Annotated in this window: 57 protein-coding genes (1 of these 57 only partly in view); 42 read left to right on the top strand and 15 right to left on the bottom strand. The window is 64.6% G+C overall.

Annotated features, from left to right (window positions below; genetic code table 11):
* Nucleotides 1-862, top strand: the 3' portion of a protein-coding gene (locus tag ACFMPD_RS10120) for a LysR family transcriptional regulator (protein WP_380993768.1). 17 nt of this gene lie to the left of the window's left edge; 862 of the gene's 879 nt are visible here — the last part of the coding sequence; its start codon lies off the left edge, out of view; it ends in the stop codon at nt 860-862.
* Nucleotides 863-880: 18 nt separating this feature from the next.
* On the opposite strand, the gene ACFMPD_RS10115 is transcribed toward ACFMPD_RS10120, so the two are convergent.
* Nucleotides 881-1,843 carry an NADPH:quinone oxidoreductase family protein gene (locus ACFMPD_RS10115; RefSeq protein ID WP_380993766.1) on the bottom strand — a complete coding sequence of 321 codons (963 nt, stop codon included), beginning with the start codon at nt 1,841-1,843 and terminating at the stop codon, nt 881-883.
* Between the two features lie 336 nt (nt 1,844-2,179).
* Here ACFMPD_RS10115 and ACFMPD_RS10110 point away from each other — a divergent pair, with 336 nt between their 5' ends.
* The 12 genes from ACFMPD_RS10110 to ACFMPD_RS10055 all read left to right on the top strand — a co-directional run bounded on the left by ACFMPD_RS10110 (nt 2,180) and on the right by ACFMPD_RS10055 (nt 12,587).
* Entirely contained in the window at nt 2,180-2,551 is a 372-nt protein-coding gene (locus ACFMPD_RS10110) for a helix-turn-helix domain-containing protein (protein ID WP_380993765.1), read from the top strand.
* Nucleotides 2,552-2,604: 53 nt separating this feature from the next.
* Nucleotides 2,605-3,405: a histidinol-phosphatase gene (gene hisN, locus ACFMPD_RS10105; protein WP_380993763.1), complete on the top strand. Its 801-nt coding sequence runs from the start codon at nt 2,605-2,607 to the stop codon at nt 3,403-3,405.
* A gap of 117 nt (nt 3,406-3,522) precedes the next feature.
* Entirely contained in the window at nt 3,523-4,860 is a 1,338-nt protein-coding gene (locus ACFMPD_RS10100; protein WP_380993762.1) for an 8-oxoguanine deaminase, read from the top strand.
* A 128-nt stretch (nt 4,861-4,988) separates the two neighbouring features.
* Complete coding sequence (legP, locus tag ACFMPD_RS10095; protein ID WP_380993760.1) at nt 4,989-6,035, top strand: Dot/Icm T4SS effector Zinc-dependent metalloprotease LegP; 1,047 nt, start codon at nt 4,989-4,991, stop codon at nt 6,033-6,035.
* A gap of 39 nt (nt 6,036-6,074) precedes the next feature.
* A complete protein-coding gene (locus tag ACFMPD_RS10090; RefSeq protein WP_380993758.1) occupies nt 6,075-6,296 on the top strand; it encodes a hypothetical protein in 222 nt (73 codons plus the stop codon).
* 19 nt (nt 6,297-6,315) lie between these two features.
* Complete coding sequence (locus ACFMPD_RS10085; protein WP_380993757.1) at nt 6,316-6,618, top strand: hypothetical protein; 303 nt, start codon at nt 6,316-6,318, stop codon at nt 6,616-6,618.
* 87 nt (nt 6,619-6,705) lie between these two features.
* Complete coding sequence (locus ACFMPD_RS10080) at nt 6,706-7,035, top strand: hypothetical protein (protein ID WP_380993755.1); 330 nt, start codon at nt 6,706-6,708, stop codon at nt 7,033-7,035.
* Between the two features lie 210 nt (nt 7,036-7,245).
* On the top strand, nt 7,246-8,637 hold the full coding sequence (gene mgtE, locus ACFMPD_RS10075; protein WP_380993754.1) for a magnesium transporter: 1,392 nt from the start codon (nt 7,246-7,248) through the stop codon (nt 8,635-8,637).
* Nucleotides 8,634-9,197, top strand: coding sequence for a 5-formyltetrahydrofolate cyclo-ligase (locus ACFMPD_RS10070; RefSeq protein WP_380993753.1), 564 nt, complete (start codon nt 8,634-8,636; stop codon nt 9,195-9,197). Before mgtE ends, ACFMPD_RS10070 begins: the two co-directional genes overlap by 4 nt.
* 93 nt (nt 9,198-9,290) lie before the next feature.
* Nucleotides 9,291-9,713, top strand: a complete 423-nt coding sequence (locus ACFMPD_RS10065) for a globin domain-containing protein (RefSeq protein WP_380993752.1) — start codon at nt 9,291-9,293, stop codon at nt 9,711-9,713.
* Nucleotides 9,714-9,859: 146 nt separating this feature from the next.
* Nucleotides 9,860-10,672 carry a TIGR00282 family metallophosphoesterase gene (locus tag ACFMPD_RS10060; RefSeq protein WP_380993750.1) on the top strand — a complete coding sequence of 271 codons (813 nt, stop codon included), beginning with the start codon at nt 9,860-9,862 and terminating at the stop codon, nt 10,670-10,672.
* 136 nt (nt 10,673-10,808) lie between these two features.
* Nucleotides 10,809-12,587 (top strand): SLC13 family permease, encoded by a 1,779-nt coding sequence (locus ACFMPD_RS10055; RefSeq protein WP_380993749.1) that lies wholly within the window; start codon nt 10,809-10,811, stop codon nt 12,585-12,587.
* A gap of 114 nt (nt 12,588-12,701) precedes the next feature.
* Here the strand turns inward: ACFMPD_RS10055 and ACFMPD_RS10050 are convergent, their stop codons facing one another.
* Nucleotides 12,702-13,439, bottom strand: a complete 738-nt coding sequence (locus ACFMPD_RS10050) for a glutamine amidotransferase (protein WP_380993748.1) — start codon at nt 13,437-13,439, stop codon at nt 12,702-12,704.
* A 107-nt stretch (nt 13,440-13,546) separates the two neighbouring features.
* On the bottom strand, nt 13,547-15,319 hold the full coding sequence (locus ACFMPD_RS10045) for an SLC13 family permease (protein ID WP_380993746.1): 1,773 nt from the start codon (nt 15,317-15,319) through the stop codon (nt 13,547-13,549).
* A 132-nt stretch (nt 15,320-15,451) separates the two neighbouring features.
* On the opposite strand from ACFMPD_RS10045, the gene ACFMPD_RS10040 reads away from it, so the two are divergent.
* A complete protein-coding gene (locus ACFMPD_RS10040) occupies nt 15,452-16,192 on the top strand; it encodes a YebC/PmpR family DNA-binding transcriptional regulator (RefSeq protein ID WP_380993744.1) in 741 nt (246 codons plus the stop codon).
* Between the two features lie 42 nt (nt 16,193-16,234).
* Here the strand turns inward: ACFMPD_RS10040 and ACFMPD_RS10035 are convergent, their stop codons facing one another.
* Both ACFMPD_RS10035 and ACFMPD_RS10030 read right to left on the bottom strand, forming a co-directional pair.
* Nucleotides 16,235-16,927 (bottom strand): nitroreductase family protein, encoded by a 693-nt coding sequence (locus ACFMPD_RS10035; RefSeq protein WP_380993742.1) that lies wholly within the window; start codon nt 16,925-16,927, stop codon nt 16,235-16,237.
* 56 nt (nt 16,928-16,983) lie between these two features.
* Entirely contained in the window at nt 16,984-17,871 is an 888-nt protein-coding gene (locus ACFMPD_RS10030) for a LysR family transcriptional regulator ArgP (RefSeq protein WP_380993741.1), read from the bottom strand.
* Nucleotides 17,872-17,967: 96 nt separating this feature from the next.
* On the opposite strand from ACFMPD_RS10030, the gene ACFMPD_RS10025 reads away from it, so the two are divergent.
* The 7 genes from ACFMPD_RS10025 (at nt 17,968) to ACFMPD_RS09995 (ending at nt 24,522) form a co-directional block, all read left to right on the top strand.
* A complete protein-coding gene (locus tag ACFMPD_RS10025; protein WP_380993739.1) occupies nt 17,968-18,567 on the top strand; it encodes a LysE/ArgO family amino acid transporter in 600 nt (199 codons plus the stop codon).
* A gap of 39 nt (nt 18,568-18,606) precedes the next feature.
* Nucleotides 18,607-19,512, top strand: a complete 906-nt coding sequence (locus ACFMPD_RS10020) for a DMT family transporter (RefSeq protein ID WP_380993738.1) — start codon at nt 18,607-18,609, stop codon at nt 19,510-19,512.
* Nucleotides 19,513-19,622: 110 nt separating this feature from the next.
* Nucleotides 19,623-20,195, top strand: a complete 573-nt coding sequence (gene betI / locus ACFMPD_RS10015; RefSeq protein ID WP_380993737.1) for a choline-binding transcriptional repressor BetI — start codon at nt 19,623-19,625, stop codon at nt 20,193-20,195.
* Nucleotides 20,192-21,700, top strand: coding sequence for a choline-sulfatase (gene betC, locus ACFMPD_RS10010; protein ID WP_380993736.1), 1,509 nt, complete (start codon nt 20,192-20,194; stop codon nt 21,698-21,700). The genes betI and betC overlap by 4 nt, the downstream gene beginning before the upstream one ends.
* Before the next feature lie 82 nt (nt 21,701-21,782).
* A complete protein-coding gene (gene betA / locus ACFMPD_RS10005) occupies nt 21,783-23,441 on the top strand; it encodes a choline dehydrogenase (protein ID WP_380993735.1) in 1,659 nt (552 codons plus the stop codon).
* 66 nt (nt 23,442-23,507) lie between these two features.
* A complete protein-coding gene (locus tag ACFMPD_RS10000) occupies nt 23,508-24,170 on the top strand; it encodes a thermonuclease family protein (protein WP_380993734.1) in 663 nt (220 codons plus the stop codon).
* Nucleotides 24,171-24,285: 115 nt separating this feature from the next.
* Nucleotides 24,286-24,522 carry an HP1242/YdcH family protein gene (locus ACFMPD_RS09995; RefSeq protein ID WP_380993733.1) on the top strand — a complete coding sequence of 79 codons (237 nt, stop codon included), beginning with the start codon at nt 24,286-24,288 and terminating at the stop codon, nt 24,520-24,522.
* 52 nt (nt 24,523-24,574) lie between these two features.
* Here ACFMPD_RS09995 and ACFMPD_RS09990 read toward each other — a convergent pair whose 3' ends face one another.
* Together ACFMPD_RS09990 and ACFMPD_RS09985 are read right to left on the bottom strand one after the other, a co-directional pair.
* The gene (locus ACFMPD_RS09990; protein WP_380993732.1) at nt 24,575-25,978 is read right to left on the bottom strand and encodes a helix-turn-helix domain-containing protein; all 1,404 of its coding nucleotides are present in this window, start codon (nt 25,976-25,978) and stop codon (nt 24,575-24,577) included.
* 62 nt (nt 25,979-26,040) lie between these two features.
* Nucleotides 26,041-27,255, bottom strand: a complete 1,215-nt coding sequence (locus ACFMPD_RS09985; protein ID WP_380993731.1) for a multidrug effflux MFS transporter — start codon at nt 27,253-27,255, stop codon at nt 26,041-26,043.
* A gap of 178 nt (nt 27,256-27,433) precedes the next feature.
* Between ACFMPD_RS09985 and ACFMPD_RS09980 the strand changes: the two genes are divergently transcribed.
* The 8 genes from ACFMPD_RS09980 to ACFMPD_RS09945 all read left to right on the top strand — a co-directional run bounded on the left by ACFMPD_RS09980 (nt 27,434) and on the right by ACFMPD_RS09945 (nt 34,079).
* Nucleotides 27,434-28,966, top strand: coding sequence for an acyl-CoA carboxylase subunit beta (locus ACFMPD_RS09980; protein WP_380993729.1), 1,533 nt, complete (start codon nt 27,434-27,436; stop codon nt 28,964-28,966).
* Between the two features lie 107 nt (nt 28,967-29,073).
* On the top strand, nt 29,074-29,427 hold the full coding sequence (locus ACFMPD_RS09975; protein ID WP_380993728.1) for a hypothetical protein: 354 nt from the start codon (nt 29,074-29,076) through the stop codon (nt 29,425-29,427).
* Complete coding sequence (locus ACFMPD_RS09970; RefSeq protein WP_380993727.1) at nt 29,424-29,852, top strand: DUF6497 family protein; 429 nt, start codon at nt 29,424-29,426, stop codon at nt 29,850-29,852. Before ACFMPD_RS09975 ends, ACFMPD_RS09970 begins: the two co-directional genes overlap by 4 nt.
* A 205-nt stretch (nt 29,853-30,057) precedes the next feature.
* Nucleotides 30,058-30,198 (top strand): hypothetical protein, encoded by a 141-nt coding sequence (locus tag ACFMPD_RS09965; RefSeq protein ID WP_380993725.1) that lies wholly within the window; start codon nt 30,058-30,060, stop codon nt 30,196-30,198.
* Nucleotides 30,199-30,276: 78 nt separating this feature from the next.
* Nucleotides 30,277-30,633 carry a hypothetical protein gene (locus ACFMPD_RS09960; protein WP_380993724.1) on the top strand — a complete coding sequence of 119 codons (357 nt, stop codon included), beginning with the start codon at nt 30,277-30,279 and terminating at the stop codon, nt 30,631-30,633.
* 358 nt (nt 30,634-30,991) lie between these two features.
* Nucleotides 30,992-31,198 carry a hypothetical protein gene (locus ACFMPD_RS09955; protein WP_380993722.1) on the top strand — a complete coding sequence of 69 codons (207 nt, stop codon included), beginning with the start codon at nt 30,992-30,994 and terminating at the stop codon, nt 31,196-31,198.
* Nucleotides 31,199-31,504: 306 nt separating this feature from the next.
* Nucleotides 31,505-33,550 (top strand): acetyl-CoA carboxylase biotin carboxylase subunit, encoded by a 2,046-nt coding sequence (locus tag ACFMPD_RS09950; RefSeq protein WP_380993720.1) that lies wholly within the window; start codon nt 31,505-31,507, stop codon nt 33,548-33,550.
* Between the two features lie 58 nt (nt 33,551-33,608).
* On the top strand, nt 33,609-34,079 hold the full coding sequence (locus ACFMPD_RS09945; RefSeq protein ID WP_380993718.1) for a hypothetical protein: 471 nt from the start codon (nt 33,609-33,611) through the stop codon (nt 34,077-34,079).
* Between the two features lie 4 nt (nt 34,080-34,083).
* Here ACFMPD_RS09945 and ACFMPD_RS09940 read toward each other — a convergent pair whose 3' ends face one another.
* Nucleotides 34,084-34,620, bottom strand: a complete 537-nt coding sequence (locus ACFMPD_RS09940; protein WP_380993717.1) for a DUF4174 domain-containing protein — start codon at nt 34,618-34,620, stop codon at nt 34,084-34,086.
* Between the two features lie 313 nt (nt 34,621-34,933).
* On the opposite strand from ACFMPD_RS09940, the gene scpA reads away from it, so the two are divergent.
* The 5 genes from scpA (at nt 34,934) to ACFMPD_RS09915 (ending at nt 39,908) form a co-directional block, all read left to right on the top strand.
* Entirely contained in the window at nt 34,934-37,063 is a 2,130-nt protein-coding gene (gene scpA, locus ACFMPD_RS09935; protein WP_380993715.1) for a methylmalonyl-CoA mutase, read from the top strand.
* Entirely contained in the window at nt 37,063-37,548 is a 486-nt protein-coding gene (locus tag ACFMPD_RS09930; protein WP_380993713.1) for an MAPEG family protein, read from the top strand. The genes scpA and ACFMPD_RS09930 overlap by 1 nt, the downstream gene beginning before the upstream one ends.
* Before the next feature lie 229 nt (nt 37,549-37,777).
* Nucleotides 37,778-38,458, top strand: coding sequence for a TerB family tellurite resistance protein (locus tag ACFMPD_RS09925; protein WP_380993711.1), 681 nt, complete (start codon nt 37,778-37,780; stop codon nt 38,456-38,458).
* Entirely contained in the window at nt 38,458-39,471 is a 1,014-nt protein-coding gene (locus ACFMPD_RS09920) for an endonuclease/exonuclease/phosphatase family protein (RefSeq protein ID WP_380993709.1), read from the top strand. Before ACFMPD_RS09925 ends, ACFMPD_RS09920 begins: the two co-directional genes overlap by 1 nt.
* Before the next feature lie 38 nt (nt 39,472-39,509).
* Complete coding sequence (locus tag ACFMPD_RS09915) at nt 39,510-39,908, top strand: hypothetical protein (RefSeq protein WP_380993708.1); 399 nt, start codon at nt 39,510-39,512, stop codon at nt 39,906-39,908.
* Between the two features lie 16 nt (nt 39,909-39,924).
* Here ACFMPD_RS09915 and ACFMPD_RS09910 read toward each other — a convergent pair whose 3' ends face one another.
* The 4 genes from ACFMPD_RS09910 to ACFMPD_RS09895 are packed head-to-tail and all read right to left on the bottom strand — an operon-like array spanning nt 39,925 to nt 45,497.
* Nucleotides 39,925-41,463 (bottom strand): Ppx/GppA family phosphatase, encoded by a 1,539-nt coding sequence (locus tag ACFMPD_RS09910; RefSeq protein ID WP_380993706.1) that lies wholly within the window; start codon nt 41,461-41,463, stop codon nt 39,925-39,927.
* Between the two features lie 54 nt (nt 41,464-41,517).
* Nucleotides 41,518-43,704 (bottom strand): RNA degradosome polyphosphate kinase, encoded by a 2,187-nt coding sequence (locus ACFMPD_RS09905; protein ID WP_380993705.1) that lies wholly within the window; start codon nt 43,702-43,704, stop codon nt 41,518-41,520.
* 43 nt (nt 43,705-43,747) lie between these two features.
* Nucleotides 43,748-44,428, bottom strand: a complete 681-nt coding sequence (locus tag ACFMPD_RS09900) for a P-loop NTPase family protein (protein ID WP_380993703.1) — start codon at nt 44,426-44,428, stop codon at nt 43,748-43,750.
* A gap of 1 nt (nt 44,429) precedes the next feature.
* A complete protein-coding gene (locus ACFMPD_RS09895) occupies nt 44,430-45,497 on the bottom strand; it encodes an AI-2E family transporter (RefSeq protein ID WP_380993702.1) in 1,068 nt (355 codons plus the stop codon).
* A 202-nt stretch (nt 45,498-45,699) separates the two neighbouring features.
* Between ACFMPD_RS09895 and proS the strand changes: the two genes are divergently transcribed.
* The 8 genes from proS (at nt 45,700) to ACFMPD_RS09855 (ending at nt 52,856) form a co-directional block, all read left to right on the top strand.
* Complete coding sequence (proS, locus tag ACFMPD_RS09890) at nt 45,700-47,040, top strand: proline--tRNA ligase (RefSeq protein WP_380993700.1); 1,341 nt, start codon at nt 45,700-45,702, stop codon at nt 47,038-47,040.
* Nucleotides 47,041-47,044: 4 nt separating this feature from the next.
* Nucleotides 47,045-47,935 carry a glycosyltransferase family 2 protein gene (locus ACFMPD_RS09885; RefSeq protein WP_380993698.1) on the top strand — a complete coding sequence of 297 codons (891 nt, stop codon included), beginning with the start codon at nt 47,045-47,047 and terminating at the stop codon, nt 47,933-47,935.
* Nucleotides 47,932-48,780 carry a glycosyltransferase family 25 protein gene (locus tag ACFMPD_RS09880; protein WP_380993696.1) on the top strand — a complete coding sequence of 283 codons (849 nt, stop codon included), beginning with the start codon at nt 47,932-47,934 and terminating at the stop codon, nt 48,778-48,780. Before ACFMPD_RS09885 ends, ACFMPD_RS09880 begins: the two co-directional genes overlap by 4 nt.
* On the top strand, nt 48,777-49,748 hold the full coding sequence (locus ACFMPD_RS09875) for a DUF6492 family protein (protein ID WP_380993694.1): 972 nt from the start codon (nt 48,777-48,779) through the stop codon (nt 49,746-49,748). Before ACFMPD_RS09880 ends, ACFMPD_RS09875 begins: the two co-directional genes overlap by 4 nt.
* A gap of 60 nt (nt 49,749-49,808) precedes the next feature.
* Nucleotides 49,809-51,095 carry a lipoprotein-releasing ABC transporter permease subunit gene (locus ACFMPD_RS09870; protein WP_380993692.1) on the top strand — a complete coding sequence of 429 codons (1,287 nt, stop codon included), beginning with the start codon at nt 49,809-49,811 and terminating at the stop codon, nt 51,093-51,095.
* Nucleotides 51,088-51,777, top strand: a complete 690-nt coding sequence (locus ACFMPD_RS09865; protein ID WP_380993691.1) for an ABC transporter ATP-binding protein — start codon at nt 51,088-51,090, stop codon at nt 51,775-51,777. Before ACFMPD_RS09870 ends, ACFMPD_RS09865 begins: the two co-directional genes overlap by 8 nt.
* 257 nt (nt 51,778-52,034) lie before the next feature.
* Nucleotides 52,035-52,439 (top strand): c-type cytochrome, encoded by a 405-nt coding sequence (locus tag ACFMPD_RS09860; RefSeq protein WP_380993689.1) that lies wholly within the window; start codon nt 52,035-52,037, stop codon nt 52,437-52,439.
* A 15-nt stretch (nt 52,440-52,454) separates the two neighbouring features.
* Nucleotides 52,455-52,856: a c-type cytochrome gene (locus ACFMPD_RS09855; protein ID WP_380993688.1), complete on the top strand. Its 402-nt coding sequence runs from the start codon at nt 52,455-52,457 to the stop codon at nt 52,854-52,856.
* Here the strand turns inward: ACFMPD_RS09855 and ACFMPD_RS09850 are convergent.
* The 3 genes from ACFMPD_RS09850 to ACFMPD_RS09840 all read right to left on the bottom strand — a co-directional run bounded on the left by ACFMPD_RS09850 (nt 52,853) and on the right by ACFMPD_RS09840 (nt 54,927).
* Complete coding sequence (locus tag ACFMPD_RS09850) at nt 52,853-53,536, bottom strand: hypothetical protein (RefSeq protein ID WP_380993686.1); 684 nt, start codon at nt 53,534-53,536, stop codon at nt 52,853-52,855. The genes ACFMPD_RS09855 and ACFMPD_RS09850 overlap by 4 nt on opposite strands.
* A 73-nt stretch (nt 53,537-53,609) precedes the next feature.
* Entirely contained in the window at nt 53,610-54,272 is a 663-nt protein-coding gene (locus ACFMPD_RS09845; RefSeq protein WP_380993684.1) for a DNA-3-methyladenine glycosylase I, read from the bottom strand.
* 73 nt (nt 54,273-54,345) lie between these two features.
* On the bottom strand, nt 54,346-54,927 hold the full coding sequence (locus ACFMPD_RS09840) for a hypothetical protein (RefSeq protein ID WP_380993682.1): 582 nt from the start codon (nt 54,925-54,927) through the stop codon (nt 54,346-54,348).
* Between the last annotated feature and the right edge of the window lie 660 nt (nt 54,928-55,587).

Below are 55,587 nucleotides of genomic sequence, written 5' to 3'. Positions count from 1 at the left end.
CACCACCCTGCGGTCGTTCGTGGCGGTGGCCGACACGGGCGGGGTCACCCGCGCGGCGGGATTTGTGAACCTGACGCAATCGGCTGTGTCGATGCAGCTGAAACGGCTCGAAGAGCTGCTGGGCCTGGAACTGCTCGACCGGTCTGGCCGGGGCGTCGCGCTGACGGCTTCGGGCGAACAGCTGTTGACCTATGCAAGACGGATGGTGGCATTGAACGACGAGGTGATTGGGCGGCTGACCGATCAGGCCTTTGAGGGAGAGATCGTGCTGGGGGTGCCGCATGACATCGTCTATCCGGCGATCCCGCGCGTGCTGAAACAGTTCAACGGGGCCTTTCCCCGGATGAAGGTCCAGCTTGTCACCGCCAATACGCGCGACCTGAAAGCCCGGTTCGACCGGGGGGAATGCGACATGGTGCTGACAACCGAACCCGAGAAGGTCGCGGGCAGCGAGGTTCTCAGCGCGATTCCCCTGGTCTGGATCGGCGCGTCCTGCGGTTCGGCCTGGCGCAAGCGGCCGCTGGATTTGGCACAGGGAAGAAGCTGTATCTTCCGGCCGATCGTCCTGCGGGCGCTGGATGGGGCGGGGATTGAATGGAACATGGCCATCGACAGCGATTCCGACCGCAGCATCGAGGCTGGCGTTGCCGCCGACCTGGCGGTGATGGCGATGCTGGACGGAACCCAGCCGCCGCATCTGGAGGTCGTTGATCACGACGGCAGCCTGCCGCCCCTGCCGCTGCATTTCATCAACTTCTATGCGCGGCAAACCGCAGAAACCGAAGCCGTCCAGACGCTGGCGACCCTGCTCAAGGCCGCGTTTTCAGCGGTTTCATCGCCGCGCCTGAAGGCGGCCGGCTGATTGCCCGTCGGTACTGGGTCAGTCGTCGATCCGGATCACCACCTTGCCGGTGGATTTGCGCGCGCGCAGCAGGTCCAGACCTTCGGCGACCTGCGTCAGCGGCAGCGTGTGGCTGATATGCGGTCGCAGACGGCCGGCGCTGTACCAGCCGATCAGTTCGGCCAGGCTCTCATGCACGACCTCGGGGCGGAATTTCAGGTAGCCACCGAAATAGACCCCCAGCACTGACAGGTTCTTGACCAGCAGGTGATTGGCCGGGATCTGCGGGATGTCGCCGCTGGCAAAGCCGATGGGCAACAGCCGGGCCTCGGGCTTGCAGGCGCGAAAGGCCGCCTGAAAGGCCGCGCCCCCCACGGCGTCATAAACGACATCGGCGCCGCCCAGGTCGCGCAGCCGGGTGCGCAAATCCTCGGCGTCATCAATCAGATGGTCCGCCCCCGCGGCCTGCGCGACGGCCAGCTTGTCCGGGCCGCGGGCATGGGCGACGACGGTGGCCCCCATCAGCTTGCCGATCTCGATGGCCGTCAGCCCGACCCCGCCCGCCGCGCCGGTCACCAGCAGGGTTTCACCGGGTTGCAGGCGGGCCCGGTGTGCCAGCGCCACGTGGCTCGTGCCATAGGTGATCTGAAAGGCGGCGGCATGCTCGTGGCTCATGTTGTCGGGTATCCGGATGGCGCGGGCCGAATCAAATACCCCAAGTTGTGCCAATCCACCCTGACCTGAGAACACCGCCACGCGGTCGCCTACGTAAAGATTGTCCACGGAATCGTGCACTTTATCCACAATTCCGGACAATTCCATTCCCATCGTGAACGGTGGTTCCGGGATATCCTGGTATTTTCCGGCCTGGATCAACAGGTCGGCAAAGTTCAGTCCGCAGGCGCGAATTTTCACGCGAATCTGTCCCGGTCCCGGTTCGGGCGGCGCGATTTCGCTCAGTCGGGCGGCGGCGCCCGGGCTTTCGATCTGATAGGCTAGCACAACAAATCCTTGTGTTTTTAACAGTTTGAGGGCAAGATTTCCGGAAGTCAAACAGTCCGGCACAAAGGTAAAACGAAAAAACACCTTTGTCGCACCGCAACAGGGCTGGCTGAGAATTATTGTTTCGAATCAAGCACAAATCATGTGCCAGAACAGGGCGTTGTCCCGTTTTCGGCGAGTGGCTTGACTTGAATTCAACTAAAAAGCCCGTAGTATTCGCATGTGGAGTGGAACGGGTTCAAAACCGGTGATCGGTAAGGTGAAGCGGAGCAGTCTGAGGCTGCAAATCCCGGCCTTCGGACTCGAGCGTGACTAGTGTTGGTAAAGGAGAAACGTATGACTCATCCCGTAGACGTGCACGTCGGCAAGCGCGTGCGCCATCGCCGGTGGTTGATCGGCATGACGCAGCAGCAACTGGCAGAGCAGGTTGGAATCAAGTTCCAGCAAATCCAGAAGTACGAGACCGGTGCCAACCGCGTCAGCGCTTCGCGGCTCTGGGACATTGCCGATGCACTGGATGTACCGGTCAGTTTCTTTTTCGAAGGTCTGGGCGAAGAACAGAAACAGGATGACAGCAAGACGATGCTGCCGGCCGATCTGATGGGCGACAAAGAGGCGCTGGATCTGGTGCGGTCGTATTACGCCATTCCCGAGAATCAGCGGCGCAGGCTGTTCGAACTGGCGCGCGTGCTCAGCGAAGTGGCCTGAAGACGACGCGATGAGACTTGCAATCCGGGCAATCGGCTGGCAGTCGGACGGGCATGACTATTGCGGCCCTTTCCGATCTGACCCTGGCGAACCTGCTTGCGGATGCAGCACGTGCGGCCATCCTGCCGCATTTTCGACAACCGGGCCTGACCGCGCAGAACAAGCGCAGCGACGGATTTGACCCGGTGACAATCGCGGATCGTGCAGCCGAACAGGCGATGCGCGACCTGTTGACCGAACATCGCCCCGATGACGGCATCCTGGGCGAAGAGTTCGGCCAGACTCCCGGTGAATCCGGGCGGCAATGGGTACTCGACCCGATCGACGGCACCCGTGGATTTATTAGCGGCACACCGACCTGGGGTGTGTTGATTGCGCTGACGGACCAGAACGGTCCGGTCCTGGGGCTGATCGACCAGCCTTATACCAGCGAACGGTTCATCGGCGGCCCCGGCATTGCCGAGATGACCGGTCCGCATGGCACCATGACATTGGCAACCCGGCCCGACTCGCGGCTGCAACAGGCCATTCTTTTCACCACATTTCCCGAAGTCGGCTCGCCGGCCGAACGCGCCGGGTTCGAGGCCGTGGCCGCACAGGCGCGCCTGACCCGCTATGGCATGGATTGCTATGCCTACGCGCTGCTGGCGGCGGGGCAGATCGACCTGGTGATCGAGGCCGGGCTGAATGCCTATGACATTCAGGCGCCGATTGCGGTGATCCAGGCGGCAGGCGGCATCGTCACCGACTGGCAGGGCGGGCCGGCGCATCTCGGCGGGCGTGTTCTGGCTGCGGCCAACGCCGCGTTGCACGCCGAGGCGCTGAACATTCTGCGCCAAACACCCGGGAATTGATCGAACCGGCGGCCTCGGCTATCCTGCCCCGCGCGCGTCGAGTCCTTTGCCCGTTTTCTGTCGGCGCGATCTCACACTTCATACCGAACCGGGCCAAACCGAAGTGTGGAGACCGACATGACCGACATTCTGATCCGTGACGCCGATACGATCCTGACCATGGACGACGACCGGCGCGAATTGACCGGCGCCGATATCCTGATCCGGGATGGTGTCATTGCCGAAATAGGCGAAAACCTGCACAGCAGCGGCGCGGTGCATTCGGCCCGCGGCTGTGTGGTGACGCCGGGGCTGGTGAACACGCATCATCACCTCTTTCAGTCCCTCACCCGCGCGGTGCCGGGCGGGCAGGACGCGCTGCTGTTCGGCTGGCTGCGCACGCTCTATCCGATCTGGGCGCGTTTCGGCCCGCAAGAGATGCATGTGTCGGCGCAGATCGGTCTGGCCGAACTGGCCCTGTCGGGGTGCTCGCTCAGCTCGGATCATCTGTATCTCTTTCCCAATGGCGCGCGGCTGGACGACACCATCGCCGCGGCGGCAGAGATCGGGCTGCGCTTTCACCCGACCCGCGGCGCCATGAGCATCGGCGAAAGCGCCGGCGGCTTGCCGCCCGATGCGCTGGTCGAATCCGAGGCCGCGATCCTGGCCGATTGCATTCGTGTCATCGATGCCCATCACGATCCGGCCGAGGGGTCCATGTGCCGGGTCGGGATTGCCCCCTGTTCGCCGTTTTCCGTCAGCCGCGACCTGATGCGCGACGCGGCGCTGCTGGCGCGCGACAAGGGGGTGATGCTGCACACGCATCTGGCCGAGAATGACGAGGATATCGCCTATAGCCAGGCGCATTTCGGCTGTCGTCCCGGACAATATGCCGAGGACCTGGGCTGGACCGGCGCCGATGTCTGGCACGCCCATTGCGTCAAGCTGGACGGCGCCGAGATCGACCTGTTCGCCCGGTCGCGCACCGGCGTGGCGCATTGCCCCTGTTCCAACTGCCGGCTGGGCAGCGGCATCGCCCCGGTACGTGCCATGCGCGACGCCGGGCTGCGGGTTGGGCTGGGGGTGGACGGCTCGGCCAGCAACGACACCGGCAACCTGGTGGCCGAGGCGCGCCAGGCAATGCTGTTGCAGCGGGTGACGCGGGGGGCGGACGCCATGAGCGCCCGCGAGGCGCTGGAGATCGCCACCCGGGGCGGGGCGGATGTGCTGGGCCGCCCCGATTGCGGTCGGCTGCAACCGGGCAAGCGCGCCGATATCGCGATCTGGGACATCACCGGCATCGACAGCGCCGGCAGTTGGGACCCGGCGGCGCTGCTGCTGGCGGGGCCGACGCGGGTCCGGCATCTGTTCGTCGAGGGGCGGCAGATCGTGCGCGATGGTGAATTGACGACGCTGGATCTGGCGGCCACGATCGCGCGCCAGACGGCCATGGCCCGGGCGTTGGCTGGACTCTGAGTCCGGGCGCTGGCATCTGCCGGCGCGCGCAACCGCTGGTGGTGGTTTTTGGACCGTTTTCATGCTATGATCGTCCCGCCGCAGGGTATTACGCGGCAACAAGACCAATTTTCGGGGGGAAATTTGTCATGTCTGAAAACCAGGAATCCGAAACCGGCGAAAAAGATTGCAGTTGCTTTGGCCTGCTGGACAGCAACGATGTCCGCACGGCGATCATCTCGGGCGAAACCTTCAAGAACAAGGCGGTGCAATATGCCGCTGTCGACGGGCTGGCGGTGTTCGAGGGCTGCATCGTTCTGGGCACGGTCGAAGAGGTCGAGGCCCGCACCGCCGAGGCCAAGGCGGCGCTGGAAGCCGGGGGCGATCCGGAAAACGTCGCACATGGCGTGGTGGTGACCGGCCAGAACAAACGATGGCCCGGGGGGTTGATGCCCTATGAAATCGACCCGGCCCTGAGCAACCAGCAGCGCGTGCATGACGCGATCGCGCATTGGAAGCAGAAAACCGGCATGCAATTCGTTCTGCGCACCGCCGCCAATGCCGGACAATATCCGAACTATGTGCGGTTCCGTCCCGCGACCGGCTGCTGGAGCCAGGTCGGCATGCAGGGCGGGCGCCAGGATATCGGGCTGGCCGGCGGCTGCGGGCTGGGCGCGACGATCCACGAGATCGGCCATGCCTTTGGCCTGTGGCACGAACAGAGCCGCGAGGACCGCAACAGCAAGGTCAAGATCAACTGGCAGAACATTTCGGCCGGCAAAGAGCATAATTTCAACCAGCATATCGCCGATGGCGACGATGTCGGCCCCTATGATTATGGCTCGATCATGCATTACGGCCGTTTCGCCTTTTCCAAGAACGGGCTGCCCACGATCGAGACGATCCCGCCGGGCATCACCATCGGGCAACGCAGCGGGCTCAGCGCCGGCGACGTCGCCGCGATCCGCAGCATCTATCAGATCTGGCAGACCGTTTCGCTGAACCGGGTCTATGCGACTCATGGCGCCAAGAACTGCTGGGTGATGCCCAACGGACAGGGTTGGAAGCGGATCGATCCGGACACCGAGGATGGCTGCAGCAACGTCTTTGACATCTGCTGTCAGGCCATTGCCTTTGGCAAGCAGGTGTCGCTGTACATGGATGGCCAGACCGTGTCGCGCGCGCAGATGCTGTGACGGCGCGGCCGGGCAAAGAACTTTTTCGGGAGAATTGTCATGTGGAACAACAACAAGACCGTCAGCCGGACCTATAGCAGCACCGGGGCCCAGAATTGCTGGGCGATCATCAGCGGCATTTCCGGCTGGAAACGGGTCAAGACCGGCAATGTCGATGGCGTGTCCAATGTCTTTCACGTGCTGAACGCGGCGCGGGCCGGCGGCAAGCAGGTGGATGTCTATATCGTCAACAACGTGATCGAACGCGTCGTGATGCATTGAACCGAACTGGAGATCAGCGATGTCAGAGCCGATTACAATCACCGTTCAACTGGGCGGCGTGACAGCTGCGGCCCAGAGCTTCGACGCCGATGTCGGCGGCGCGCCGCCGCCGCAGCTGGCGGGGGAAGCGGCCAGTGACGATGCGGGCGATGCCCCGCCGCCGCCGGTGTCGCAGGCGGACGCGAATGCGGGCGCGGCGGACCAGCAGGATTCAGCCAGCGCCCCGCCGCCTGATCTTGACGCACAGGGTCAGGGCGGCGAGGCTGATGCCAGCGCTGCCGCCGCCGACGATGGCGCCCCGCCGCCGCCGGATCCGGGCTAGCGGCTCGGGCAGGGGCGTCCTTGGTTACCGGCAGAAGGGCGCGGCGCCGCGCCATGACGTTCGCGCGACAGGAACCGGAGACCAGGAATGATCACAGGACAGCTCAAGTTCGAAACGCCGGGGGCCGCGGCCGCGGCGCGGCGCGTGGTAATCTATGTCGAGGATACCAGCCGCGCCGACGCGGCGGCGGTGATCCTGGCGCGCAAGGAACTGACCATTCCCGAGGATTTCGATCTGGAACGGGACCTGCTGCCGTTCGAATTGGACGTGCCCGGCGCATCGGCGTCGCTGACCCTGCGGGCGCATCTGCTCAGTCATGAAGGGGCCGACATCCGTCAGGGCGACATGATCACCATGGAAACCATCCCGGCCCGCGAAGGCCGCCCGGTCACGGCCGTTCTGCACCCCATCGAATAGGTTGGAAACGCGGCCCGCCCGCCCGCCCGTCGGCCGGTGCCGGTGCCGGTGCCGGACCGGGGGCGGTGCCGGGCCTGGGCGCGGCTGGTTTGGCAGCAATAAACCGGCGCTTTTCCGAAATGTCCGGAAATCTTCACCGAAACTGCGCCATTGTCATTGTGATCCGGCGGCGCCTTCTTCTATTTTGCCTCCAGTCGCAGGGGGCAGAAGATGACATCAGGCACAGACGAAGCCGACGGCGATCCGGGCCACGAAGACGCGGCCTATATATTGGATCGCAAGGCTATCGCGGCGATTCTGGAGGCCGTCGAGGTCGGGGACCAGGCGCTGCTGACCCAGTTGATGGAGCCCTTGCACGCGGCGGACATCGCCGACCTGCTGGAACAGATCGGCCCGTCGGACCGCGAGACTCTGATCCGGCTTTATGACCGCGAGTTCGACGGCGAGATCCTGTCGGAACTGGACGAGAGCATCCGCGAAGAGGTGATTTCGGTCCTGACGCCGCAGGTGCTGGCAGATGCCGTGCGCGAGTTGGAAAGCGACGATGTCGTCGATCTGATCGAGGATCTGCAAGAGCCGCAGCAGGAAGCGATCCTGGAGGCGCTCGAGGAATCCGACCGGGCCGCCGTGGAACAGGCAATGGGCTATCCCGAGGGTTCGGCCGGCCGCCTGATGCAGCGCGAGGTGGTGATGGCGCCCGAGCACTGGAATGTCGGACAGGCCATCGACCATATGCGCAACAGCGACACGCTGCCCGACCAGTTCTATCATATCGTGCTGATCGATCCGCGCATGCATCCGGTGGGCAATGTCACGCTGGGCAAGCTGATGGGCTCGCGCCGCGACGTTGCCCTGCGCGACATCACCGAAGAAATGTTTCGCGTGATCCCGGCGACCCAGGACGAAGAGGACGTGGCCTATGCCTTCAACCAGTACCATCTGATCTCGGTCCCGGTGATCGACGAAGAGGGCCGGCTGGCCGGGGTCATCACCATCGATGATGCCATGGCGGTGCTGGACGAGGAACACGAAGAGGACATCCTGCGTCTGGCCGGGGTCGGCGAGGGATCGCTGTCGGACAGTGTCGCGGATACGGCCAAGGGCCGGCTGCCCTGGCTGGCGGTGAACTTGCTGACCGCAATCCTGGCCTCGCTGGTGATTGCCCAGTTCGAAGCGACCCTGGCCAAATACGTGGCTCTGGCGGTTCTGATGCCGATTGTGGCGTCGATGGGCGGCAATGCCGGCACCCAGTCGCTGACCGTGGCGGTGCGGGCGCTGGCCACCAAGGACCTGACCGGCGCCAATGTCTGGCGGGTGATCCGGCGCGAGGTGATCGTGGGGCTGTTGAACGGGGCGGTCTTTGCGGTGACCATGGGGGTGATCGGCCTGCTGTGGTTCGGCTCGCCCGGCATCGGCTATGTCATTGCCGCGGCGATGGTGATCAACCTGATCGTCGCCGGACTGGCGGGCACCGTAATACCGATCGCGATGGACAAGCTGGGGGTCGATCCGGCGCTGGCTTCGGGCACCTTTGTGACCACCGTTACCGACGTGGTGGGTTTCTTCGCCTTTCTCGGGCTGGCCGGCCTGGTTCTGCTGTGAGCGATCTGGCGCAGCTCAAGCTGGCCGCCCGCAAGGCCGGTTTTGCCCGCCGCAAGGCGGCGCATGCGGCGGATAACGGCGCCGCATCGGCCTATCTGTCCGAGGTGCTGGCGGGCTATCGCGGCGTGCCGCTGTCGGGCTATATGCCGATCCGTACCGAGATCGACCCGCTGCCGGCGCTGGCCGAGGCCGCGGCGCATGGCCCGGTGGGCGTTCCGGTGATCCAGGGTGACGGCTTGCCGCTGAAATTCAGCCGCTGGCAACCCGGCGGGGCGTTGCGTGACGGCCCCTTTGGCGCGCAGGTGCCGCTGGTGGACGACTTTTTCGACCCCGAGATCGTGATTGTGCCAATGGTGGCCTTTGATCTGCGCGGCGGGCGGCTGGGCTATGGCGGCGGGTTCTATGACCGGACGCTGGAACGGCTGCGCAGCATCCGGCCGACCCTGGCCATCGGGTTCGCATACGAGGCCCAGCAGGCCGAAACCCTGCCGCTGGAACCCACCGATCAACCACTGGACATGATCGTCACCGAGCGCCGGGTGCTGTCTCTGGGGCGTTGATCCGCCGACCCGCCGGGCGCAGGCACGGGGCCAGATCAAATGGCAGTCTTTCGCGCTGTGCTATCATCGGTCCGGTTGCAGAAAGGAGACATCATGACACTCACTTCCGCCGAACTCGACATGGTCCGAACCAGCCTGGACCGCCTGCGATCGGAATTCGATGCGCATTCACTGTATTTCTATCAGGCCCTGTTTCGCCGAGAACCGCATCTGCGCGAGCTGTTCCGCGAGGATCTGGCCGGGCAGGGGATGAAATTCATGAGCACGCTGGGCGTGATCGTGGAAAAGCTGGACGATGCCGACGCCAGCGCGGCGCAATATACCGGGCTGGGCAAGAAACACACGATGCTGGGGGTCAAGGCCGCCGATTTCGCGCCGATGGCCGAAGCTCTGATCGACACGCTGCGCGAAGGACTGGGCGCGGATTTCACCCCGGAACTGGAGGCCGCCTGGCGCAAGGCCTATGACCAGGTGGCCAGCAACATGATCCGCCGCGGCGCCATACCCGACACCTGAGCCGGCCGCGTTCTTTGTCAGGCCGCTGCAGCCGATGCGGGCGCATCGAGCACGTCCCCGGCCAGATGTGCTCTGCTGCGCGGCACGGGCAGGGGCGCGACCAAGCCGCGCTTGCTCTGGCCGGCGCCAGCCTCTAACACGGCGGCATGAGAATTTTGTTTCTGGGCGACGTGATGGGCCGGGCCGGGCGCACCGCAGTCAAAGACCATCTGCCGCGGCTGCGCACCGAGTGGAGGCTGGATTTCGTCGTGATCAACGGCGAAAACGCCACCAATGGCATGGGGCTGTCCGGCGATCACGCCAAGCTGTTGCTGGACGCAGGGGCCGATTGCCTGACGCTGGGCGATCACGCTTTTGACCAAAAGGACATGCTGCAATTCATCGAGGGCGAGCCGCGCATCATCCGCCCGATCAATTATGCCCGCCGTGCCCCGGGCAAAGGCTATCGATTGTTCACCGCGCCGGGCGGTCGCAAGATATTGGTGCTGCAGGTGCTCGGCCAGGTCTTTATGAAGCGCCCCTTTGCCGATCCGTTTTCCGCCGTCGAACCAGTGCTGAAGGCGCATCCGCGTGGCGGGCTGGCGCATGCGGTGATCGTCGATGTGCATTGCGAGGCCACCTCGGAAAAGATGGCAATGGGGCATTATTGCGATGGCCGCGCCAGCCTGGTGGTGGGCACCCATACCCATGTGCCGACAGCGGATGCCCAGGTGCTGCCCGGCGGCACCGGATATCTCAGCGATGCCGGGATGTGCGGCGATTATCACTCGGTGATCGGCATGGACAAGGCCGAGCCGATGCGCCGGTTCATCACCGGCATGCCCAAGGCCCGGTTCAGCCCGGCCAAGGGCGAGGCGACCCTGTCTGGCGCATTCGTCGAGACCGACGACCGAACCGGCGAAACCCGGACCATGCGCATGGTCCGGGTCGGCGGGCGTCTGGAACCGGCCGTGCCATAAGCTGGACGGACCTGCCGCGAACCGCGCGCCGGGTCAAAGGAAATTGCCACCGGCACCAACAGCCCTTGCCCCGGCGCCGCCAATCGGGGAGACTGCACGCCAGCCGATTGCCACTGCCCGGGTCAACTCACAGAACATGCCGCTCTTTCAGCTAACCGATACCGGCAGTGCGATCCTGTCGCTGATCATTGTGGGCGCGATGTTCGTGCTGTTTCTGCGCGAGATTTTTCCCACCGAGGTCGTTGCGATTGCCGGTGTATCGGTGATGCTGGTTACCGGCGTTTTGCCCTATGATGCGGCGCTGCCGGTGCTGGCCAACCCGGCGCCCTGGACGATTGCGGCGATGTTCATCATCATGGGCGCACTGGTGCGCACCGGCGCACTGGATGCCTTTACCTCGGTGGCGCAGAAACAGGCCAGCGTGAACCCGCGTTTCGCCATCGGCATGTTGATGGGCTTTGTGGTGCTGGCCTCGGCCTTTGTCTCGAACACACCGGTGGTGGTGGTGATGATCCCGGTCTTCATCCAACTCGCGCGCACCCTGGACACTCCGGCCAGCAAGCTTCTGATCCCGCTCAGTTACGCGGCGGTCATGGGCGGCACGCTGACGCTGATCGGCACCTCGACAAACCTGCTGGTGGACGGTGTTGCGCGCAGCAACGGGCTGGCGGCGTTTTCGATTTTCGAAGTCACGCCCCTGGGGCTGGCGGTGGTGGCCTGGGGCATGGTCTATCTGCGCTTTGTCGCGCCGCGCCTTTTGCCGGAACGGGACAGCATGGCGACAATGCTGTCGGACCGCTCGCGGATGAAATTCTTTACCGAGGCGGTGATCCCGCCGGACAGCAACCTGATCGGGCGCGAGGTGACCGGGGTGCAGCTGTTCAAGCGCGAAGGCGTGCGCCTCGTCGATGTGGTGCGCGGCGACGTGTCGTTGCGGCGCGATCTGAAAGGCGTCGAACTGCAGGTCGGCGACCGGGTCGTGCTGCGCACCGAGATGACCGAATTGCTGAGCCTGCAGGCCAACAAGGAACTCAGGCGCGTCGATCAGGTCTCGGCCGTCGAGACCTCGACCGTCGAGGTGCTGATCACCCCCGGCTGCAAGCTGGTGGGGCGCAGCCTGGGGTCGATGCGCCTGCGCCGGCGCTATGGCGTCTATGTGCTGGCGGTGCATCGGCGCAACCAGAATATCGGCCGGCAGCTGGACGATCTGGTGGTGCGGGTGGGCGACACACTGCTGCTGGAAGGCGCGCCGGGCGACATCCAGCGCCTGGCCGTGGACATGGAGATGGTCGATGTCAGTCATCCCTCGGCGCGGGCCTATCGGCGCAGCCATGCGCCGATCGCGGTGGCGGCTCTGGTCGGGATCGTGCTGCTGGCGGCGCTGGGCGTGGCGCCGATCCTGTTTCTTTCGGTTCTGGCGGTGGCGCTGGTGCTGATCACCGGCTGCATCGACGCGGACGAGGCGTTTTCCTTTGTCGACGGGCGCCTGCTGGCCTTGATCTTTTCGATGCTGGCCATTGGTGCCGCGCTGGAAAGTTCGGGCGCAGTGCGGCTGATCGTGGACAGTATCGCGCCTACATTGTCCAGTCTGCCGCCGTTTCTGGTGATCTGGGCGATCTATCTGCTGACCTCGGTGCTGACCGAATTGGTGTCCAACAATGCCGTGGCCGTGGTGGTGACCCCGATCGCCATCGGCCTGGCCAGTGCGATGGGCCTCGATCCGCGCCCGCTGGTGGTAGCGGTCATGGTGGCCGCGTCGGCGTCCTTTGCCACGCCGATCGGCTATCAGACCAACATGCTGGTCTATGGCCCCGGTGGCTATCGGTTCACCGATTTCATGCGTGTGGGGATCCCCCTGAACCTGTCCATCGGCATGCTGGCTTCGGCGCTGATTCCATTGATCTGGCCGCTTTGATCCGCCTGCCGGACGTAATCTGAAGGCGCGCCTTACAGGCGCATTCGAAGCTTGGCGGCACCCAGTGCCGCATGCCGCCCGGGACGTTCGGTGGCGCGCAACGCCGCCGGTCGTCTACTGGCCGTAGCGCGCCGCAAAACGGTGCAGGATTTCACCCGGCACCGTGACGCTGGCGGCGTGGCAGATGGCGATCAGCTCGTCGGCCTGGTCCGGCGGAAAATAGCCGTGATTGCGGTAGATCCGGATGCGGTTTTCGAAATCATGCGCGTCGGCCTCGGGGTGGAACTGGGTGGCATAGACGTTGCGGCCATAGCGGATCATCTGGAACGGGCAGGGGTCAGAGGCCACCAGATGCACGCAGCCCGGCGGCAGCGCCTGCACCGCTTCCTTGTGACCGACAAAGGCCTGAAACTCGGTCGGCAATCCGCTGGTCAGCGGGTCGTCCTGGGCTTCCGGGGTCAGGCTGCAATCCGAGGGTCCGACCGGTTCGCCATACCGTGCTTTGCTGACATCGCCGCCCAGGTGATGCGCCAGGATCCCCAGACCATAGCAGCAGCCCATGAAGGGGTGGTCCAGCGCCGTGATCTGCGGCATCAGCGACAGGATCTGGTCCTCGATCCGGGCATCGATTTCGGATTTCTCGGCCACCGGATCGCTGACGCAGCCGGGGCCGCCGCCGACGATGATGCCGGCATAGTCGGTCACGTTCAGCCCATTGGGCAGGTCCTGGCAATCCAGCCTTATCCGATGAGTCCGATCCGCGGGCAGCTTGCACTTGTCCAGAATCGAGGCGAATTCATCTTCCGCCGCGTCGGTTTCGGGGCGCAATTGCAGGATCAGAAACGGTTTCATGCGGTGGCCCTAATCCGCAAGTGCGGTGCTGTGAAGTGGTTTTCGCGCAGCGCCGAAAAAAAGCGTCCGGCTGGGACCGGTCGGCAACGATGCTCGGCATGCCGGTCTTACAGCGGCCAGAACACCAGGATGGCCGGGACCGACACCGCGATGATGATCAGTTCCAGAGGCAGGCCCATGCGCCAGTAATCGCCGAAATGATAGCCGCCGGGGCCCAGGATCAACGTATTGTTCTTGTGTCCGATCGGCGTCAGAAAGGCCGAGGAGGCCGCCACCGCCACCGCCATCAGGAACGGGTCGGGCGATACGTCCAGCGTCTGCGCCATCTGGATGCCCACCGGCGCGGCGACGATGGTGGTGGCGGTGTTGTTCAGAACATCTGACAGGGTCATGGTCACGACCATCAGCACGGTCAGGATCGCCCAGGCCGGCATGCCCTGAGTCAGACCGGTTAGCGCGCCGGCGATCAGACCGGTGCCGCCGGAATTTTCCAGTGCCGTGCCCAGCGGGATCATCGACCCCAGCAGCACCACGACCGGCCATTCGATATGGTCATAGATCTCGCTGATCGGCAGGATTCGGGTCAGCACATAGGCCACCACCACCAGCCCCAGCGCCACCGGCAGATAGAGCAGGCCGAAACTGGCCGCCACCACCGCGGCGGCAAACAGGCCGATGGCCAGCCAGACCTTGTCATTCGCCGTCACGTTCAGCCCGCGCGCCGCCAGCGGCAGGCATCCCAGCCATTCGGTCACGTCCGGTGCACGGTCGCGCGGGCACAGCAGCAGCAGGATGTCGCCGGGCTGGATGCTGGTCTGGCGCATGTGGCTGGTGATCCGGTGCCCCTGTCGGGAAATGCCCAACAGCACCGTGTTCTGGCGCCAGGCCAGACCGATGCCCTGCGCCGTCTTTCCGGCGATGCGGGAGGTTTCCGGCACAACGACCTCGACCACTTCCAGCCCGTCGCCCGCCGCGGTCAGCAGTTCCTGCCGCTTGGCGTCCGAGAAATCCAGACTCAGCGCCGAGCGGAACTCGTCCAGCGCATCGGGCGTCGCCTCCAGCAGCAGGGAATCGCCGGCCTTGAGCAGGGCGTTGGTCGCGCGGCCATAGCGGCGCTTGCCGTCGCGGATCAGCCCCAGGATCGCCACGTCGGTCTTTTCGGCGGTCTCGTCCAGTTCGCCCAGGCGCTTGCCGATATGGTCCGAGTCCTCGGGCACCGTCAGTTCGGCAATGTATTCGGCCAGTGCACCGGCGCCGCCTGCATCGCCGCCCCGGTCCGGGATCAGGCGCCAGCCCAGCAGCGCCACAAAGATCAGACCGGCAATGGCGGCAATGCCTCCGACGGGCGCAAAATCGAACATCCGGAACGGTTCGCCCAGGGATTCCGCGCGGATCGCCGCGATGATGATGTTGGGCGGGGTGCCGATCAGGGTGACCATGCCGCCCAGTATGGTGGCAAAGCCCAGCGGCATCAGCGACAGGCCTGGGTTGCGCCCGGCCTTGCGGGCGGTCTGGATGTCCACCGGCATCAGCAGCGCCAGTGCCGCCACGTTGTTCATGAACGCCGACAATACCGCGCCGATGCCGCCCATCAGGGCGATGTGGCCACCCAGCGCGCGGCTGCTGTCCACCAGCGTGCGGGTGATCAGAAACACCGCGCCGGACCGCACCAGCCCGGCCGACACGATCAGCACCAGCGCCACCACCAGCGTCGCCGGATGGCCGAAACCGGCAAACGCGTCCTGGGTGGGCACGACCCCCAGGACCACGCCCAGCATCAGCGCCGAGAACGCCACCAGGTCATAGCGGAACCGCCCCCATAGCAGCAGGGCAAAGACGCCGGTAAAGAGCGAGAACAAAATGATCTGGTCCTGGGTCATGGCCGCAGACTAGGCACAAGTTGGCGGCTTGGCCAGCCACGCGGGCGACAGCCAGTGACCGCTTGCCCTTGGGCCATGCCGTGGCCTATAGAACCGGCCAGACCAGCGCGCATATTCAAGACGGAGACAAACATGGCCGGCCATTCCAAATGGGCAAACATTCAGCACCGCAAGGGGCGTCAGGACGCGGCCCGCTCCAAGCTGTTCTCCAAGCTCAGCAAGGAAATCACCGTGGCGGCCAAGATGGGCGACCCGGACCCGGACAAAAACCCGCGCCTGCGTCTGGCGGTCAAAGAGGCCAAGTCGAATTCGGTGCCCAAGGATGTGATCGACCGCGCGATCAAGAAATCCCAGGCCGGCGAGGGCGACGACTACGAAGAAATCCGCTATGAGGGCTATGGCCCCAACGGTGTCGCGGTGATCGTCGAGGCGATGACCGACAACCGCAACCGCACCGCGTCGACGGTGCGCTCGACCTTTTCCAAGAATGGCGGCAATCTGGGCGAGACCGGCAGCGTCGGGTTCATGTTCGACCGCAAGGGCGAGGTGACGTACCCTGCCAGTGTCGGCGACGCGGATACCGTCATGATGGCGGCGATCGAGGCCGGCGCCGAGGATGTCGAAAGCACCGAGGACGGGCATGTGATCTGGTGTGCCGACACTGATCTGAACGACGTTTCCAACGCGCTCGAAGCCGAACTGGGGGAATCCGAAAGCACCAAGCTGGTATGGCGCCCGACCACCACCACCGAGATGGATCTGGACGGCATGCAAAAGCTGATGCGCCTGATCGAAGCGCTGGAAGACGACGATGACGTGCAGCGCGTCACCACCAATTTCGAGGCCAGCGACGAGGTGATGGATCAGCTCTGATCTCGGACCGCGCGGGCCGGCGCGGTTCTTTGGCCCGGGCCGTCACTCCAGGAACGTGGCGATGTCCCGCAATGGCTTTTTCAGCTTTGCCACGGCCGGAACGGTCGCGTCGGCGGCCGGATGGCCCACGGCGATGATCATCGTCGGCTTGTCCGACGGGGGGCGCCCAAGGGCGTGGTTCAGGAATTTCATCGGGTTGGGCGTGTGCGTCAGGGTGCACAGGCCGGCATGGTGCAGGGCGGCCAGCAGGAACCCTGTGGCGATGTTGACGCTTTCGGGCACGTAGTAATTCTTGAACCGGGTGCCGTCCTGAAACTGGCCCCAGCGCTGGGCAAAGACCACGATCAGCCAGGGGGCGGTGGTCAGGTGCGGTTTCTCGGCATTGGTGCCGATCGGTTCCAGCGCCCTGATCCATTCGTCGCCGGCCCCGCCGGCATAAAAGCGGCGTTCCTCGTCTTCGGCCGCGTCGCGGATGCGCTGTTTCATCGCCGGATCGGCGATGGCGACGAAATGCCAGGGCTGGTGATTGGCCCCCGAAGGCGCGGTGCCGGCGGTCCGGATGCAGGTTTCGATCACATCGCGCGGCACCGGGCGCTCGGAATAGTCGCGCACCGTATGCCGGGTGCGCATCCGGTCGTGAAAGGCGCTGGCTGCCTGGTACATCTGCCCGTCGTCCAAATCCGTCCGGTCCGGCAGGGGGATCGCGGAATAGCTGAGAGCGGTCTTGCTGAACATGGCTTTCTCCGGCTGGGATGGGGTCAGTATCGCCACCCGGACCTGATGCGGCAAGGTCAGGCTGCGGCGATCAGTTCGGCCCGCGCTGCGGCGCGCACCGCCCGGGTCATCGGCGCCAGCGCCGGTGCCATGATGCGGCTGATCTGCCAGGTCAGCGGCACGTCCAGCGCGGATTCGGGGCGCAAGGGCACCAGATCGCCCTGTTTCAGCGCCGCGCGCACCAGCGGTTCCGGGTTCATGCCCCAGCCCAATCCGGCGCGGGCGGCGTCGACAAAGGCCTGGGTCGAGGGCAGGTAATGCGCCGGCGGGGACAGCCGCTGGCCGACATTGTCGGATATCCACCGCCGTTGCAGCTGGTCCTTGGCGTTGAAAGTCAGGCAGGGCGCGCGGGCCAGGGTCGCAGCGTCCGGACCGTGCGGGAACCACCGCCGCATGAAGCCGGGGCTGGCGGTGGCGACATAGCTGAGCGCCCCCAGCGGCACCGCATCACAGCCGGTCACCGGCTGGCGCTGGGCGGTGACCGCGGCGCTGACCTCGCCGCGCCGCAGCCAGTCGGCGCTGTGATCCTGATCGTCGATAACCAGATCGAACAGCAGGTCCGGGACAGCTGCCATCGCCGCGACGAACCAGGTGGCCAGACTGTCGGCATTGACCGCGATGCGCAGATGCGTCGTGCCCGCCGGACGGTCCAGCGACAATTCGCGGCTGACCAGTGATTCCAGCAGCGCCACATCCTCGGCATGTTTGCACAGGCGCAGCCCGGCGGCCGTCCCGGTGCAGGGTGGGCCGCGCCGGATCAGCACGCCGCCGACGCGATCCTCCAGCGCCTTGATACGCTGCGACACCGCCGAGGGCGTGATCGCCAGCTCTCTGGCGGCTGCCTCGAAACTGCCACAGCGCAGTACGGCGGACAGAGCGGCCAGATGATGAGGATCGAAATGCATTAGCATTCCTTAACTGGAGTGATAATTATTAACTGGATTACGTTTCCGCCCCAATCTAGTCAATCCGCGTGCCAAGACGGAAAGAGAGTGAGAGCGATGAGCACCGCGTTTCTGCCCGGTTTCGGACTGGGGCTCAGTCTGATCCTGCCCATCGGGGCGCAGAACGCCTTTGTCCTGCGCCAGGGGTTGCGCGGGCAGCACGTGTTCTGGACCTGTCTGGCCTGTGCCCTGTCGGATGCGATCCTGATCGCCACCGGGGTGGCGGGGGTCGGCAGCCTTGCTGCGCGCCTGCCGGGGCTTGAGCCGGTCATGCGCTATGGCGGAGCTGCCTTTCTGGCAATCTATGGGCTGATCAGCCTGCGCAGCGCCTGGCGCGGCGGCGAAACGATGCGGGCGGACAGGGGGCAGGCGGCCAGCCTGGCGGCTGCCCTGTCGATGGTGCTGGCGTTCACCTGGCTCAACCCGCATGTCTATCTGGACACGGTCGTGCTGATCGGCACGATCTCGGCGCAATATGCCGACCGGGTGGGGTTCGGGCTGGGCGCGATCTGCGCCAGCTTCGTGTTCTTCTTTACACTCGGCTTTGGTGCCCGGCTTTTGCAGCCTGTCTTTGCCCGGCCAAGGGCCTGGCAGATCATGGACGCGGCGATCGCACTGATCATGTGGGCGATCGCGTTGAAACTGCTTGTCATGTGAAAGGTTGCACCCGCATCGGAATGAGTATTCACATTGTCCATGAGCAATCAGCGACCCGCGCGCCCCGTCGCCGGCATCCTTTGGATGCTGGTCACTGGCCTGTGTTTTGTCGCCGTCACGGCGTTTGTCAAATACCTGGGTCCGCGGATTCCACCGCCTGAACAGGCGTTTCTGCGCTATCTGCTGGGACTGGTCTTTCTGTTGCCGATGCTGCGCCCGCTGTTTTCGGCGCGCCTGGATCGCCGCATGTGGGCGCTGTTCACGGCGCGCGGTGTGCTGCATGCGCTGGCGGTGATGATGTGGTTTTTTGCCATGACCCGCATTCCGCTGTCCGAGGTCACCGCGATCAATTATCTTTCGCCGGTCTACGTCACCCTGGGCGCGGCGCTGTTTCTGGGGGAACGGCTGGCCGCCCGCCGCCTTGTTGCCGTTGTTGCCGCACTGATCGGTGCGCTGATCATTCTGCGCCCCGGATACCGCGAGATCCAGCCGGGGCATCTGGCGATGCTGCTGGCCGCGATCGCTTTCGGCGGCTCTTATCTGCTGGCAAAGGTCGCCACGGGGCGCGCCGATGCCGCTACCGTCGTTGGCATGCTGTCAATCTGGGTCACCCTGTGCCTGGCGCCCTTTGCCTATGCGGTTTGGGTCACGCCAACCCTGACCGAACTGCTGATCCTGTTCGGCGTCGCCAGTTTTGCCACCGCCGGGCATTTCGCGATGACCCTGGCCTTTGCCGCAGCCCCGGTGGCTGTCACCCAGCCGGTGACCTTTCTGCAGCTGGTGTGGGCGACGGCGTTGGGTGCGCTGGTCTTCAGTGAACCTGTGGACGGCTGGGTGATCCTTGGCGGGGGGCTGATCCTGGGGGCCGTCACTTTCATCACATGGCGCGAAACCGTGCTGAAACGGCGCCAGATCACCCCACCGGTACCGGCGACCAAGGTCTGATGCACCGCTGCCGCCGTGACCGGGGTCCGGGCGATGGGCTGCCGTTTTATTGATTGACGAGTCAACAAACGGTTTCTAGCGTCGGATCCCAGAAAACGCGGAGTCCGGACATGCCCAAGGTCGGAATGGAACCCATACGGCGCGAGGCGCTGGTCAAGGCAACGATTGCCGAAATCGGATCGGCAGGATCGCTGGATGTGACGGTCAATCAGATCGCCCGCCGGGCGGGCATGTCCAGCGCCCTGGCGCATCATTATTTCGGCGGCAAACAACAGATTTTCCTGGCCGCGATGCGCCGCATTCTCACCGACTTCGGCGCTACGGTGCGCCACGAACTGCGCGAGGCGGCGCAGCAGGACCGCGCCGCGGCCATCATTCGCGCCTGTTTTGCGCCCGCCTGCTTTGCGCCGGCCACGATCGGCGCCTGGATGACCTTCTACGTCATGGCGCAATCCGACGACGACGCGCTGCGCCTGTGGCGGATCTATCAGCGGCGCCTGCGGTCGAACCTGACCCATGCGCTGGGGCCCCTGGTGGCCAACCCTGCCCAGGCCGCCGACACGCTGGCGGCGCTGATCGACGGGTTGTATATCCGCGCCGCATTGCACGACCCAGACGCACCGCAGATCGCCATCGAGCAGGCCCTGTCGGTTCTGGCCCTGCTGCGGCAGGCGCGGACATGAGCCGGCCCAACATTCTGATCCTGATGGTGGATCAGTTGAGCGGCACCCTGTTTGCCGATGGCCCGGCAGACTGGCTGCACGTGCCCAACCTCAAGCGGCTGGCGGCGCGCTCGACCCGGTTTGCCAATGCCTATACCGCAAGCCCGCTCTGCGCGCCGGCGCGCGCCAGCTTCATGTCCGGGCAGTTGCCCAGCCGCACCGGAGTCTATGACAACGCCGCCGAGTTTCGCAGCGACATCCCGACCTATGCCCATCACCTGCGCCGCGCCGGCTATCAGACCTGCCTGTCGGGCAAGATGCATTTCGTCGGGCCGGACCAGCTGCACGGCTTTGAGGAACGCCTGACCACCGACATCTACCCGGCCGATTTCGGCTGGACGCCGGATTACCGCAAACCGGGCCAGCGCATCGACTGGTGGTATCACAATCTGGGCAGCGTCACCGGGGCCGGGGTGGCCGAAATCTCCAACCAGATGGAATATGACGACGAAGTCGCCCATCACGCGACCGCAAAGCTCTATGATCTGGCCCGCGGCCATGACGAGCGGCCCTGGTGCCTGACCGTCAGCTTTACCCACCCACATGATCCCTATGTGACGCGGCGCCGATACTGGGACCTGTATCGCGACTGCGCGCATCTGGTGCCCGAGACGCCGGCCATCGCCTATGCCGATCACGACCCGCATTCCAAACGCCTGTTTGACGCCAATGACTGGCGCAGTTTTGATATTACCGGCAGAGATATCGCGCGGGCACGGCGGGCCTATTTCGCCAATATCTCGTATCTCGACGACAAGATCGGCGCGATCCTGCAGGTGCTGCAGGACACCCGCCAGGAGGCGATGGTGGTCTTCGTCTCGGACCATGGCGACATGCTGGGCGAGCGCGGGCTGTGGTTCAAAATGTCCTTCTTCGAAGGCGCGTCCCGTGTGCCCCTGATGATCGCGGCACCGGACCTGCCGGCGGGCCGCATCGACACGCCCGTCTCGACGCTGGACGTAACGCCGACCCTCGGCGCGCTGGCCGGGGTGGACATGACCGAAATCGAACCCTGGACCGATGGCCAGGACCTGACGCCCTTGGCCCATGGCAACCAGCGTTCCAGTCCCGTGGCCATGGAATACGCCGCCGAGGGGTCGGATGCGCCCCTGGTGTCGCTGCGTCAGGGCAGATGGAAATACAACCGCTGCGCGCTCGATCCGGACCAGCTGTTCGACCTGAAGAACGATCCGCTGGAATTGACCAACCTGGCCGAAACCCCGGCCCATCAGGGCACGCTGGAAACCCTGCGCGTCCAGTCGCGGGAACGCTGGAACCTCGAACGCTTTGACGCCGAGGTGCGCGCCAGTCAGGCCCGCCGCTGGGTGGTCTATGAGGCGCTGCGCCAGGGCGGCTATTACCCATGGGACTACCAGCCGCTGCAAAAAGCCTCGGAACGCTACATGCGCAACCACATGGACCTGAACGTGCTCGAAGAAAACCAGCGTTTCCCAAGGGGCGAATGATGACTTTTCCTCTTGCCGGAAATATCCCCGCCGGAGGCATGAAATCGCCGCGCAGCGGCGCGATGGCAGGGCGCGCGTGATCATGGAGGCGGATTTCGTCATCATCGGGGCCGGCAGCGCGGGCTGCACCTTGGCCTATCGGCTGGCAGAGTCCGGGGCCTCGGTCGTCGTGATCGAACATGGCGGCTCTGACGCCGGCCCGTTCATCCAGATGCCAGCGGCGCTGAGCTATCCGATGAACATGGCGCGCTACGACTGGGGCTACCGCAGCGAACCCGAGCCGCATCTGAACAACCGCCGGCTGGCCTGTCCGCGCGGCAAGGTGATCGGCGGCTCCTCCAGCATCAACGGCATGGTCTATGTGCGCGGTCACGCGATGGATTTCGATCATTGGGCGGAACAGGGCGCCTCCGGCTGGGGCTATGCCGACGTGCTGCCCTATTTCAAGCGGATGGAAAACTGGCACGCCAACGGCCATGGCGGCGACCCGGACTGGCGCGGCCGCGACGGACCGCTGCATGTCACCCGGGGGCCGCGCTCCAACCCGCTGTTCGATGCCTTTGTCCAGGCCGGGCAGCAGGCCGGATATCAGGCGACAGACGATTATAATGGCGCAAAGCAAGAGGGGTTTGGTCCGATGGACCAGACCGTATGGCGCGGACGGCGCTGGTCGGCGGCCAATGCCTATCTGCGCCCGGCGCTCAGGCGCGACACCTGCAAAGTGATCCGTGCGCTGGCCTGCCGCGTGGTGATCGACCAGGGCCGGGCCACCGGGGTCGAGATACGCCGCGGCGGCAAGGTGCAGACCGTCCGGGCCCGGCGCGAGGTGGTGCTGGCGGCCTCGTCGATCAACTCGCCCAAGCTGTTGATGATGTCGGGCATCGGCCCGGCGCGGCACCTGTCCGAACACGGCATCCAGGTGATCGCCGACCGCCCCGGGGTCGGGCAGAACCTGCAGGATCATCTTGAACTGTATATCCAGATGGCCGCCAGCCAGCCGATCACGCTCTATCGGCACTGGAACCTGGTCGGCAAGGCGTTGATCGGCGCGCAATGGCTGTTCCTGCGACGCGGTCTGGGGGCGTCGAACCAATTCGAAAGCGCCGCCTTCATTCGCAGCCGCGCCGGGGTGCCCTATCCGGACATCCAGTATCATTTCCTGCCGATGGCGGTGCGCTATGATGGCCAGGCCGCCGCCGAGGGGCACGGGTTTCAGGCCCATGTCGGCCCCATGCGCTCGCCCAGCCGGGGCAGCGTGACGCTGCGCTCGCCCGACCCGGTTGCGGCGCCGGTGATCCGGTTCAACTATATGTCAACAGAGCAGGACTGGCACGATTTCCGCAACTGCATCCGCCTGACCCGCGAGATCTTCGCCCAGCCGGCCTTTGCCGCCTTTGTCCGCCACGAGATTCAGCCCGGGGCAGGGGTGCAGAGCGATGCCGAACTGGACGCCTTTGTCGCCGAACACGCGGAAAGCGCCTATCACCCCTGTGGTACCTGCCGCATGGGGCGGCCCGACGATCCGGGCGCGGTGGTCGATCCGCGGGGCCGGGTGATCGGCGTCCGGGCGCTGCGGGTGGCCGACAGCAGCATCTTTCCCCGCATCACCAATGGCAATCTCAACGCGCCCTCGATCATGGTCGGCGAAAAGGTCGCCGACCACCTGCTGGGCCGCGATCCGCTGCCGCCCTCCAACGACCAGCCCTGGCTGCATCCCGATTGGCAGACGGCACAGCGCTGAAACACCTGTTAACCTGCCTTAACGAAACGCATTGTGCGCGGCGGATTTCCGCCCCATATCGGCGGGGTGTTAAGGATTTGTGCAGTATTTGTTCTGGCCAGCCTGTCGGTGGCGGCCGTGGCCGGTCCCCAGGGGCCGACCGGGATTGTGCGGGTGATCGACGCTGATACCTGGGATGTCGGCGGGCAGCGCGTGCGCCTTTTCGGGATCGACGCGCCGGAACTGGATCAAACCTGCCGGCGCGCCTCGGGCGAGGTCTGGGCCTGCGGCAAATGGGCCACCGATCAGGTCCGCCGTCGCTATCAGGGCCGCAAGGCGCGGTGCACGGCGCTGACAACCGATCGCTACCGGCGCATTGTCGCCCGCTGCGACGCGCTGGGCGCGGATGTCGGTTCGGTGCTGGTGACCGAGGGGCTGGCCTTTGCCTATCGGCGCTATTCCATGGATTATGACCTGGACGAGAAACGCGCCGCGGTGCGCAACCGGGGCCTGCATGCCAGCCGCATGCAGTCGCCTGCCGAGCACCGCGCCGCGCGGCAGCGGCCGGTTCGGGCTGCGCCGGCGGATTGCGCCATCAAGGGTAACATCTCGTCGGGCGGGCGGCGCATTTACCACCTGCCCGGACAGGAGCATTACGACCGCACCCGGATCAACCCGCAAAAAGGCGAACGCTGGTTCTGTTCCGAGGCAGCGGCGCGGCGGGCCGGCTGGCGGCGTGCACGGCGCTGATGGCGCGGCGGACGGCTTTTTCCCTATCCGGCCACGCGGATTGATCAACATCAAAGTACCGCGCGCAGCGGTGGCCCTAATCTGCAGCCAAATCCAAGCAACAAGGAGTATACAGATGTCTCACACGCCACATGAACTGGCCGAGGAATTTCCTGACAAGATCGATGCGATGCACGCGCTCAAGGAGTCCAACGCGCATTTTGCCAAGCTGGCGGACGAGTATCACGAGATCAACCGTGCCGTGCATCGGGCCGAGACCAACGTCGAACCGGTCGAGGAACTGACCGAGGTCGAGATGCGCAAGAAACGCGCGCTGCTCAAGGATCAGATCTGGAGCATGCTGTCGGAATAACCGCCCCACCCCTCAAGAAAACCCCCCGGCGCGCCCTGGCGCCTGCCGGGGGTCAGCTGATCCGATAGGGCAGCACCCCCCGCGTATTCTCGTCGATTGTCAGCTGTCGTTCCAGCGGCGGCACGGAACGCTGGTGGCAGGCCGTGCGTTCACAGATGCGGCAGGAAATGCCGATCGGTTCAAAGGTTCCGACGTTGGAGACATCCAGCCCGTCGGCATAGACCATCGAGCCCGCATGGCGCACCTCGCATCCCAAGGCGATGGCATAGCGCCGCACCGGTGTGTCAAAGGACCCGCCGGGTTTGGACACATCCCGGGCCAACAGGATATAACGCGCACCATCCGGCGTTTCGGCCAGTTGCCGCAGGAACCGGCCCGGCGTCTCAAAGGCCTGATGCACGTTCCACAGCGGGCAGGCGCCGCCGAACCGCGCGAATTGCAGCCGCGTGGCGCTGTGGCGCTTGGTGATGGTGCCGGCCTGATCGACGCGCACGAAAAAGAACGGCACACCCTTTGCGCCGGGGCGTTGCAGTGTCGACAGCCGGTGCGCCACCTGCTCGATACTGGCGCCGAATTGCAGGCTCAGGCGCTCCAGATCGTGGCGGCAATCCTGGGCCGCGGCCAGAAAGTCGCCATAGGGCATCATCGCCGCGCCGGCAAAATAGTTCGCCAGTCCGATCTTGGCGATGGAACGCGCCGCGTCGGTCTGAAACCGCGCCAGATCCAGCGTGGCTTCGAGCAGCGCGTCCTGGGTCAGCAGCGCCAGTTGCAGCAGGATCTGAAACAGCTGGGTCTGCGGCGTGGCCCGCGAGGACAGGCGCAGAATCTTGCGCTGGACATCGAACTGGCGCAGCAATTCCATGTCGACAAAGGCCACGACCACGCCGCGCGCGGTCAGTTGGGCCATGGCCGCGGCGCGGATGTCCTGGCGGCTCTGGTTGGCCTGCCCGGCGAAATTCTCGGCCGCGCGATCCACCGAGTCGATATAGTTGTCGCAATAGTGGAAAAAGTCCCGCACGTCGTCCCAGGGGCTGGACTGGGTTCCGGCGCCTTCGCGGCCCAGGGCCTCGTCCAGCGACGCCAGACGCTCGTGGGTCTGGCGATAGCTGCGGTGCAGTTCGATCAGGGCGCGCGCCAGGGCCGGCGCATTGGAGGCGGTCAGGCGCAGATCGGCCAGCGGCGGTACGCCATCTGAAATGACCGGATCGGCCAGCGCCTCGCGCATGTCGCTGACCAGCCGCTCGCTGTCGCCAGTGCTCAGCTCGGTGACATCCAGCCCGAATTCCTGTGCCAGCGCCAGCACCACCGTGCTGCTGACCGGACGGTTGTTGTTCTCCATCTGGTTCAGATAGGGCAGCGAGATGCCCAGCTTGCCGGCGAAATCCTTTTGCGTCAGCCCCAGTCGGGTTCGCATTTCCCGCAGCTTGGCGCCGGCATAGAGTTTCTTGGTGGCCATGAGGTGCCTTTGCAAAATCGATCTGGCGGCACACTAGGTTTGCAAATCGTCTCGCGCAAGGCCTAGAGACCCAGCTGGCGTTCCCGCAGTATCACCAGCACGATGGTGACCGTGCCCAGCAGCGCGGTGATCAGCATCAGCCACAACAGCGGATAGGCGCCGGTCTGCGGCGACAGCAGCGCCCCCGCCAGCGCGCTCAGTGCCGCGCCGCCGCCCAGCATCATCGCGCCGCCCAGCCCGGCGGCGGTGCCTGCCAGATGCGGTCGGACCGACAGCATCCCGGCGGTGGCGTTGGGAATCGACAAGCCGTTGCCCAGCCCGACAAAGGTCATGAACCCGAAAAAGCTGATCGGCGATCCGGCTCCGGCCAGCATCACCAGCAGGGACAACAGGCCGCCCAGGCTGCAGAACAGGCAGCCCCACAGGACCATGCGGTTGATGCCGAACCGCACGGCAAAGCGGCCAGTCAGGTAATTTCCCAGGAAATAGCCGATCGCGGGCGCGCCAAAGAACAGGCCCAGCATTCCGGGGGTCATGGCAAACACCTCGGTTCCGACAAACGGCGCGCCCCCCAGATAGGCAAAGAAAGCGCCCGAAGACAGGGCCGACGCCATGGAATAGCCCCAGAACCGCGGGCTGTGCAGCAGCTCGGGATATTCGGCAAACTGCGCCGCCAGGCTGAGACCGCTCTTGCCGCCGGTCTCGCCAAGATCGGCCCAGATCAGCGCCATCGTGCCAACGCCCAATAGCAGCATCAGCCAAAAATTCGCCTGCCAGCCGAACCATTCGTCCAGAAGGCCGCCGATCGCCGGTCCGATCATCGGCACCACGGCGATGCCCATCGTGACATAGCCTATCATGCTGGCGGCCTGATCCTGCGGATACATGTCGCGCACCACGGCGCGGCTGAGCACCATGCAGACCACGATCACCGCCTGGCACATCCGGAACGCCAGAAAGATTTCGGCGCTGGGCGCAAACAGGCATCCCAGCGTTGCCGCCATGAACAGCGCCATGCCCCACAGCGCCACCGGTCGCCGCCCGACCTTGTCGGCGATCGGGCCGATCAGAATCTGCAGCACCGCACTGGCCGCCAGATACAGGGCCACGGACAGCTGCATCAGCCGATAGTCGGTCTGGAAATACTCCGTCATGTTGGGCAAGCTGGGCAGAAAGATGTTCATCACCAGCGCCGACAGCCCCGCCATCAGGATCAGGGTGGCGATATGCGGCGGATGCCGACGGTCGAGAAACCGGATATGTGTTTCAGCGGGCATGGTCTGACGGCAATTTTGCGCCGAACCGGGGTGAACTGTCCATATGTTCAATTGTTAATTAGCGGATTTGCGATTAGCGATGTTGCGTCTACCGTGAATTTGCAAATATGCGGAATTTCCCTTTGGCGCCCCTTTGACCCTCTGTAAAGTCGCTTGAAACCCTAGGGAGACACGCACAATGAAAGACATCCTTTCCGAGTTGGAAAACCGCCGTGCGGCCGCACGGCTGGGCGGGGGGCAGAAGCGGATAGATGCGCAGCATGCCCGTGGCAAGCTGACGGCGCGCGAACGGATCGAACTTTTGCTGGACGAGGACAGCTTTGAGGAGTTCGACATGTTCGTGACCCATCGCTGCACCGATTTCGGCATGGAGAAGACCAAGATGCCGGGGGACGGCGTGGTCACCGGCTGGGGCACGATCAACGGCCGCATGGTCTATGTGTTTTCCCAGGATTTCACCGTCTTCGGCGGCTCGCTGTCCGAGACCCAGGCGCAGAAGATCTGCAAGATCATGGACATGGCGGTGCAGAACGGCGCGCCGGTGATCGGTCTGAACGACTCGGGCGGGGCGCGCATCCAGGAGGGCGTGGCCAGCTTGGCGGGCTATGCCGAGGTGTTCCAGCGCAACATCATGGCCAGCGGCGTGGTGCCGCAGATCAGCGTCATCATGGGCCCCTGCGCGGGCGGCGCGGTCTACAGCCCGGCGATGACCGACTTCATCTTCATGGTCAAGGACACCTCCTATATGTTCGTCACCGGCCCGGATGTGGTCAAGACGGTGACCAACGAGGTGGTGACGGCCGAGGAACTGGGCGGCGCCAGCACCCATACCCGCAAGTCCAGCGTTGCCGACGGCGCGTTCGAGAACGATGTCGAGGCGCTGGCCGAGGTCCGCCGCCTGGTCGATTTCCTGCCGCTGAACAACCGCGAGAAACCCCCGGTACGGCCGTTCTTTGACGGGCCGGCGCGGGTCGAAAACGCGCTGGACACGCTGGTGCCGGACAATCCCAACAGCCCCTACGACATGAAGGAACTGATCCTCAAGGTCGCGGACGAGGGCGATTTCTATGAAATTCAAGAGGAATTCGCCAAGAACATCATCACCGGCTTTATCCGGCTCGAGGGTCAGACCGTCGGGGTCGTCGCCAACCAGCCGATGGTGCTGGCCGGCTGTCTGGACATCGACAGTTCGCGCAAGGCGGCGCGGTTCGTGCGGTTCTGCGACGCGTTTGAAATCCCGATCCTGACCTTTGTCGACGTGCCCGGCTTCCTGCCCGGCACCGGGCAGGAATATGGCGGCGTGATCAAGCATGGCGCGAAACTGCTCTTTGCCTATGGCGAGGCGACGGTGCCCAAGGTGACGGTGATCACCCGCAAGGCCTATGGCGGCGCCTATGACGTGATGGCCTCCAAGCACCTGCGCGGCGATTTCAACTATGCCTGGCCGACCGCCGAGATCGCGGTGATGGGCGCCAAGGGCGCAACCGAGATCATCCACCGCGCCGATCTGGGTGACGCCGACAAGATCGCGGCGCATACCAAGGATTACGAAGACCGCTTCGCCAACCCCTTCGTGGCGGCAGAACGCGGTTTCATCGACGAGGTGATCACACCGCACTCGACCCGCCTCAGGGTCAGCCGCGCCTTCGCCTCGCTGCGCAACAAAAAGCTGCAGAACCCGTGGAAAAAACATGACAATATTCCGTTGTGAGGGCTGATCCCGGCGCCCCCGGCGTGTGAGGCTTGGCAGGTGTCCGGATCAGGACCGCAACCATCGCGGGGGCGCCCGGCAACTGGTGCCCCGGCGGAGACAGAGGAATGAAGAGGCCGTATGCTGGCGATGAATTTTTCACAGATCGCCTTGCTGTCTGCAAAAGCCGTGCCACCGCGCGGTGCTGCGGTTTGTTTGCCCGGACCGGCTGTCTGCGCGGCTCGGGGCGTATTGGTAAAAACATTTTTTTGCAAAGAACGGAGCGTTTTCAAACCAGAGGGAGGATACTCGTGAATTTTTTCAAAGGGATAGATCGAACCGACGATATTTCGCGCGGCAGGGACGCGCAGGTGGGCCTGCTCAAGGGCGTCACATGGCCCACCGTTGTCACAATGGGAATCGGCTATTTCCTGCTGCTGATCCTTGTTCTGTCCACGATCTGGATGGCCCCCCCCGTATGAGTCTCGTCGCCGACAATCGTGGCCGGGTCATGGCCGGTGCCGCCATGGGGCTGGCCGCCGGGTTTGCGGTGATGTCGGCGACTTCGGGGTGGGCGATAACCGTCCCGTCCGGCCAGCCTGTCGAACTGAACGAAGTGCTGGTAGACGACCGCCCCGGCGAGGTCTGGATCCGCTTCAGATTCGTGGCGCCGCAGATTGCCCGGCAAAGCGGTTCGGTCGATTACGGCCAGGCAGCGGCGGACATGGACCATCTGTGCCGCAACTTGGTGTTGCCCTATCTGGCGGAATACGCGCTATCGCCATCGCGGGTGGTCATTTCCCTGTCGGACCGCGATGTCCCGTTCGGGCTGGCCGCGCCCGAGGCCACGCAATTCTTCGAGGCCTATCGGCTGGAAGATGCCGACTGCATCTGGGAAGAATTCTGATGATACCACAATATGTTGCGCTGACATTCTCGTCCGGCCGGACGATTGCGCCATCGTCGCCACACCCTGTCTGCCGGCGCGTCAAAGGATGTTGTTTCATGCGTCTTTCGGCTATGGATCTGCAAAGCTGCGCAAAAGCAGCCCATGCCCCAAACGTGGGGCCGGAAGGGTCAAAAGGCCCAGCCAGAGCAGTCAGGAGACACGGATGTCAAAGCGCATCGCATCATTGGCAATCCTCGGCATTGCGGCGGTTCTTGCCGCCTGCGACATGTCGATTCAGGAAGAATTTACCATCGCAGAACCGGAACCGATCACCGTGGACAGGACGTTTTCCGGCAAATACTGACCGCAAAGCCCCGCCCCATCGCGCATGGACGGCAATCGTACAGCCAGGCGCGCCGCGCCCTGCTGCCGAGGCCGGCCCATGCTGAAACATCGCGGGTTTCCCGGCCGTTTGCCCGGCACGGATTATCAGTTCACGATCCGCCGCCCCAATCCCCGGGGGGTGACGCCGATCGTGCGGCGTGAACGCTATGCCGACCGCAAGCCCGCCGACCGGCGCGCCGATACCGGCTTCATGGCCGCGCTGTGGGCGCAGTTCGGGGATCAGCCTTTTGAGCGCGGAAATCTGGATGCCGGTCGTCTGAGCTGGCTGTTCGACCGCGAGGTGATCGCCGCCGAAGACCCTTTCGATCCGGCCAGCTACGAGGCGCTGCTGATCATTGATCTGAAGGTCGCTCAAGCCAGTTTTCCCGAGGTTTTCGACGGGAGATCGGCATGATCTTGCGGAAAATTCGCGGCGATCGGCGTGATTCAGCCCAAATTCTCGGTGTCACATTTTCAGCCTTGGAGAGGTTGATGGGAAATGCAACCGTCCAGGTTGTAGACGGCGCCATTGTCCTTTCCTTTCCAATCTTTCCTGCGTCGTCTGCAGACTATCTATTCCGTACCCTTTCCCTGAGCGGGCAGGCTTTTGTCTCTGACATTTGCCTGTCCGTCTCTTTTCATGAACGATTCGCAGCCGATAATCGGCATGGTTTGGCTCATCCTCCGGCCTGCCGGCCTTTGCCGTTGCGCGGAACGCTGTGGCGTGGGCATGAGGAAGCATTGGCCACCAGACCACGAGAAGGAGGGGCAGAATGCGGGCAATACACCTTTGGGGCGCCTTGGCGCTATGTGCGGGCCTTGCCGCCTGCGGCGACAGCACCGGCGAACAGGCGCTCTATGGCGCCGGCGCCGGATTCCTGGGCGCGGCGGTGCTGGACGGCAATGTCTATGCCGGGGCAGCGGCCGGCGCGGCGGGCAATGTGCTCTACTGCGAGGCCAACCCGGGCAAGTGCAACTGATCTGAAAATTGCGGACCGCGCCGATCCCCGGCGCGGGGCAAAGCGGCACGCCGGCTCTGGCCGGCCCCAAGGGGCGAATGACGTCGCCCGGGGTCCGGCTTTGGTGCCTCCGGGCCCGGCCGAAACCGCGCTGCGGATCCGCGTACCAGGCCGCCTGCCGATCGCTTTGACGTCGATCGCTGCCCGACCCATTTCCGACATTTGGCCCGAACCGGGCCTGACACATGATGCGCGGAACGCCGCTGCGGTTTTTTAACACCGCGGCGGCGTTTTGCGTGCGACCGAAACACGAATGAAGGACAGCACATGTTCAAGAAGATACTGATAGCAAATCGCGGTGAGATAGCGTGCCGTGTGATCAAGTCGGCCCGGAAGATGGGGATATCGACGGTTGCGATTTATTCGGATGCGGACCGGCAGGCGTTGCATGTCGAGATGGCGGACGAGGCGGTGCATATCGGCCCGCCGCCGGCCAACCAGTCCTATATCGTGATCGACAAGGTGATGGAGGCGATCCGGTCGACCGGGGCGCAGGCGGTGCATCCGGGTTACGGGTTCCTGTCGGAGAACAGCAAATTCGCCGAGGCGCTGGCGGCCGAGGGCGTGGCCTTTGTCGGCCCGCCGGTGGGCGCGATCGAGGCGATGGGCGACAAGATCACCAGCAAAAAGGTCGCGATCGAGGCCGGCGTGTCGACGGTGCCGGGCTATATGGGCCTGATCGACGATGCCGACGAGGCGGTGAAGATCAGCAACGAGATCGGCTATCCGGTGATGATCAAGGCGTCCGCCGGCGGCGGCGGCAAGGGCATGCGCATCGCCTGGAACGACGACGAGGCGCGCGAGGGCTTTCAGAGTTCCAAGAACGAGGCGGCCAGCAGTTTCGGCGATGACCGCATCTTTATCGAGAAATTCATCACCCAGCCGCGCCATATCGAGATCCAGGTGCTGTGCGACAGCCACGGCAACGGCGTCTATCTGAACGAGCGCGAATGCTCGATCCAGCGGCGCAACCAGAAGGTGGTCGAAGAGGCCCCCAGCCCGTTCCTGGACGCGGCCACCCGCAAGGCGATGGGCGAACAGGCCGTCGCCCTGGCCAAGGCGGTGGATTACTGCAGCGCCGGCACGGTGGAATTCATCGTCGATGGCGACCGCAATTTCTATTTCCTCGAGATGAACACCCGCCTGCAGGTCGAGCACCCGATCACCGAGCTGATCACCGGCGTCGACCTGGTCGAGCAGATGATCCGGGTGGCGGCGGGCGAAAAGCTGTCCTTTACCCAGGACGATGTGCAGCTGAACGGCTGGGCGATCGAGAACCGGCTCTATGCCGAGGATCCCTATCGCGGTTTCCTGCCCTCGATCGGGCGGCTCAGCCGCTATCGTCCGCCCGAAGAGGTGGCGGCGGGGCCGCTGCTGGACAACGGCAAATGGCAGGACGAGGCCCGGGCCGGCGAGATGGCGGTGCGCAACGACACCGGCGTCTATGAGGGCGGCGAGATCAGCATGTATTACGACCCGATGATCGCCAAACTGTGCACCTGGGCGCCGACCCGGGACGAGGCGATCGAACATATGCGGGTGGCGCTGGACAGTTTCGAGATCGAAGGCATCGGCCACAACCTGCCGTTCCTGGCGGCGGTGATGGATCACCCGATCTTCATGGCCGGCGACATGACCACCGCCTTCATCGAGGAACAGTATCCCGACGGGTTCGAGGGTGTCGAACTGCCCGAGCCGGCGCTGCGCCGCATCGCGGCGGCCTGTTCGGCGATGCACCGGGTTGCCGAAATCCGCCGCACCCGGGTCTCGGGGCGGATGGACAATCACGAGCGCAAGGTCGGCGTCGACTGGGTGGTCACCCTGCAGGGGCAGCGTTACGAGACGGTGATCGCGGCCGATCACGACGGCGCCACGGTGCGCTTTGGCGATGGCGGCGAGATGCGGGTGACCAGCGACTGGACGCCGGGCGATCCGCTGGCGCGGCTGAGTGTCGACGGGGCGCCGCTGGTGCTCAAGGTCGGCAAGATCAGCGGCGGTTTCCGCATCCGCAACCGCGGTGCCGACCTGACGGTGCATGTGCGCACGCCGCGGCAGGCCGAACTGGCCGAACTGATGCCGGAAAAAGTGGCGCCGGACACGTCCAGGATGCTGCTCTGCCCGATGCCGGGCCTGATCACCAAGGTCAATGTCGCGGTCGGCGACGAGGTCCAGGAAGGCCAGGCCCTGTGCGCGGTCGAGGCGATGAAGATGGAAAACATCCTGCGCGCCGAGAAAAAAGGCACCGTGTCCAAAATCAACGCCAACCCGGGCGACAGCCTGGCCGTCGACGACGTCATCATGGAATTCGAGTGAGGCCGTGAGCGGCAGCCGGACATCCCGCCTTCCTGGGCGCGCCGCCATTGCGATCCTGATGGGGGTTGCGCTGACGGCCTGTGCCCAGGACCGGGAACAGTCGGTGCGCGGCCGGCTGGAACGCTGGCTGGTTCTGGGTGAAACCGCCTATTTCAAATCGACCATCGAATGCACCGCGGCAGCGTTCGCGGTGCAGGGACCCGAAATTCGGGAAACCATCACAGTGGTGCGCACGATCCGCAAGGGCGTGCGCCTGCTGCGCCAGGGCACCGCCGTCGCCTTTGACGTTCCCGGCGTCGACCCCAGCCGGGTATCCGAGGCGATCATGGCGCTGGATCTTCCGGACGGGTTGGGGGTCATCACGGCGGGTGTGGCCGCCAAGGATTGCATGACCGAGACGGTCGCCAAGCAATATGCGGCGGCCCTGACCGACCCCGACACGGTTCTGTTCTATGATCCGCAGGAAAAGACTCTGTCGATCTTTGATCGCAGCCAGCAGCGCGTGTATTTCACGCGGGGCAGTATCTGATGGCTCAGAAGCCGCGTTTCTGGTTAATCTCGCGTTCCCGCTCGGGCATCTTGTCGATCGAGCGGGTGATCTCGCGCACGGTCCAGGGCAGCGGCTTGCGCAGTTTGACGCCGCCATCCTTGCCCACAATCACCAGCATGAACCCCCGCGGGCGCAATTTCCGGCGCAGCGGCGACGCGGCTGCCGGATCGGTATCGGTCAGGATCACAACATCGCGTTCGGCCAGCCTGTCCAGCCCGCCCTGCAGGCGCTCGATCTGCTCGGCATATCGCGGATCGGCGGCCGAGTCCGCAAACACCACGATCGGGCGGTTGATCCATAAAAATTCACTTAGATCGCTGTCACCTGCAGAACGGATGATGTCGGCCTTGGGCGTTTCCTCCATGTCCTGGGCATGGGCTGCATTCAGGATAAATGCGGCGAAAACAATGGCTAACATACGATTCATTTTGTCTCCTGTCGGAACAAATATAGGTGCGGATCCGGTGAATGCGACCGTTGATTTCGCACCGGCCCGTAAAAACATCGATAGAGATTGCACGGTGGTGATTGGCGGGGCCGGCAGAGGCAAGCCCGGCGCGGCTGGCAGGCCAGGACCGGAGCATGCCGCGGGGCAAAGATTGCCCGATCCCATCGTGGGACATGGACTTGCGCCACACGCCGCTGCCGGAGCGGTCCGTGCCGCGATGGCGTTTTGCCGGCGGTTCAGCGGATCCCGGCCCGGCGCCAATGGCGCATCCCGGCCGGGGTTCTCTAAGAGATCGCGGTCTGCCAGCCGCCGGTGACCGGATCGCCATATGAAACATGGGCGGGGTGAACGCCGCTATTGACCGAAAAGACAAGAGGAAGACACGATGACAAGCAAGAAAGACGAATGGAAGGCACTGGCTGAAAAGGAACTGCGCGGGCGCCCGGTCGATGATCTGACGTGGGCGACGGCGGAGGGGATACCGGTTCGGCCGGTTTATTTCGAGGAAGATCTTGCGGGGATCGGGCATCTGGGGTCGATCCCCGGGGCGGCGCCTTTTGTGCGGGGTCCGCGGGCGACGATGTATGCGGGGCGGCCGTGGACGATCCGGCAATATGCCGGGTTTTCGACGGCCGAGGAATCCAACGCGTTCTACCGCAAGAACATCGCCGCCGGCCAGCAGGGCTGTTCGGTGGCGTTCGACCTGGCCACGCATCGCGGCTATGACAGCGACCATCCGCGGGTGCAGGGCGATGTCGGCAAGGCCGGCGTCGCGATCGACAGCGTCGAGGACATGAAGATCCTGTTTGACGGCATCCCGCTGGGGCAGATGTCGGTCAGCATGACGATGAACGGTGCGGTGATCCCGATCCTGGCCAGTTTCATCGTCGCCGGCGAGGAACAGGGGGTGGACAAGGCGCAGCTGTCGGGCACGATCCAGAACGACGTGCTGAAGGAATTCATGGTGCGCAACACCTATATCTATCCGCCCGAGCCCAGCATGCGGATCATCAGCGACATCATCGAATACACCTCCAACGAGATGCCGAAATTCAACTCGATCTCGATTTCCGGCTATCACATGCAGGAGGCCGGGGCGAACCTGGTGCAGGAGCTGGCCTATACGCTGGCGGATGGCCGGGAATATGTGCGCGCCGCGATCGAGGCGGGCATGGATGTCGACAAGTTCGCCGGCCGGCTGTCCTTCTTCTTTGCCATCGGCATGAATTTCTTCATGGAGGCGGCCAAGCTGCGCGCGGCGCGGCTGTTGTGGCACCGGGTGATGACCGAGTTCGGCGCCAAGAACGAGCGCTCCAAGATGCTGCGCACCCATTGCCAGACCAGCGGTGTCAGCCTGCAGGAGCAGGACCCCTATAACAACGTCATCCGCACCACCTGCGAGGCGATGAGCGCGGTGCTGGGCGGCACCCAGAGCCTGCACACCAACGCCCTGGACGAGGCGATCGCGCTGCCGACGGAATTCTCCGCCCGCATCGCCCGCAACACCCAGCTGGTGCTGCAGGAAGAGACCGGCATCACCAAGGTGGTCGATCCGCTGGCCGGGTCCTATTACGTCGAAAGCCTGACCAACGATCTGGCCACCAAGGCCTGGGAGCTGATGCAGGAAGCCGAAGAGATGGGCGGCATGACCAAGGCCGTGGCCAGCGGCATGCCCAAGCTCAGGATCGAGGAAAGCGCGGCCCGCCGGCAGGCGCTGATCGACCGCGGCGAAGAGGTGATCGTCGGGGTCAACAAGTACCGCAAGGACAAGGAAGACCCGATCGACATCCTCGAGGTCGACAATGACCGGGTGCGCACCAGCCAGATCGCCCGGCTGGAACAGATCCGCGCGACCCGCGACGATGCCGCCTGCCAGGCCGCGCTGGACGAACTGACCCGCCGCGCCCGCGAGGGCGGCAACCTGCTGGAGGCGGCGGTCGAGGCGGCCCGCGCCCGCGCCTCGGTCGGCGAGATCAGCCTGGCGATGGAAAAGGAATTCGGCCGCCACCGCGCCGAGGTCAAGACCCTGGCCGGGGTCTATGGCGCCGCCTACGAGGGCGACGAGGGCTTTGCCGCGATCCAGAAGACGGTCGAGGATTTCGCCGAGACCGAAGGTCGGCGGCCGCGCATGCTGGTGGTCAAGATGGGCCAGGACGGGCATGACCGCGGCGCCAAGGTGATCGCCACCGCCTTTGCCGATATCGGCTTTGACGTCGATGTCGGGCCGCTGTTCCAGACCCCCGAAGAGGCGGCCCAGGACGCCATCGACAACGACGTGCACGTGGTCGGCATCAGCAGCCAGGCCGCCGGCCACAAGACGCTGGCGCCGCAACTGGTCGAAGCCCTCAGGGCCAAGGGCGCCGAGGACATCCTGGTGATCTGCGGCGGCGTCGTGCCGCAACAGGATTACGACTACCTCAAGGACCGCGGCGTCAAAGCCATCTTCGGCCCCGGAACCAACATCCCCGACGCCGCCAAAAACGTCATCGATCTCATCAAATCAACGCGGGGGTGATGCGCAAGCGGCGCAAGATACTGCTCGGCATGGCCGCCGGCGCCCTTTGGGCGCTGGCGCTCGTGGGCGGGGTGCATCTGGCGGATCCGGCCTATCTGCCGCCGGCGCTGGCCTTGCCGGGGGCCTTCTTTGTCCCCGGTCTGGTGCTGATCGCGATGATCGGCCGCCTGGCGCAGCGCCGGTTCTTTGACGACGCGCTCATCGACGGCGAGGAATTTGCGCCGGGCAGCCCGGCCTGGGTCGACCAGCGGGTGCTGTCCAACACCATGGAACAGCTGGTGCTGGCGATCGCGGTCTGGCCGTTCGTGGCCTTTGCCGCAGGGGGCGCGGTCGTTCTGGCGCTGGGGGTCGGGTTCGGGATCGCCCGGCTGGCGTTTTGGATCGGCTATCATGCCGCGCCGCCGCTGCGCGCCTTTGGCTTTGCCGGCACGTTCTATCCGACGATCCTGGCCGCGATCTGGACCTTGGCGATCTGGATCTTCTGAGCCGGTCGGAAACCCCCGGATGGTCCGGAGCGCCGGCTTTCTCGGCCGCCGGAGCGTCGCGGTCTGGCACCGGAAGGCCGCTGGCACGCATGCGGACCTGTAATCCGTTTCTTCCGCAAGTCGCGTTACCGGCCGGCCATTCACCGGTTCCGACCCGGTGCCGAAGATTTTGCCACCGGGACCAGATGGCGCACCTGACAGTCCGGGCCGGGAGGGATAGACTGCGGACATGTCACTCTGGTCTCGAATATCCGATGCGTTGTCGGCACTTGCGCAGGGCGAAAGCCTGACCGCGGTCTTTGACCGCCTGCGCAGCCGCCCCGAACGAAGCGTCGCCTTTGCCATCGCGGTGATCGCGCTGGGGGCGAAAATGGCCAAGGCCGATGGCCAGGTGACCCGCGACGAGGTGACGGCCTTTCGCGAGGTCTTTCAGATCGCCAGCAAGGACGAGGCCGGCGCGGCGCGGGTCTTTAATCTGGCCCGGACAGACGTGGCCGGGTTTCAGGACTATGCGCGGCGAATCGGCCGGATGTTCGAAGACGATCCCAAGACCCTGTGCGATCTGATGGAGGGTCTGTTTCACATCGCCATGGCGGACGGGTTCTATCACCCCGGCGAAAACCGCTTTCTCGAGGAGGTCGCCGACATTTTCGGCGTGCCCGACCACAAGTTCCGGGCGTTGCGGGCGCGGTTCGTGCCGGATGCGCGGCCCGATCCCTATACGGTTCTGGGGGTGTCGCCGGACACGCCCCTGCCCGAAATTCGCCGCGCCTGGCGCACGCTGGTGCGCGAAACCCATCCCGACAGCATGATGGCGCGGGGCGTGCCGCAAGAGGCGGTCAAACTGGCTGAAAAGCGCCTGATCGACATCAACCGGGCCTGGGACGACATCAACGAAAAGTCCGCCTGATGCGGTTGGCGACCTACAATGTCGAGTGGTTCGCCAATCTGTTTGACGATCACGACCGCCTGATCGTCGACGACGGCTGGTCGGGGCGGCAGGGGGTCACGCGCGCACAGCAGATCGAGGCCCTGGGCAAGGTGTTCACGGCGTTGGACGCGGATGGCGTGATGATCATCGAGGCCCCCAACACCGGTCGGCGCCAGGACACGGTTCGTGCACTGGAGGGCTTTGCCGCGGCTTTCGATCTGCGGTGCAATCGTGCGCTTATCGGCTTTGCCAACGACACGCATCAGGAAATCGCATTGCTGTATGACCCCAAGGTCCTGACGGCGCGGCATGATCCGATCGGCAACGAGGTCGGTCGAAAGGGCAGCACCGAGGCGCCGCGGTTCGATGGAACCTTTCGGATCGACCTGGATATCGACGCCACCGAGGATCTGGTGCAGTTCTCGAAACCGCCGCTGGAACTGGCGGTCACCACCGCCACTGGAACGCAGCTGCGGCTGATCGGTGCGCATCTGAAATCCAAGGCGCCGCACGGGGCCGCGAACCGGGATGCGGCGATGCGCCTGTCGATCGCCAACCGGCGCAAGCAACTGGCCCAGGCGATCTGGCTGCGCGCGCGGATCGAGCATCACCTGGCCGAACAGGTGCCGGTCGTTCTGATGGGCGATCTGAACGACGGTCCGGGGCTGGACGAGTTCGAACACCTGTTCGGGCGGTCCTCGGTCGAGATTCTGTTGGGCGACGATCTCTATGATCCGCATGCCCGCAAGGCGTTACAGCGGCGGTTGGGCGCGGTTCCGACCACGGCGCGGTTCCGCCTGCATCACGAAAAGCGGTATCTGCAGGCGCTGCTGGATTATATCATGGTCTCGCCGGATCTGATGGCCCGGCGGCCGGCCTGGCGTATCTGGCATCCATTCGACGATACGCGGTGCTGGGAAGTCGAGGAATTGCGCCATGCGCTGCTGACCGCATCGGATCATTTCCCGGTCTCGCTGGATATCGACATCTGATCTTTGAAACCGCGCGCAGCCGAACCTATATTGGCCGCATGAAACAGCATGCAGCCCTGGCCTTTGCCACGATCCTGACCGTCTCTCCGGTCTCTGCCCAGTCCCCGAATGACGGGTCCGACCTGATGGAGCGGGGAATGGAATTGTTCTTTGAGGGGTTGCGCGAGGAGATGTCGCCCGCCTTGCAGAACATGCGCAGGCTGGTCGACGATTACGGCCCGGCGCTGTTCAGTTTTCTCGAAGAGATGGGGCCCGCCTTTGGCGACATGCTGGACCAGGTCAAAGACTGGTCAGCCTATCACCCGCCGGAAATCCTGCCCAATGGCGACATCATCCTGCGCAAGAAACAACTGCAGCAGCCGACGCCTGACGCCCCGCCGTCCCCCGGTCAAAAGCCGCCCCCCGAACCTGCGCCGCCCGGTCAGATCGACCTCTGAGCCGACCCGAGTCGTGTTACCGCAAATGAATGACGGACAATTCCGCCGACAGCGCCGAAGCCAGGGATTGTAACCGCTGCTCGGCGACCTCGCCGAACAGCGGACGGGCGTCGGCAGAAAGGCGGAACTGCAATTGCTGCTTTTTCGGGAACCAGCGCAGGCTGCTCTTGGTCTCGCTTTCCTGCATCAGCAGCATGGCGCCGAACCGCATGGCCTTGCCCAGAACCTCGGCCTGCAACTGGCGTTTTTCGTCCAGCAGCCCGAACATGTCCTCGAAACGGGTTCCTTCGCGCTTGTTGCGATAGCGATGCAGCAGGGCCATGCCCAGGAACACCCGTTCCGAGTGTTTCAGCCCGCCAAGATTGGCGCGGGTGGCGTTGTCAAAACAGATCTCGGCCCGATAGTCCGGGTGCGCCCGCCAGCTGACATCGTGCAAGAGACAGGCGGCCTGGATCAGACGTTTCTGCGAGGCGGGCGCGGATTTGAACAGCGGGATGATAAAGTCGAACAGGGCCTTGCCGAACCCCGGAAAGCGCGCGTCCTTGGCCTCGGCAAAGCTGCAGGCCTCGATCAGGGGATCACGATCGCGCAGCGCCTGCGGCATCTGTTCGTACAGCATGCCTTCGCGGATGCCATAGCTTGAGACGGCAATGTCCTTGGGTTTGAAGCTGCGCACCAGCCGGCTCAGCACCTGACAGGCCATCGGCAGCAGCGCCATCCGCGCGGACGAGACGCCGGCTTCGGCGCGCAGCTTTTCCGGATCGTTCTCTTCGATGAAGCGGATGGTGGCGCGCACATCCTTGCCGGTCATCCGGTATTCATGCAGCACATGCAGTGGATAATTGCGCCGCAGCATGTCGATGCGGGAAAACGCCCGCCAACTGCCACCGACCAGGAACAGCCGGTCGCGCTGGGGACCCATGCGGTCGCTGAGATCGGCCAACACGTCCTTTATGTGCGCCTTGCGGCCACGCGTACCGCCCTTGATGCCGGCCAGTTTCAGCGGACCCAGCGCTGAAGTGACGCGCTTGCCGACGCGGCCATCCTTGATCTCGGCCAGTTCCATCGACGAGCCGCCGATGTCGCAGACCAGACCGTAAGAGCCGGGCCAGCCCAGCAGCACGCCCTGGGCCGACAGGCGCGCCTCTTCCTCGCCGTCGATCACCCAGACCCGCAGCCCGGTCCGGCGCAGGATCTCTTCGCGAAACTCGGCGCCATCCTCGGCATCGCGCACCGCCGCCGTGGCCACCGCCGTCAGGGGCGGGATGTTCATGCCGCGGGCCAGGTGCTGAAACCGGTGGATCGCCGCCAAGGCGCGCTGGCGGCCCTCGGGGTTCAGGCGCCCGGTTTCCGACAGGCCGGCGCCCAGGGCGCACATGATCTTTTCGTTGTAGAAATAGGCCGGGCTGCGCGCCGCGCCGTCGAAAACCACCAGCCGGACCGAGTTCGACCCCACATCCACGACCCCGACCCGCGACAGCGCACGCGCGCTGGGGCTGTCAAACAGGGGGCGTCCGAAGGGACCCCAATCGGGTGTGGATGACTCGGTCTGCAAATTCGCGGTTTCCCGATTGGCGTTTCCCCAAAATGCGCGATACACCTGCGTGGGTCAATTGCTGACGGCCTCATCGGTGTGCGTCAATTTGGGTACGTCCGAGGCCCCGGCAGACCCGCGCCCGGACAAGGACGGGTTCTCCATGAAGAAGCGATGGCAGTTAAAGGCAAACACGCCCTCGGGCAAAGTGGCGCGCGAAAAGCTGCCGTCCGGCTGCATCACCCAGCTCTGCGCCACATCCGCCAGATTTGCGGCCATTACCTGGCTGACGATCTGCGCCTTGACCGTGGGGTTGTTGATCTCCACCAGAGTCTCGACGCGCCGGTTCAGGTTGCGCCCCATCCAGTCGGCGGACGAAATGTAGACCCGCGCCTTCTTGCTGGGCAGCCCGTGGCCATTGCCGAAACAGACGATGCGCGAATGTTCCAGAAAGCGGCCGACGATCGACTTGACGCGGATATTGTCGCTGAGTCCCTTGATGCCCGGGCGCAGCCCGCAGATTCCGCGGATCACCAGGCTGATCCTGACCCCTCCTTGGCTGGCGCGATACAGCGCGTCGATCACTTCGCTGTCGATCAGCGAGTTCATCTTGGCCCAGATCTCTGCCGGTCGGCCGGCCTTGGCATGGGCGATTTCGGCCTCGATCATTTCCAGCAGACGCGATTTCAGCGTCAGGGGCGAGATCGCCAGATTCTCCAGCGTGTCCGGCTGCACATAGCCGGACAGGAAGTTGAACACCTTGGTGGCGTCACGCCCCAGAGCCCGGTCGCAGGTGAACAGCGACATATCGGTATAGATACGCGCGGTGATCGGATGGTAATTGCCGGTGCCGTAATGGGTATAGGTGACCAGATTGTCGCCTTCGCGGCGCACCACGGTGCTGATCTTGGCATGGGTCTTGAGGTCGAGAAAACCATAGACCACATGCGCGCCGGCCCGCTCCAGCCGTCGCGACTGCTGGATGTTGGCAGCTTCGTCGAACCGTGCCTTCAACTCGACCAGTGCGGTCACCGACTTGCCGTCCTCTGCGGCCTCGCACAGGGCCCCGACGATCGGCGAGTCCTTGGAGGTGCGGTACAGCGTCTGCTTGATGGCCACCACATCCGGATCGCGCGCCGCCTGGGTCAGAAAGCGCACCACCATGTCGAAGGTTTCATAGGGATGGTGCAGCAGCATGTCCTTTTGCCGGATCGCCGCGAACATGTCGCCTTCGTGATCGGTGACCCGCTCGGGCACCCGGGGGGTGAAGGATGGCCACAGCAGGTCGGGGCGGCTGTCCAGCACCAGTTCGTCCAGGTTGGCGATGCCGATCATGCCATCCAGTTCGACCACCTCGGCCGGTTCCACGCCCAGCTCCTGCATGATGGTCGCCTTCAGCTTTTCCGGGGCGCCGGCCGAATGGGTCATCCGCACCACTTCGCCGCGGCGGCGACGTTTCAGCGCGACTTCGAACTCGCGTACCAGGTCCTCGGCTTCTTCCTCGACCTCCAGATCGCTGTCGCGCAACACCCGGAACTGAAACTGCGTCTTCAGCCGGTAACCCGGGAAAAGGCCGGTGATGTGTTCCAGCAGCAGGGTTTCGAGCGGCAGGAACCGGTGCTGGCCCGGTTCGGACGGCAGAGCGGTGAACCGGTCGATCTGGTGCGGGATCGGCAGCAGCGCCTGCAGCGCCCGCTTGTCGCGGGTCCGTTCCAGTTGCAGCGCCAGGCAAAAGCCGGTGTTGGGAATGAACGGGAACGGATGCGCCGGGTCGATGGCCAGCGGCGACAGCACGGGAAACACCCGGTTCATGAAGACATCCGCCAGAAAGTCCCGGTCCGCCTCGGTCAGCTCCTCGCGCGACAGGATGGTGATGCCCGCGTCTTCCATTTCCGCCTTGAGCGCGGTCAGCACGTCCTGCTGCGCGTACATCAGGCGGCGGGCATCCTCGTTGATCAGGACCAGTTGTTCCGCCGGGGTCAGACCGTCCGCAGCCGGGGTGGTGTTTCCGGCATGGGCCAGTTCACGCAGGCCGGCCACGCGGACCGTATAGAATTCTTCGAGGTTCTTGGCCGAGATCGACAGGAACCGCAGTCGCTCCAGCAGCGGCACACGGGGATTTTCGGCCTCTTCCAGAACCCGCCAGTTGAATCCAAGCCAGCTCAGTTCGCGATTGTGGAACCGGTTCGGCCCGGTGATGTCGGTATCGGGCAGGGTGACGGCGGGCGGAAACGGCGAATCCAGAAAATCGGCTTGGGTCATGGTGGCGTCGATAGTGTCATTATGTGACGGCAAAGTAACGGGTCTATTCATTATTGTCAGCTTCTCCAAGCAATTCTGCCGCCAACCGGCGCGACAGGGTTCGTTTCTGGGCAAGTGCGGCCTGATCCAGGCGCAGAACCAGGTTTGTGGCGGCCCGGAACGAGCGGTCCATGCGGTGCAGCAGGTAGGGAATGACATCGGGTTTCGGGGTGATCTGGCGATCGGCGAACAGCTTGGCCATGACGGCTGCCAGCAAACGGTCGTCCGGTGCCTGCAACGCCATATGCGTGGCGCCCTGGACGCGGCTTTGCAGATCGGGCAGCGACATGTCCCACAGGTTGGGCGCGCGCCGGCCGGTCATCAACAGGCGAAACCCGCCCGCTGTCAGCAGGTTGTGCAGGTGAAACAGCGCGTTCTGTGCCGCCGGATCGCGGGCGATGGCGGGCACGTCCTCGACCGCCACCGGACCCTGGGCCAGCGCCGCCACATCGCAATCCGCCAGATCCCGCGCCGCCAGAATCCTCGCCCCGGTGGCGTCGGCCCAGACATGGGCCAGGTGGGTCTTGCCCGATCCTGCGGGGCCGGTCAGCACCAGCCGGCCCTGTGGCCAGGTCGCCGGGCTGTCGATCATCGCCACCGCCAGCGCATTGGCCGGCGAAACGAAGAAATCGTCGCGCCCCAGTACCGGTTTTGCCGGCAGATCAAAGCTGAGCTGTTCGGCCATGTCAGGGCGCGTCCTGCTTGGACAGGCCGCGATACAGGCGACTGCCCAGATATTGTTCCACGGCAAACCGCGCGACCACGCCCAGGGCGGCGGCCACCGGAACCGCGACCAGCATGCCGACGAAACCGAACAGCGCACCAAATACCGACAGGGCCAGCAACAGCCAGACCGGGTGCAGACCGATCGATTGACCCACCAGTTTCGGGGTCAGGACGTTGCCTTCGATGACCTGTCCGATCACAAAGATCAGCCCGACCAGGCCGATTGTGGCCCAGTCGCCCCAGAACTGGAACAACGCCAGACCGATCGCCAGCGCGCCACCGATCAGGGCCCCCAGATAGGGGATAAAGGTGACCAGCCCGGCGATGAACCCGACGACCAGCCCGAATTGCAGCCCGACCAGGATCAGCGCGATGGCGTAATAGGTGCCCAGGATCAGGCTGACCGTGCCCATGCCGCGAATGAAAGAGGCCAGCGTGGCGTCGATCTCGCCGGCCAGTCGGCGGATCACCGGGGCATGGTCGCGCGGCAGCAGCCCGTCGATGCGGGCGATCATCCGGTCCCAGTCCAGCAGCATGTAGACCGAGACCACCGGCACCACCACCAGCAGGATCACGATGTTCAGGACCGACATGGCCGACCCCAGCACCGACTCGATCAGTTCCGGCCCGCGTTCCTTGATTGCCTCGCCGATCGAGGTCAGGGTCTCGCGCGCGGTCGAGCCTTCGACCAGCAGCGAGGGGAACTGGGCGCCGATGAAATTCTGCAGATCCTGCATCAGTTTCGGCATCACGTCGATCAGATCGATCGTCTGGGCGATCAGTGTCGGAATGACCATCAGCCCCATGACGATCGCCACCAGCAGCGCGACGATGGTGATCACCGCCGTGGCGGCGGTACGCGACAACCCGGCCCGTTCCAGCCGGTCCGCGACCGGGTCGATGAAATAGGCTATTGCACTGCCCAGCACAAAGGGCAGCAGCACATCGCCCAGAAACCACAGCACGATGGCAAAGACGGCGGTGGCGATGCCCCAATAGCGAAGCTGATCCTTGACGGGAAGAGACATGACGGGTTCCGGTTGTGATACCGTCCTGACATCGCCCATCGCCTGTCCGGTTTCAAGGGGGCGGGGCCGGTTTCGGCACGCGGGCAAAGCCGGTTTCAAGGACCGGCAAGGCCGGGCGTGGTCCAAAGCACCAATGGCCGATTGCCTGACGCGCCGGTTTCGCATAGACCGCGACAAACCCAGTTTCATAAAGAGCCCGCCGATGCGCCTGTCCCGCTATTTCCTGCCTGTCCTGAAAGAAAATCCCGCCGAGGCGCAAATCGTCAGCCACCGTCTGATGCTGCGGGCGGGGATGATCAAACAGGCCCAGGCCGGCATCTATTCCTGGCTGCCCCTGGGCTTTAAGGTTTTGCGTAACATCGAGAATATCGTCCATCAGGAACAGGTGCGCGCCGGTCATATCCCGATGCTGATGCCGACGCTGCAATCGGCCGACCTGTGGCGCGAAAGCGGGCGCTATGACGATTACGGCCAGGAAATGCTGCGGATCAGCGACCGGCACGGGCGTGACATGCTGTATGGCCCGACCAACGAGGAACTGATCACCGATATCTTTCGCAGCCATGTCAGCAGTTACAAGGACCTGCCGCTGACGCTGTATCATATCCAGTGGAAATTCCGCGACGAGATCCGCCCGCGGTTCGGGGTCATGCGCGGGCGCGAATTCCTGATGAAGGACGGTTACAATTTCGACATCGACAAGGATGCGGCCATGCACGCCTATAACCGCCATATGGTCGCCTATCTGCGCACCTACGAGCGGATGGGGCTGCAGGCGATTCCGATGCGCGCGGACAGCGGCCCCATCGGCGGCGATGACACGCATGAATTCCTGGTGCTGGCCGACACCGGAGAGTCCGAGGTGTTCTATGACAGTGCCATCCTGGACCTGAAATTCGGCGACCGGGTGGTGGACTATGATGACTGGGACGAGTGTGCCGCCATCGTCAAGGAATGGACCACGCCCTATGCGCGGACAGACGAAACCCACGACGCAGCCAGGTTCGACGCCGTCCCCGAGGCGCGGCGAAGGACCAGCCGCGGCATCGAGGTGGGGCAGATCTTTTATTTCGGTACCAAATATTCCGAAGCCATGGGGGCGACGGTGCAGAATGCCGAAGGCAAGCCGGTGCCGGTGCACATGGGCAGCCATGGTATCGGCGTGTCGCGTCTGCTGGGCGCGATCATCGAGGCCAGCCATGACGAGAACGGCATCATCTGGCCCGAGGGCGTGACCCCGTTCCATTGCGGCATTGTCAACCTGAAACAGGGCGATGACGCGGCCGATGCGGCCTGCGAGGCGCTCTATGCCGCGCTAACCGCGCTGGGGCTGGAACCGCTGTATGACGACCGCAAGGAACGCGCCGGCGGCAAGTTCGCCACGATGGACCTGATCGGCCTGCCATGGCGCATCACGGTCGGGCCGCGCGGGCTGAAGAACGGCGTCGTCGAACTGACCAGCCGCCGCAGCGGCATCAGCGAGGAACTGCCGCCAGAAGAGGCGCTGGCCCGCGTGGCCCGTATCTACGGCAAGTCCGCGTGAGCTGATGCACAGCCCGCCGACGATCTCGGTCATCACCGTGACCTACAATCTGATCGAGGCCGGGCGGGCCGACAGTTTCAGACGTGCCGTGACCTGCGTGCGCGAACAGGGCTGTCCGGGGCTGCAGCATGTCATTCAGGACGGCGCATCCGGCGACGGCACCCAAGAACTGATCCGCGCGGTGATCGGCGACGATCCGAACACGATCTTCGCCAGCGAACCCGATCGCGGATTGTATGACGCGATGAACCGGGCGGTGGCGCGCGCCGGTGGCGACTATGTTCTGTTCCTGAATTCCGACGATGCCTTGGCCGCGGCAGATGTCTTGCGGCAGATGCAGACGCATTTGCAGCAACATGCACCCGATTTCGCCTATGGCACCACCGCCAGTCAGGATGATGGCGGCAAGGCGCATGTCGCCCGGCGCACCAATCTCAAGGCCGTGCTGCAACGCATGCCGTTTTGCCACAACTCGGTGCTGATCCGGCGTTCGGTGTTTCTGGAACTGGGCGGGCACGATACAGCTTTGCCGGTGGCCGCCGATTACGATCTGGTGCTGCGCATGGTCAGTCGGGGCTATGTCGGATTGCGGGTGGATGTGCCACTGTCGCTGTTCTGGACCCGGGGTGTTTCGGCCAATGACGACAAGGTCGCGCTGGATTACGCGCGTGCCTGGCAGCGCTTTTTCCTGGGCTGCCGCAGTGCTGCGTCCCTGACGCTGGACGACTACAAACGCTTTTATTTTCAAGGTCACATGCCGCTGTGCCTGATGGCCGAAATGCTCTTGCGCCGCGACATAGCACCGGCGATCCGGCGCGCAGCCCTGCACGGGTTCGGCAAGTCCCTTCGCCGCGGCCTGCAACCCTGGCGGCGCTACAAGGGGGCGGTGTCATGACCGGGGACACGACCCATGCCCTGCCGATCCGGGTGATCAATCTGGATCGCATGCCCGAACGCTGGGATTTCGTGCGCGCCCAGTTCGCCGCGGCGGGGCTGGCCGATCAAACCACCCGGTTCTCTGCCATCGACGCCAGCGCGCCGGGTTTTCGCGCGCCGGGCTATGCGCCGCACATCTGGGGTGACCGCTGGGAACTGGAAACCAGCGAACAGGCGGTGTTCGAAAGCCATCTGGCGCTTTGGCGGCAGGTGGCCGAACGCCACCCCGGCGGTGCGGTGATCTGCGAGGATGACATCCTGGTGTCGCAGCGTTTTTCGACCGCCTTGCAGGCGCTGGACCTGCCGCGGTTCGGTGTCGTCAAGCTGGACGGGTTCGCTGCCACGCGGCGCTATGGGCCGGCACAGCAGATGGGCGACTGGACAGTGCGCCCCATTCTCGAGGCTGTGCCCAGTGCCGCCTGCTATGCGATTGGCGCCGAGGCGGCCCGGCTGCTGGTGGCGGCGTCGGGTGCCTATTGCGAGACTCTGGACGATTTCCTGTTCCGTCCCCGGCCGGGGCTGACGCCGGTGCAGGTGTTTCCGGCGGTGGCGGTGCAGGGCATGAGCTGTGTCGCCGGGCCGGCCGGGCCGATACCCGGCACGATTGCCGAGAGCCAGCGCGACGGACCCGCCCGCAGCCGCAAGGCCGGCAAGGGGCCGCTGACTTATCGTCTGCTCAAGGAAGCGCGGCGCCTGACACGCAAGCTGGCTCAGGCCGGTGGCACCGACCGCCGCCTGATCGCGCGCGGCGGCGGCGTGCTCTGCCCGGACCTGGCCGCCGATTTGCCGGAGTATCGCGCGTGACGGCCCCGCCCATCACCTATGTCACCATCGTCTTTCAAGGCGATCTCACGCTGTTGCGCCTGCAGGCGCAGTCCATGGCGCGGTTTCTGGAACCGGCGGCGGTCAGTTCAATCCTGCTGGTGCTGAACGATGTCGATGAGGATCGCCTGCGCGCCCAACTGGATGGGATGCAGGCGCTGTATGGCCGGCTTTGGCCCAAGGTGCGCATCGTGTCGGGCGACACGGTCCTGCACGACCCGCAGCGCCGGCGGCGGCGATCGCTGTTTGAGTGCATCTATGTCGACAACCGGTTCCGGCTGCCCTTTCTGCGCCGGGGCGGCTGGCGGGGCGGCAACGGCTACCGGTTGCAGCAGGCGCTGAAGCTGGCCTCGGCCCGGGCCGCGACCTCGGAACGCATGGTCATCCTGGACGGCAAGAACATCTTTCTGCGCGCGCCGTTTGAAAACGAATTGTTCGACGCCGCCGGGCGCGCCAGCGCCACATTCGAGCCGGTGCGCCCGCCGCATCACCGCAACTGGCTGACCGAAAGCCTGGACGTGCTGGACGTGCCGGTCGACAGCGGCGACATATCGGAAACCACCGGCTATTCCACACCCTATCCGGTCGCACGCCAATTGCTGCTGGACGTGCTGCACGAGATCGAAACCCGGCATGGTCCGGTCCAGGTTCTGTTCGCGTCCAAGCGCCGGCCGTCCGAATTCATGCTGATCTTTGCCTATTGCCTGAAACATTTCGGCGGTCCGGATCGGGCGTTCTTTCGCAGTGAACGCGGCCATGTCGGGCTGTGGGCAGGTTTTGACGATGCGACGGTCGACCGGATTCTGAGCGAGACCGAGTCCCGCGCGCCGCTGACCTTTGGATTGCACCGCAAGGCGGCGGTTGCGATGACCGGGCCACAACGGCAACGCATTCTGGCGCTGTTTGACGCGCGGGGGCTTGATGCCCGGCCCGTGTTGGCCGATGCATGAGCCGACCGGGCTAACGTGCCCGAAACCGTAACCGCAGACCAACGGATGGAGCCTGCTGACATGGCCCGCAGCCCCGCGCCTTTTGCGCCATTCGAATGGATGATCGCCTGGCGCTATCTGCGCGCGCGGCGCGCCGATGGCGGGGTCAGCGTGATGACATGGATCAGCCTGATCGGCATCACGCTGGCTGTGTTCGCGCTGATCGCGACTCTGGCCGTGCGCTCGGGGTTCCGCTCGGAATTCGTCGGCACGATCCTGGGGGCAAACGCCCATGTCACGGTCTATTCCGCCGGTACGGTCGACGACCAGGGGCGGCTGGACCGCACCATTTCCGGCTATGATGACATGGCGGCCCGTGTGGCGCAGGTGCCGGGCGTGACCAGAGTGGCGCCGCTGATCAAGGGGCAGGTGCTGGCCAGCCGGGGCGAGAACAGCGCCGGTGTCGAGGTTTTCGGCATCGCTGCTGCGGACCTGATCTCGTTGCCCGGCATCGCAGAGGCCGAACAATCCTTTGGCGATCTGACGCGGTTCGCCGACGGCGTGGCCATCGGCTCGGGGGTGGCACGTGCCATCGGCGCGGGGGTTGGCGACCGGATCAAGCTGACCTCGCCCAACGGCGTCAGGACCGCCTTTGGCACCAGCCCCAGGGTCAATGCCTATGAGGTGGTCTATGTCTTTTCCGCCGGGCGCTATGATATCGATCGTACCCGGGTCTATCTGCCCTTTGCCGAGGCGCAGGGGTTCTTTAACCGCGAGGGCGCGGCGGACGAACTGGAAGTGATGGTGCAGGACCCCGACCATGTCGACGGGCTGGCGTTGGACATCCTGCGCGCCGCCGGCGAGCGGGCGCAGGTCTGGACCTGGCGCGACGCCTCCGGCGGGTTTCTGCGCGCGCTCGAGGTCGAGGACAACGTGATGTTCATCATCCTGTCCATCCTGGTGCTGATCGCCGTGATGAACATCGTTTCCGGGCTGATCATGCTGGTCAAGAACAAGGGGCGCGACATCGGCATCCTGCGCACGATCGGGCTGAGCGAAGGGTCGGTGATGCGGGTCTTTTTCATCTGCGGGGCCGCGACCGGGCTGATCGGCACGGCGACGGGGGTGATCCTGGGCTGTCTGTTTGCGCTCTATATCGACCCGATCTTTTCCTTTGTGAACTATGCCATGGGCGGCGGAGTCTGGGACCCGTCGATCCGCGGCATCTACAACCTGCCGGCGGAACTGCATCTTTCGGATGTACTGTCGGCCATCGGCCTGTCACTGGGCCTGTCCTTTATCGTGACGCTGTTTCCGGCCCGGCGGGCGGCCCGGCTGAACCCGGTCGAGGCGCTGCGCTATGAGTGACGCTGTGCTGGATCTGCGCGCCATCACCAAGACCTACAAGCGCGGTCTGCCCGGAGAGGTGCAGGTGTTGCGCGGCGTCGACCTGCGGGTCGCGCCGGGCGAGGCGGTGGCGCTGGTGGCGCCATCGGGGGCCGGCAAATCGACCCTGCTGCATATCGCCGGTCTGCTGGACGTGCCCGATGACGGGGCCGTCGCGATCTGCGGCCGGGACATGACGGGTCAAAGCGACCGGCGGCGGACGGGGGTGCGTCGCCGCGATGTCGGGTTTGTCTATCAGTTCCACCATCTGCTGCCCGAGTTTTCCGCCGTCGAGAACATCAATCTGCCGCAACTGGCCAATGGCGTTTCGGCGGCAGCGGCGCAGGCCCGGTCGATGGATCTGCTGGACCGGGTAGGCATCGCCGCGCGCGCCGATCACCGACCGGCGGCCCTGTCGGGCGGCGAGCAGCAGCGGGTCGCCTTTTGCCGCGCGCTGGCCAATGCGCCGCGTCTGCTGTTGGCGGACGAACCGACCGGCAATCTGGACCCGGGCACATCAGAACAGGTGTTCGCCGCCATGATGGAATTGGTGGCCGGGTCCGGGTTGTCGGCGCTGATCGCCACTCACAACCTGGAACTGGCCTCAAGGATGGACCGGGTGCTGCGCCTGGGCAACGGTCTGCTCACGCAGGACCCCGTCTGAGGGACGCGGGCCATCCGGACCCGCTGACCCGTTGATCTGAGTCATTGCGGCGCGGTCGGATTTTCTCAATTCTAAGGGTAAAGGCCCGAATTTGCCTATCGTATCGGATGTGTCCTGAAAGGGCTTCACTGTGGTGACGGGCTTGATAATGTGGGCCGAGAGCAAGTGGCGACAGGCAAGCCGCTTGACCAAATGGACGGGCCGACCCGGCCATGGACAGGTGCCCAAGCCTGCGGAAAACCGAGGAGAAAGAGTAGATGCAGATTGTCCGGAATTCCTTTGCAGCCCTCTTGGTCTGCGTTGCGCTGCCGACATTGGCGCAGGACGCAGGTGTCGGAGAAGAACTGTTTCGGGTGCATTGCGCCACATGTCATGGGCTTGATGCCGCAGGACAGGGTCCGATGGCCGGAGTCCTGCTGGTGCCGCCGGCAAACCTGACCGCCCTTCAGGCCGACAATGACGGCGTGTTTCCCACCGAGCGGATCGTGCAGCGCATCGACGGGCGCGACCCGCTGGTCAGCCATGGCAGTCCGATGCCGGTCTACGGGTTCTTCTTCGAGGGCGATGACACCGCGATCAAGGCGCCCAGCGGTCAGCCGATTCTGACGAGTAAGCCCATTGTCGACCTGCTGGCCTATCTGCAGTCGGTACAGGTGCAATGACCGGGGTGGCCTGAGATGATCCGTCTGGTCTGGTGCGCGGTGCCTGTTCTGGTCGTGCTAACCGCCTGTACCGAGGTCGAAATGCCCGGCCCCGACGAGGGGGCGCGGTTGTTCGCCGAGAACTGCACCCAGTGTCACGGAACGCGGGGGCAGGGCGGTGTGGTGCCGGATAGCGGCCAGCGCGCCCCGGACCTGACCGCGATCTCTGCCCGCAATGGCGGCCAGTTCCCACGTGCGCGGGTGCTGTCGCAAATCGACGGTTATGGCAGGGGCCGGGTCTCGGCGCAGATGATGCCGGAATTCGGCGCGTTGTTGACCGGCGATCTGGTGCCGGTCGAGGTTGATGGCCGGCTGACGCCAACACCGCGGCCGCTGGCTGCGCTGCTGGCCTATCTCGAAGGCATCCAGAGCCCCTAGCCGCAGATGCCCCGCAACTCTGCGCCCTTCCAGGGCAGGTAAACGTCGCTTTCGCGCTGTGGGCCGGGCAGATCGGCGACCGGAAAGGCTCCGCTCAGCATCCGGTGCAGACGCTTGGTGCGCGGCGCGTCCGGCGCCAGGGCACGGCAGCAGACATATTCCTCGACGATGGCGCCTTGCTGTTCGAAACCATAGCTCAGGAAATCCGGCGCACCGTCCAGATCGAACAGATATGGGTCCTTGGTGCTGCCGTGTTCGGCTGCGGCACGCATTGGGCTGTACCCGGTGCGTGCGCGGTTCTGCCATTGCCAGACATGGGTCAACTCATGCGCGAGCAGCATGGATTCGACCAGATACAGGCGGTCCGGATAGCCCGGCAGATAGTTTTCCAGATACCATTTCCGGTCGAAATAGACCCGGTTGAACAGGGTCACCGCGGCGGGTTTGCTGGTCACGACTTCGCCCCTGGCCGGCGGCAGAATGCGCTCGCGGCAGGTCAGCCGGGGGCGCGGCTCGCGGCGAAAGGTGACGGCGGCGACCGGCGCGCCCCGGACCAGGCGCACCCGCTGGGTATTCAGTTCAGCGCCCTGCAGGGCATGGGCAAACTCAGTTTCGGTCTCGGTCAGCGGGCGGCCGCATCCGACCAGCAGCCAAGCCAGAAACAGCAGGCGCGCGATCATGGCGACGGGTTTTCCCCTTTCGATCGATGACAGATCCCACGGGCGCGCAGTGCAAAACCTCGGAGCGCCCATGTCACAGGCTCATTGCCAGCACCCGGCTGATTTCAGTCAGGGACCGGCCAGACTGTTCCATCCAGGTGTTGAACGCCTGCTGAACCGCCCGCATCGCGGTTTTCGATGCCGCGGGCCTGTCGATGACGCCTTCGGCGATCAGCCGGGCGGTCACGTCCCGAGACAGGATGAAACTGTCGCGTCCGGCGAAACGCATCGCATATTGACCCGAGACACCGCCCAGGCGCGCGCCGCGGGTTTTTAGCAGATCAAGAAGACCGATGAAATCGGTGCTCGGCCAGCCGCCCAGTACCGCGCCGGCCCCGCCCTGGTCGCGCAGTTCCAGCAGAAAGGCGGCGTTGTCCCGCACGGTGGCGATCTTGGTTCCATTGCGCACGATGCTTTTGTCCTGCAACAGCGCGTCGAACTTGGTGTCATCCATCATCGCGCATTTTCCCGGGTCGAACCCGTCAAAAGCGGTCTCGAACCCGTCCCACTTGGCCTCGATGACTTTCCAGCTGAACCCGGCCTGAAAGATGCAGCGCGTGATGATCGACAGCCAGCGATCCTCGGGCAGATCGCGCAGAGTTTCCGGCGGCACCGGTCGGGTCAATTGCTGGTTCAGCGCGTCAGAGCCGCCGTGGCGACCGGCGGCGATGTCAAAGATGTCGTCAAAATGCTGCATGTGCCCAGGTCCCAGATCGCGCCATGTTCACGCGCAACCGACAGGTTGGCAAGCCCGCAATGCGCCGTGCCGGTTACTGCGTTGCCCGCGTGTCCTTTTCCGGCGCGTCGTTCAGCGCCAGCGAACCGGCCGGCACCGGCGCGCGGGACACGGTCTTGTCGTAGTGGCTCTGGCAGTCGCGGACCTGCTGAAACGCCTTGCGCGAGCCATCCAGCGGATAGCGGCCCAGTCGGGTTTGGCCATGCTGGAACTGCATCTCGTGCTCGCGCTGAAACTGCGCAATGAACTGTTCGGCATCGCCCGAGGCGGCATCGATCAGGATATGCATGCCGGGAATGCCGTTCAGCCACAACGCGTCCATGTTCAGGGTCCAGGGGCTTTGGTCGCCAAAGCGCAGCCGCACCCGGTATGCGCCGCCATCCTCGATCCAGGCCCAGCGCTTGTCCATGATGGTTACATCCAGCGCCAGAACGTCGCCAGTGGTGTCATAACCGATGAAAAAGGCGGTCAAATCCTCGAATATGGCAAAGGCCTGACAACCGCCGGCGGTCGGGTAGAACGAGATGGTCCAGTCCTGCACGCGCTGCCATTCGGTCGGTTGGGCCGGGGCCATGACCGGAAAGCCCGTCGCGGCGGCGATCAGGGTGGCGATCATAAGCGTTCGTATCCTGGCAACCATATGGGGCCTCATGCAGCGGGTCGGTTCGGGTCGGGTCGCAAGACCATGCACCTGCCCGGCGGCGGTGACCTGGTCACGGCACCCCGGGGACGATTTTGGGACCGGATTGCAGGCTACGTCAACCGCTGTTTCCAAGGGGTTAACCGGGCTGTCGTCTGGTCCCCACCGATACCGCCGCGCTATCGGCGGCTGCACACCCCGTCGTTCCAGAGGCGCGCCATGTTTGATCTGCACACCCTAACTGGCGTCACGGGGAGGGTGAAGCCCGTCTCGGAAACTGTCCGGGGGACAGTTTCAGGGTCGAACGGGCGGCGCCCCGGACGCAGCGGCCACATTGCGCACCATCAGGGCCGTGCCCGACCTCGGGCCGGAGGCCGCCTTGCATTTGATCCGGTGGATCAAATGAGGCCGGAGGGGTGCGTCAGCATCGAGGGGGCATGAAATGCGCCCTCTCCGTGGGGGAGGTCGGGCGCGGCCCGGGACGGGGTCCCGGGCGATTGGGTCTACATGTCAAGATAAAGCCTGAATTCTCACTGCTATTCAGATAGTTTATGATCGGCGTTGTCGGTAAGGTTCTTTAGAATATCAACTACCGGCATCTGAGACACTAGTCCTGGCCTTGTTGCACAAATCGGC

Source organism: Sedimentitalea sediminis, from assembly GCF_042687825.1.
Taxonomy (GTDB): domain Bacteria; phylum Pseudomonadota; class Alphaproteobacteria; order Rhodobacterales; family Rhodobacteraceae; genus Sedimentitalea.
The sequence above is the reverse complement of the archived record's forward strand: the minus strand, read 5'-3'. Positions and strand labels throughout refer to the sequence as shown.

Bases quoted from the DNA above. Each gene is read 5' to 3' on its own strand.
- ACFMPD_RS10110 (WP_380993765.1), top strand. From the start codon at position 2,180: ATGACTCATCCCGTAGACGTGCACGTCGGCAAGCGCGTGCGCCATCGC.
- hisN (WP_380993763.1), top strand. From the start codon at position 2,605: ATGACTATTGCGGCCCTTTCCGATCTGACCCTGGCGAACCTGCTTGCG.
- ACFMPD_RS10100 (WP_380993762.1), top strand. From the start codon at position 3,523: ATGACCGACATTCTGATCCGTGACGCCGATACGATCCTGACCATGGAC.
- legP (WP_380993760.1), top strand. From the start codon at position 4,989: ATGTCTGAAAACCAGGAATCCGAAACCGGCGAAAAAGATTGCAGTTGC.
- ACFMPD_RS10090 (WP_380993758.1), top strand. From the start codon at position 6,075: ATGTGGAACAACAACAAGACCGTCAGCCGGACCTATAGCAGCACCGGG.
- ACFMPD_RS10085 (WP_380993757.1), top strand. From the start codon at position 6,316: ATGTCAGAGCCGATTACAATCACCGTTCAACTGGGCGGCGTGACAGCT.
- ACFMPD_RS10080 (WP_380993755.1), top strand. From the start codon at position 6,706: ATGATCACAGGACAGCTCAAGTTCGAAACGCCGGGGGCCGCGGCCGCG.
- mgtE (WP_380993754.1), top strand. From the start codon at position 7,246: ATGACATCAGGCACAGACGAAGCCGACGGCGATCCGGGCCACGAAGAC.
- ACFMPD_RS10065 (WP_380993752.1), top strand. From the start codon at position 9,291: ATGACACTCACTTCCGCCGAACTCGACATGGTCCGAACCAGCCTGGAC.
- ACFMPD_RS10060 (WP_380993750.1), top strand. From the start codon at position 9,860: ATGAGAATTTTGTTTCTGGGCGACGTGATGGGCCGGGCCGGGCGCACC.
- ACFMPD_RS10055 (WP_380993749.1), top strand. From the start codon at position 10,809: ATGCCGCTCTTTCAGCTAACCGATACCGGCAGTGCGATCCTGTCGCTG.
- ACFMPD_RS10050 (WP_380993748.1), bottom strand. From the start codon at position 13,439: ATGAAACCGTTTCTGATCCTGCAATTGCGCCCCGAAACCGACGCGGCG.
- ACFMPD_RS10045 (WP_380993746.1), bottom strand. From the start codon at position 15,319: ATGACCCAGGACCAGATCATTTTGTTCTCGCTCTTTACCGGCGTCTTT.
- ACFMPD_RS10040 (WP_380993744.1), top strand. From the start codon at position 15,452: ATGGCCGGCCATTCCAAATGGGCAAACATTCAGCACCGCAAGGGGCGT.
- ACFMPD_RS10035 (WP_380993742.1), bottom strand. From the start codon at position 16,927: ATGTTCAGCAAGACCGCTCTCAGCTATTCCGCGATCCCCCTGCCGGAC.
- ACFMPD_RS10030 (WP_380993741.1), bottom strand. From the start codon at position 17,871: ATGCATTTCGATCCTCATCATCTGGCCGCTCTGTCCGCCGTACTGCGC.
- ACFMPD_RS10025 (WP_380993739.1), top strand. From the start codon at position 17,968: ATGAGCACCGCGTTTCTGCCCGGTTTCGGACTGGGGCTCAGTCTGATC.
- ACFMPD_RS10020 (WP_380993738.1), top strand. From the start codon at position 18,607: ATGAGCAATCAGCGACCCGCGCGCCCCGTCGCCGGCATCCTTTGGATG.
- betI (WP_380993737.1), top strand. From the start codon at position 19,623: ATGCCCAAGGTCGGAATGGAACCCATACGGCGCGAGGCGCTGGTCAAG.
- betC (WP_380993736.1), top strand. From the start codon at position 20,192: ATGAGCCGGCCCAACATTCTGATCCTGATGGTGGATCAGTTGAGCGGC.
- betA (WP_380993735.1), top strand. From the start codon at position 21,783: ATGGAGGCGGATTTCGTCATCATCGGGGCCGGCAGCGCGGGCTGCACC.
- ACFMPD_RS09995 (WP_380993733.1), top strand. From the start codon at position 24,286: ATGTCTCACACGCCACATGAACTGGCCGAGGAATTTCCTGACAAGATC.
- ACFMPD_RS09990 (WP_380993732.1), bottom strand. From the start codon at position 25,978: ATGGCCACCAAGAAACTCTATGCCGGCGCCAAGCTGCGGGAAATGCGA.
- ACFMPD_RS09985 (WP_380993731.1), bottom strand. From the start codon at position 27,255: ATGCCCGCTGAAACACATATCCGGTTTCTCGACCGTCGGCATCCGCCG.
- ACFMPD_RS09980 (WP_380993729.1), top strand. From the start codon at position 27,434: ATGAAAGACATCCTTTCCGAGTTGGAAAACCGCCGTGCGGCCGCACGG.
- ACFMPD_RS09975 (WP_380993728.1), top strand. From the start codon at position 29,074: ATGAAGAGGCCGTATGCTGGCGATGAATTTTTCACAGATCGCCTTGCT.
- ACFMPD_RS09970 (WP_380993727.1), top strand. From the start codon at position 29,424: ATGAGTCTCGTCGCCGACAATCGTGGCCGGGTCATGGCCGGTGCCGCC.
- ACFMPD_RS09965 (WP_380993725.1), top strand. From the start codon at position 30,058: ATGTCAAAGCGCATCGCATCATTGGCAATCCTCGGCATTGCGGCGGTT.
- ACFMPD_RS09960 (WP_380993724.1), top strand. From the start codon at position 30,277: ATGCTGAAACATCGCGGGTTTCCCGGCCGTTTGCCCGGCACGGATTAT.
- ACFMPD_RS09955 (WP_380993722.1), top strand. From the start codon at position 30,992: ATGCGGGCAATACACCTTTGGGGCGCCTTGGCGCTATGTGCGGGCCTT.
- ACFMPD_RS09950 (WP_380993720.1), top strand. From the start codon at position 31,505: ATGTTCAAGAAGATACTGATAGCAAATCGCGGTGAGATAGCGTGCCGT.
- ACFMPD_RS09945 (WP_380993718.1), top strand. From the start codon at position 33,609: ATGGGGGTTGCGCTGACGGCCTGTGCCCAGGACCGGGAACAGTCGGTG.
- scpA (WP_380993715.1), top strand. From the start codon at position 34,934: ATGACAAGCAAGAAAGACGAATGGAAGGCACTGGCTGAAAAGGAACTG.
- ACFMPD_RS09930 (WP_380993713.1), top strand. From the start codon at position 37,063: ATGCGCAAGCGGCGCAAGATACTGCTCGGCATGGCCGCCGGCGCCCTT.
- ACFMPD_RS09925 (WP_380993711.1), top strand. From the start codon at position 37,778: ATGTCACTCTGGTCTCGAATATCCGATGCGTTGTCGGCACTTGCGCAG.
- ACFMPD_RS09920 (WP_380993709.1), top strand. From the start codon at position 38,458: ATGCGGTTGGCGACCTACAATGTCGAGTGGTTCGCCAATCTGTTTGAC.
- ACFMPD_RS09915 (WP_380993708.1), top strand. From the start codon at position 39,510: ATGAAACAGCATGCAGCCCTGGCCTTTGCCACGATCCTGACCGTCTCT.
- ACFMPD_RS09905 (WP_380993705.1), bottom strand. From the start codon at position 43,704: ATGACCCAAGCCGATTTTCTGGATTCGCCGTTTCCGCCCGCCGTCACC.
- ACFMPD_RS09900 (WP_380993703.1), bottom strand. From the start codon at position 44,428: ATGGCCGAACAGCTCAGCTTTGATCTGCCGGCAAAACCGGTACTGGGG.
- ACFMPD_RS09895 (WP_380993702.1), bottom strand. From the start codon at position 45,497: ATGTCTCTTCCCGTCAAGGATCAGCTTCGCTATTGGGGCATCGCCACC.
- proS (WP_380993700.1), top strand. From the start codon at position 45,700: ATGCGCCTGTCCCGCTATTTCCTGCCTGTCCTGAAAGAAAATCCCGCC.
- ACFMPD_RS09885 (WP_380993698.1), top strand. From the start codon at position 47,045: ATGCACAGCCCGCCGACGATCTCGGTCATCACCGTGACCTACAATCTG.
- ACFMPD_RS09880 (WP_380993696.1), top strand. From the start codon at position 47,932: ATGACCGGGGACACGACCCATGCCCTGCCGATCCGGGTGATCAATCTG.
- ACFMPD_RS09870 (WP_380993692.1), top strand. From the start codon at position 49,809: ATGGCCCGCAGCCCCGCGCCTTTTGCGCCATTCGAATGGATGATCGCC.
- ACFMPD_RS09865 (WP_380993691.1), top strand. From the start codon at position 51,088: ATGAGTGACGCTGTGCTGGATCTGCGCGCCATCACCAAGACCTACAAG.
- ACFMPD_RS09860 (WP_380993689.1), top strand. From the start codon at position 52,035: ATGCAGATTGTCCGGAATTCCTTTGCAGCCCTCTTGGTCTGCGTTGCG.
- ACFMPD_RS09855 (WP_380993688.1), top strand. From the start codon at position 52,455: ATGATCCGTCTGGTCTGGTGCGCGGTGCCTGTTCTGGTCGTGCTAACC.
- ACFMPD_RS09850 (WP_380993686.1), bottom strand. From the start codon at position 53,536: ATGATCGCGCGCCTGCTGTTTCTGGCTTGGCTGCTGGTCGGATGCGGC.
- ACFMPD_RS09845 (WP_380993684.1), bottom strand. From the start codon at position 54,272: ATGCAGCATTTTGACGACATCTTTGACATCGCCGCCGGTCGCCACGGC.
- ACFMPD_RS09840 (WP_380993682.1), bottom strand. From the start codon at position 54,927: ATGATCGCCACCCTGATCGCCGCCGCGACGGGCTTTCCGGTCATGGCC.